Here is a 57,671-nt window from a genome sequence, read left to right as displayed (position 1 = left end):
CCATACAAACTGATTCTATATTTTTAGGGAATTCAGCAAGAAGCACAGCTAATTTTTTACTTCAAGGAATGTTAATTGGAATTGCCCAGATAGGAATTATTTCACTTGGCGCATTATTAGTAAAGGAAAAAGAAAACTATTTTTTCTTATTAATTAAAAGCATTATTTTTGGATTAATAGGTTCAATTTCAATTTTTCTATTGATGTTTATACAATATAAATATTTTCAAATGCCTTATAGAGGATCAGTTAAAGCTGGAATTGCATTAACTATAACTTTTAGTATTGCTATGATAAATTTAGGGATTTTATTTAGATTGATTATAAAAAGTAAGCTAGAAGCAGTGAGTAGCTCTAGCCTTATGGCTTCATCTTTTGTTTTACTGTCAGGGTATACATTTCCACTAATGGCTGCACCTGAGATGTTTAAAAAATTATCTAAAATTATTCCATTCCTATATTATGGAATTCCAATGAGAGACTTATCTCTTTTAGGATTAAATTTTAATTATGTAGTGCCTAATCTATATTATTTGATAAAATATATGATTTTCACATGGATTATTATGTTAGTTATACTGCTAATTAAAAGTATTTCAAAGAAAAGAACTAATATTAAAGAGAAAATTTTAAATAAAGTTATTAGAAGGAGGAAAAAAGATGAGGTTTCTGAAGTTTCTAGCTAGAGATAAAAAAAGTATCATTTCACTTAGTTTACTTCACATTAGTATAGTAATTTTTGTGGCTTGTATTTTCAGTAAAGTCTATATTGAAAATATTCCTTTTGGAATAGTAGATATGGATAACTCATCTTTATCTAGTACTATAATAGAAGAACTTAAAAAGAGTCCAGGTGTTAATATTAATTATTATGCAGATTCACAAGAAGAATTACAACAAGCGATTAAGGAGAAAAAGGTTAGTGGGGGAATGGTTATTCCTAAAGATTTTAACAAAGATGTTGTCAAAAAGAAATCCCCTAGTGTTGCATTATTAATAGATGAAACAAACGTTGTTGTTGGAAGTAATTTATATGCATATTGTAATGGAGTCACAGGAACTATAAATGCTGGAATTCAACTTAAAGTATTTGAAGGGAAAAATATGATGCCATATAATGCAAAGAAAGCCATTACGACTTTTTCATATAGTGAGCGTGTTCTTTATGAACCACAGCTTAGCTATATAAGATACCTGATGTATTCTCTTGTACCATATCTGCTACAGGGAACTTTTCTTATGACATTTTTAGTGCCTGCTTTAATAAAAACTAGAGAAAAGCTAACTTTAATCAATTTTAAATCAAAAGATACTGTGAAAAACATACTTATTCTTTTAGCAAGAGTTTTAATGATTCTTTTTATATCAGTATTTTCAAGCTTAATTGCCTTATGCATTTTAGGAAAATACTTTGATTTGCCTCTTCGTGGAAATATATTAGAATACTTGACGTTGACTTTAATATTCCTTATTGACGTTACAGCTATTGGAGTTTTATTTGCAGCATTATTTGATAATTTAATATATTTCACTCAATTTTTTACCATGATAAATATAGTAACCTTTTTAGCTAGTGGAATTCCATTCCCAGAGTATGCAATGCCTAGCGGACTTCCTAGAATAATTAAAAATATTTGGCCATTTATGAATGTAGCACTTCCATTAAAATTCATAAACTTAAAAGCAGTTGGATGGGATGTTATATTACCATATATAAAAAGTGGAATAATGTATGCAGAAGAATGGTTTTTAATAGGGATTGTATTATATTCAGCTAGAATTGCACTGAGTAAATATAGAAATAAGAAGATATCAAAGGAAGAAGACGAAAAAATATCAATAGAAACTTATGATAGACCCGAACTTATGCAATAGCTCGCCGAAATAAGGATTATGCTGTTGTTCCAGTTTCTAAGGAAATTATGATGGATGATTCTAAGATCACAAGTTGCACCCAACATGCTAGCCTCAAAGGCGAGCTTTGAACTAGCATACTTGGAACAACTTCTAATCTAAGAATCAAAACCATCAAATCCCTAATGAAACATTTCACAAAAGCATAATTCTTATTTTTAGTTAGGATATATTTCATAGTCGCATGGAACAAATATGGATTCAATTTCGGCTGATATTCACATAAGTTCAGTTCTCATTGTGGAACACTATATGTTTATTCAAATGGAATTATGAATCTATTAATTGGAAATATTTAATACAAGGGGGAAGAATAAATGAAGAAGAATATAAAAAATATAGTTGCTATTGGAATTGGATTAAGTATAGTAAGCGGAAGTATAAATCCAGTCTTAGCAATAGAGAATCAAAAAAATAATGAAATAGTAAGTGCCCAAATAATAAATGGACAATCATCTAACGGTAAACCAATTCTTACTTTAGATCAGGTTATAAATGCAGCTATAACTAATAGTGAAGATTTAAATTTGAAGTCTCAGCAAATATCCATGTACAGAAAGAAAGAAGATATTCAGGATAAAACTAATGACTTTTATGAGAGCCTTGGTGAAAAAATATATGATTTTCCATATGATAAACTTGAGCTTCTAGAAAAACAAACAAATCAGTCGAAAGATTTTTTACAAGATCAAATATCGAGTGACATCACTAATAAGTATAATGCAATTATTATAAAACAAATAGATATAAGACAAGCCAAGACAAATTTAGATATAAAAAATAAAGACTTAGAAACTATTAAAACAAAAGTGCAAATAGGCATGGCAACCTCAAATCAATTAACGGATAAGCAGATTGAAATTAATTCTTTAAAAAATGATATAACCTCAAAGGAAAATTCATTAAAGGATAGTATGGATTATTTAGGAGTCTTAACTAATTTGAATTTATCAAATTATACTTTAGACCCCAATATAGAATATAATTTATTTAAAATTGATGGTTCAAGTGATGAATACATAAATGATAAAATTGAAACTTATTTGAAATATAATCAGAAATTAATTAATCTTACAAAGGATTATTTAGATGACTTAAAGGATGATGGCGTAAAGGATATTATGAATAAAGATATTCCAAGCATGCCATCTGATGGAATTCCATCTCCAGCTTCATATATGAAAAAAGATGATGCTACAGGAGCAGTTGAATTAGACGAAGGTGCTTATTCTATTGGACTTAGTTCTTATGCTCTTCAAATTATAAATTATGAAAAAAATGCATTGAAGTATTATCTGGATCTTAGTAAGTATGGAGCATATGTAGATGGTAAGTATGGAGTAGAGGAAGCACAAGTTAAGCTTGATGATTCAAAAAAGAGTCTGAAAAATGGATTAAAGCAAGCTTATTCAACGTTGCTTGACTTGGAAAATAAAATAAATGACTTAAATGATACAATAAAGTCAACTAACACAAAACTTAAATATGCAAAGACACAAGTGGATGTAGGGTTGATGACAGAAAATAATTATAATGCTTTAGTTCTAAAAAGCGAGCAGTTAGATTCATCACTAAGAACACTCATTAATGCTTATAATAATTTAAAGACCACTATTCAGGAGCCTTGGGTATTAGGAGCTAATTAATTATTGAAATATTGCTTCGATTTAGCATTAAAAGAGAATACTAATATATAAAATAATTAATATATTTTTGCTGTAATATGATAAAATAATATGTATATTATTGATAGAGATGAGGAGCAGTAAAAATTGATAAAAAATAGTTTTGATTTAAAAAAGCTTATAGATTTAGAAAAATGGGACAGTCTACAAGAATCTCTTTCAGCAGTTACAAGGATGGCAATAATAATCGTTGACTATAAAGGTAATCCAGTTACTAAGCACAGTGGATGTCATAAATTTTGTAATGAAATAAGAGGTAATTCGGAACTTGTAAAGTATTGTGAAAAGTGTGATTCGAGAGGTGGGCTTGAGGCAGTCCGCTTAAATAAACCATATATGTATTTATGCCATTACAATATAATAGATATAGCTATTCCAATAATGATTGAAGGTAAATATATTGGGGCAGTTATGGCAGGACAGGTAAAATTATTAAATGCCGATGCTGAAAGCATATTAGAGCAAATAGTAGTTTTACCTAAAAACTCCATAGCTAAAAAGGCTTTGGAGGATTTTAAAGCATATTACTATGAATTGCCTGTATTATCTTATGAGGAAGTAAATAAAATTGCCGATATGTTATTTTCTTTATGCAACTACTTGGTAGAGGAGTCATTAGAAAAAAATTTGATTTCAGATATGTATCAAAAGGTAATGAAAAGACATTCTGAAATAGATTCAAACACATTGAAGGATTATACAATAAAGAATATTGAAAATGCAAAAAAAGAAATGTCTAATGCTATAATAAATGCTTATATTAAAGATAGCACTTTAAGTAATGATAATAATGTTAAAGTAAATGATAATTTAAAACCAGCAATAGAGTATATTTATGAACATAAAAGTGAAAACGTTAAATTAGATCAAATGGCCAAGATTTGTCATATTAGCATAAGTTATTTTAGCAGATTGTTTACAAAGGAAATGGGAGAGAATTTTTCAACGTATGTATCTAAACTAAAAATTGAATGGGCAAAGAGCTTATTAGAGGAAACGAGTATGCAGATTAATGAAATTAGTGATGAACTTGGATTTAGTGAAGTAGGATACTTTATAAAAATATTCAAAAAATATGAAGGTGTAACGCCATTTCTTTATAGGAAATATTGTAAGAAAAAATAATTGTTAAGAGACTGTTTAAAAATGTATTAGAACATTTTTAAACAGTTTCTTTTCATTATATAAACAATATTTATTTAATGTCAGATAAATAGAAAAATACAATTAATCGATTAAATGACAAGAATTTACGGTTTGAAATCGTAAATTCTTGTCATTTAAGTCCAATGTATTTATTTGAAAACGATATTATAATAAAAGCAACTTAAAAATATTTGAATGAAAAGGAGAAATCAATTATGAGAAAAGCATTTATTTGTCCAACTAAATACGTACAAGGTGAAGATGAAATTTTAAACTTAGGTTATTTTGTTAAGAGTTTTGGAAAATCAGCGTTATTAATAGCACACAAGGATGATGTTGCAAGAGTCAAGGATAAGCTAAATAAAACTTGTGAAAAGTTTGAAATTACTTTTGTAGAAAGTGGATTTAAAGGAGAATGTTCTAGAGAAGAAGTAGCTAGACTACAAGAACTTTCTAGGAAAAACAAGTGTGCATGCACAATTGGTCTTGGTGGTGGTAAAGCGATTGATACAGCTAAATGTGTTGCAGAAGGAGAAGCATTAATTATAGTTCCAACTATAGCTGCTACAGATGCACCAACAAGTCATTCAGCAGTTCTTTACACACCAGAAGGTGCATTTGATGACTATGCTTATTTTAAGCAAAGTCCAAGTGTAATTTTAATAGACACTACAGTAATTGCAAAGGCACCAACTCGTTTTTTAGTTTCAGGAATGGGAGATGCATTATCAACATATTTTGAAGCAAGAGCAACTTCAAAATCATATTCTAACGTAAATGCGGGGTTACCTTGCGGATATAGAGAAGGAACGTGTGGTGAAGCAAAAGGAACTAATACAGCGCTAGCACTAGCAAAATTATGTTATGAAACACTTATCAGTGATGGAGCAAAGGCGAAAGCAGCGTCAGATTGCAATTTAGTTACACCAGCTTTAGAAAACGTTATAGAAACAAATATTCTTTTATCAGGTATTGGTTTTGAAAGTGGTGGATTAGCTGGAGCTCATGCTATTCATGATGGACTAACTATATTAGAAGGTACTCATAAATATTTCCATGGTGAAAAAGTTGCATTTGGTACAATAGCACAATTAGTTTTAGAAAATGCGCCTACAGAAGAATTGAATCAAGTATTAGATTTTTGCTTAGAAGTAGGATTACCAATTTGTTTATCAGATATTGGTGTAGATAGCATTACAGAAGAGGAACTTATGGAAGTTGCTAAAAAGTCATGTATTAAAGAAGAATCAATTTATTCTATGCCATTCCCAATAACTATTGAGGCAGTAGCAGCAGCAATTGTTACAGCAGATAAAATAGGTAAAGATTATAAGCTAAAGAAAGAGGCATGTAAGTAATGAAGAAGTTAATAAATAATCCTAATAATGTTTTAGTGGACATGTTAGATGGACTTACATCTGCTTATCCAGAATATTTAAAAAAATTAGATGGCACAAATGTGATACTTAGAGCAGATAAGTCAAAAAATAAAGTATCAATAATAAGTGGAGGGGGAAGTGGACATGAACCTGCACATGCTGGATATGTAGGATATGGAATGCTAGATGGTGCAGTATGTGGGGAAGTATTTACTTCCCCAACTCCAGATCAAATATATGAAGCAATCAAAGCTACAGATGATGGAAAAGGGACTTTGCTTGTAATAAAAAACTATACTGGAGATGTTATGAATTTTGAAATGGCCAGAGAAATGGCTGAAATGGAAGGAATAAAAGTAGAAGAAGTAATTGTAAACGATGATGTTGCAGTAGAAGATAGCTTATATACAGCGGGAAGAAGAGGAATTGCAGGGACTGTATTTGTTCATAAGATATCTGGGGCTAAGGCTGAAAGTGGAAGTACTTTAGAGGACGTAAAAAGAGTTGCAGATAAGACTGTAGCCAATGTTAGAAGTATGGGAATGTCTTTATCGTCTTGTATAGTACCAGCAGCTGGAAAAGCAAATTTTGTTTTAGGTGAAGATGAGGTTGAAATTGGAATGGGTATACATGGAGAGCCAGGTACTCATAGAGAAAAGATTTCAAGTGCAGACCAGATAGTAGAACATTTAATGAATAAAATATTAGATGACATAACAATAAATAATGGAGAAGAAGTTGCAGTTCTTATAAATGGTTTAGGCTCAACTCCAAATATGGAACTATATATAATTAATAAAAAAGTCAGTGAGATATTAGAAGGTAAGAAAATAAGAATTCATAGGACTTTTATTGGAGAATTTATGACATCCTTGGAAATGGCGGGATTTTCTATTTCAATATTGAAGCTCGATGAAGAACTTAAGAATTTACTTGATGCAAAAGCTAATACCCCAGGATTTAAAGTATTTTAAAAGTATACTTCAGGAGGTTAGAAATGATTAATGGTAATAGGTTAAAAGACATTTTAAATAAAATAAGTGTTGTTATAGAAAAAGAAAAATTATATTTAAGTGAGTTAGACGCAGCAATTGGAGACGGAGATCATGGTCTTAACATGAGCAAGGGATTTAAGGCCGTTGTAGAAAAAGTAAATAACATTTCAGAAGATGATTTAGGTAATATATTAAAAAATTGTGGAATGGCATTGGTAAGTAATGTTGGAGGTGCATCTGGTCCATTATATGGAACAGCTTTTATGAAAGCAGCAAGCGTAGTTACAAAGAAAAGCTGTATGGATATAAATGACTTTATAAGAGTGTTAGAAATGTCTTTAGAGGGAATCAAGATGAGGGGAAAATCAACAGAAGGTGAAAAAACTATGATTGATACGCTAGCACCAGCAATAGAAGCAGGTAAAAAAGCTTTAGATGAAAACAAATCTTCAAAAGATATTTTAATTGCAATTAGGGAGGCAGCTAAAAGTGGAATGGAAAACACTAAAAATATAGTTGCAACAAAAGGAAGGGCAAGCTATTTAGATAAAAGAAGTATCGGTCATCAAGATCCTGGAGCAACTTCAATGTATCTAATACTTAATACAATAGTGGAAGAATTTTAGAGGTGAGGTGAAGTAAAATGGTTGGAATTGTAGTAGTATCTCATAGTGATTTAGTAGCGAGAGGTGTTAAGGATATTGCAGGTCAAATGGCACCAGAGGTTAAGATTGAGGCCGCAGGCGGAACTGAAGATAATAGAATTGGAACTGGTATTAATAAAATAACTGAAGCCATAGAAAAAGTTTATAGCGAAGATGGTGTAATGATATTTTTTGATCTTGGAAGTGCCTTTATGAATACAGACATGGCTATAGAATTTTTGGATGATTCTATGAAGGAAAAGATTCAAATTATAGACGCTCCTTTAGTTGAAGGTGTAATAACAGCTGCTGTTGAATGCAGTATGAATAAAAATATAGAAGAAATTAAAATAGTATTAAAAGAAATGGCTTTAAATAAAATTTAGTTACATGTAAAGCTAGATTTATTTCATTTCCAATAAAGGTCTAAGAATTGGAAGTAATTATTGTCGCAGAATATGTTGAATATTACAAAATTATTATAGAGGTGTTTAAGTAATGAAGAAAATAATGAATAAAGCAGAAAATGTAGTAATGGAAATGTGTAATGGAATAGCTATGGCACATCCGGAATTAGAATTTGTAAGAAAATATAAAGTTATGAAGAAGAAAAATATTAATAAAAATAAAGTTAGTGTAATAAGTGGTGGTGGAAGTGGACATGAACCAGCCCATGCAGGATTTATAGGCAAAGGAATGTTAGACGCAGCAGTATGTGGAGACGTATTTGCTTCACCATCTCAAATCCAAATCTATCAAGCAATAAAAGCTACCTGTAGTGAAAAAGGAACACTATTAATTATTAAGAATTACAGTGGAGATATGATGAACTTTAAAAATGCAGCATACCTAGCAAGTGAAGATGGAATTAAGGTTGATTATATTAAAGTAGATGATGACATTGCAGTTCAAGATAGTTTATACACTGTTGGACGTCGTGGAGTTGCAGGAACTGTTCTTGTACATAAAATAGCAGGTGCAGCAGCAGAGTTAGGATTATCATTGGAAGAAGTTAAAAAGATTGCTGAAAAGGCTGTTTCAAATGTCAGAAGCTTAGGATTTGCATTTTCATCATGTACAGTACCAGCTAAGGGGACTCCAACATTTGAAATAGCAGAAGATGAAATGGAATTTGGAGTTGGAATTCATGGAGAGCCTGGAATTAAGAGAGAACAAATAGCTACAGCTGATGAGCTAGCTGAAAGAATTATAAATTCTATCTTAAAGGATATGAAAATAGATGGAACAAATAATGAAGAAGTTGCGTTGTTGATTAATGGATTTGGCGGAACTCCATTACAAGAATTATACTTATTTAATAATTCTGTCACCGCAGAATTAGCAAAGAGAAACATTAATATATGTAGAACTTTTGTAGGAAATTATATGACAAGCATAGATATGCAAGGTGCATCGGTGTCATTAATGAAGCTAGATGGACAACTTAAAGAGTTATTATCAGAAAAATGTGATGCTCCATCATTTAAAGTTTCTGGACCCGTAGATGCAATTGAATATGCAGCATTGCAAGAGAGTGATGATGCAGAAAATGAAGTTGCTTTTGAGGTAGAAACTAGTGAGAAATTTGCATGTATTAATAATGAAAAAGTAAATCTAGATAATATGATTTATATTGTTGATAAAATGAGTGAAGTTATTATTAAAAATGAAGTACCATTCTGTGAATTGGATTCTCACGCTGGAGACGGAGATTTTGGTATGAGTGTGGCAAAAGGATTTAAGCAGCTAAAAAGGGAATGGAAACAAATTCTTTTAGAAGAGCATAAAACAATAGGAGAATTTTTAAATGCATGTTCATTAGTAATAATGGAATACTGTGGAGGAGCATCAGGTCCAATATGGGGATCTGCATTTAGGGCAGCAGGAAAGCAAGTATCAGAAAAGACTGAATTAACAGTTTCAGAATTTGCAGAAATGATACAGGCAGCAGTTAGAGGAATTCAAGCTACTGGAGAACGTTCTTTTGGAAGAGGAGCTGTCGTTGGAGACAAGACACTAATAGATGCTCTAGTACCATGTGCTGATGCTTGGATAGATTGTGCAAAAGTAAACATTAATTTTAAAGAAGCGTTTGAGATTGGAGCTAAAGCAGCTGTTGAAGGAGCAAAAAAGACAGAGGAAATAGTAGCGCGTATGGGACGTGCGGGAACCGTTGGTGATAGAAGTTTAGGATATCCAGATGCAGGAGCATATGGATTAGGGGTAATATTCACAGAAATTTCAGAGGCAATAAAATAGTTTATCAAAGAACCTAATAGAAAATATTTAATGCCTGTAGACACTTTAATAGATGTATACAGGCATTTAGACTTTCTAGCTATATATTAAATAGCTAAGAAAATGTGGTTTCAACTCTTGCCTATTATCATTAGCTACTGTTATTTTGATGATAGAGTAGTAAGTTTATGAGAGCTCTTGTAGTTGTAAGTGATACTAGTGAGTTTAACTATCACAATGAGTTAATATAGTTTAAAATTACATAATTTAAAAGAAGGATGATTGTGGTGATGAAGAATGAATAACATTATTAATCTTAAGGATATAATAAGTATCGATGATTTCCAAAATATTCAAGACGATATTGCAAAAGCTACAGAAATTTCTATTATAACTACTGATTATAAAGGTAAACCTGTTACAAAACATAGTTGCTGTACAGAATTTTGCAGTATTATACGCCGCGACAAAAAACAATCAGAATTATGTGAAAGATGTGATTCAAGAGGTGGAATCGAAGCTACAAGAACAGGAAAGCCATATATATACATATGTCATAAGGGGTTAGTAGATTTTGCGGTACCTATTATAGTTCAAGGGCAATATATAGGAGATATAATGGCTGGACAAGTTCTTATAAATCAAGATGAACAAAAATATTTAGAAAGTGTTACAAATGTTAATTGTGATCTAGGAGGAGATCAAGAGCTTATATATGCATATAATAGACTTCCAACTATTCCACTAGAAAAAATTAAAAATATATCCCAAATGATTCTACACTTATCAAAATATTTAGTAGAAGAAGGGATGCATAAGATAACTGTAAAGAAGTTAAATGAAAGTAGTGAGCAGTCTACCAAATTGGAAACTGAACAAATTAAATTACAAAATAATTTAGAAAAATTAAAATTAAAATCACTATATACTCAAATAAGTCCTAAATTTGTATTTAACATAATGAATAATATTTATTCACTAGCATTAATAGAAGATGCAGAAAAAACAAGTGATCTAACTTACAGATTTACAGAATTTATAAGAAATACATTTTATAAATCTAATAAAGTAGTTACATTAAAAGAAGAATTAGATTATTGTTTAGATTACTTAAATTTGCAGAAGATTAGGTTTAGTGATAGATTAAGTTTTAGTATTAGTTTAGGCAATGTAGATAATTTTAAACTTCCATTTATGAGCATTTTCCCGTTTGTTGAAAATTCTATAGTTCATGGGATTATGGAAAAAGAAGATGTTGGGGATGTAAATATAGTTGTAGATAAAAAAGATGAATTCATAATAATTTCAGTTACGGATGACGGAATAGGAATATCAAAAGAAAAATTAAAGTTTATAAATTCTGAAGAAAACAATATAAATTACTCTTTAAGCGGTATAGTGGCTGCAAAACAACGAATAAAAAATTTCTATAGGTATGATTATTTTATAAATGTAGTAAGTGATTTTAATAAATGGACAAAAGTTACAATAAGCTTACCAATTGATGAAAGGTAGGTAATATTAATGTGTAATGTTATGTTAGTAGATGATGAGAGAATAGAGCTAGAAGCACTTAAAAAAATAATTAATAAATTAGATATTAAAATAAACATTGTCGCCGCATTAGAAAATGCCCAAAAAGCAATAGAAATTGATAAAGAAGTTAATTCAGATATAATAATTATAGATAATGAGATGCCAGGAATAAATGGAGTTGAGGCTTCAAAAATTATAAAAGAAAATAATAAAGATAAAATTATAATATTACTTATTGAATATTATAATTTCAATAATAAAGTAGTTGATCTAAATATTGATGATTATATATTAAAACCAATAAGTTTAGAAAATTTTTATAATATGTTAAATAAATATATTATAAATCTAGCAACAAATGAAAATAAATTAAAAGAAAAAGAGTTATTGATTCTATCTAAAATAATTTTTAATGAAGAAAAAGATATTAAGGATTTACTTCAGAATTTATTATATGGATATGAATTGTTATGCAATAGGGATATTAATATTTATAAAGATAAATGTATAAGTTTACTAAATAGAATGATTAATATTTTTATTAAAATGAGAGATAAAAATAAGGCATATACAAATCTTAATGTATATAATGATAAGTTATATACTCTTAATAATATATCTAAAATAAATATTATTATGAATGAATTCTTAGAATTTATGAGCCAAGATAATCATGATGATATAATTAGGGAAAGATTGATTGGAAGTAAAGAGATAAACACTGTTTTAAATCCAGTTTTAACTTATATAAGTGAAAAATATAATGAAAAAATAACATTAGAAAATGTGTCTAAAGCTTGTAATTTAAGTGTTTTTTATCTGAGTAAATTATTTAAAAAAAACACAGGAATGAATTTCAGTGATTATATAAATTTATATAAAATAGAAAAAGCTAAGCAGCTATTAGATAATACAGATATGTCTATAATAGATATATCTATAAGTTTAGGATACGATGAATCAGGATATTTTTCAAAAGTTTTCAAGAAAGCAGTAGGAATAACTCCATCAGGATATAGAAATAGTAATTAGAATAATTAAAGACAAAAAGCTATCTAATAATGATTTTTATCACTATCGGATAGCTTTTTATTTTTAATGTAACTTTTAATAAAAATTGAAATTTAAAGAAAACTATTGCGCACAAACAAGAATGTTAAATTTTAAATTTAGAGGAATCAACAAAAACGTTATCATTAAACAAGAAAATACTAATAAATAAAAAAGTAAGATAAGATAGCAAGAAAGTACAAATATTAAGCAATAAATTTTGTTAAAAATTTATCAATACGATGATAATATTAGATTAAGCCAAGCGAAATTATGATTGGAGGAAATTATAATGATAAGTAAAGGATTTAGTACCCAAACAGAAAGAATAAATAATTTAAAAGCTCAAATATTAAATGCTAAACCATGTGTAGAATCAGAGAGAGCAGTATTAATAACAGAATCATTTAAAGAAACAGAAGGTCAACCGGCAATATTAAGAAGGGCATTGGCTTTGAAGCATATATTGGAAAATATCCCTATAACAATTAGAGAAGAAGAACTTATAGTAGGAAGCTTAACTAAAGAACCAAGATCTTCTCAAGTATTCCCTGAGTTTTCTAATAAATGGTTACAAGATGAATTAAATAGACTAGACAAGAGGACTGGAGATGCATTTCAAATTTCAGAGGAAAGTAAAGAAAAATTAAAAGCTGTATTTGAATATTGGAATGGAAAAACAACAAGTGAATTAGCAACTTCATATATGACTGAAGAAACAAGAGAAGCAGTAAATTCCGATGTATTTACTGTAGGAAATTATTACTATAATGGAGTGGGACATGTTTCCGTAAGTTATGAGAAAGTATTAAAAATTGGATTTAATGGGATTATAAATGAAGCAAAGGAACAATTAGAGAAAAATAGAAGTATAGATCCTGATTTTATAAAGAAAGAGAAATTTTTAAATAGTGTTATTATTTCCTGCGAAGCAGCAATAATATATGCAAATAGATATGCTAAAAAGGCTAAAGAGCTTGCAGACAATGCAAATGATTTAAAAAGAAAATCTGAATTAAATGAAATAGCAAAAATTTGTCTAAAGGTTCCAGCAGAAGGAGCCACTTCTTTCTATGAAGCGTGTCAATCATTTTGGTTTGTTCACGCAATAATAAATACAGAATCTAATGGACATTCTATTTCGCCAGCTAGATTTGATCAATATATGTATCCATATTATGAAAATGATGAAAATATAACAGAGGAATTTGCTCAAGAGTTAATAGATTGTATATGGATTAAATTAAATGATATTAATAAAGTAAGAGATGAGATTTCAACTAAGCATTTTGGCGGCTATCCAATGTACCAAAATTTAATCGTTGGAGGGCAAAATTCAGAAGGAAAAGATGCAACAAATAAAATATCATATATGGCATTAGAAGCAGCAGTACATGTTAAATTACCTCAACCATCTCTATCAGTAAGAATATGGAATAAGACTCCAGACGAATTCATGCTTAGAGCAGCAGAATTAACTAGAGAAGGATTAGGACTTCCAGCTTATTATAATGATGAAGTTATTATTCCAGCATTAGTTGCTAGAGGACTTACGTTAGAAGATGCAAGAGACTATGGAATAATTGGATGTGTTGAGCCACAAAAGCCAGGAAAAACAGAAGGATGGCATGATTCAGCATTCTTTAACCTTGCTAGAATAGTAGAGTTAACTATAAATTCTGGATTAGATAAAAATAAACAAATTGGACCTAAAACTCAAAATTTTGAAGAAATGAAATCTTTTGATGAATTTATGAATGCCTATAAGATTCAAATGGAGTATTTTGTAAAACATATGTGTTGTGCTGATAATTGTATAGATATTGCACATGCAGAAAGAGCACCATTACCTTTCTTGTCATCTATGGTTGATGATTGTATTGGTAGAGGGAAAAGCCTTCAAGATGGTGGGGCAGAATATAACTTTAGTGGACCACAAGGTGTTGGGGTAGCTAATATAGGAGATTCATTAGTTGCTGTTAAAAAAGTTGTGTTTGATGAAAATAAAATTACGCCTTCAGAATTAAAGAAAGCATTAAATAATGATTTTGAAAATGCAGAAGAAATACAAGCATTACTAAAAAAAGCTCCTAAGTTTGGAAATGATATTGATGAAGTTGATGATTTAGCTAGAGAAGGTGCATTAGTATACTGTAGGGAAGTTAATAAATATACAAACCCAAGAGGTGGAAAATTTCAACCAGGATTATATCCATCATCAATAAATGTATACTTCGGAATTTTAACAGGTGCTACTCCAGATGGTAGAAAATCTGGACAACCATTAGCTGATGGGGTTTCTCCATCAAGAGGATGTGATGTGTCTGGCCCTACTGCAGCTTGTAATTCAGTTGCCAAATTGGATCATTTTATAGCTTCAAATGGAACTTTATTCAACCAAAAATTTCATCCATCGGCATTAAAAGGTGATAATGGATTAACAAATGTATCAGCATTGATAAGAAGTTATTTTGATCAAAAAGGTTTTCATGTTCAATTTAATGTAATAGATAAACAAATATTACTTGCAGCACAAAAAAATCCTGAAAAATATCAAGACTTAATTGTTAGAGTTGCTGGATATAGTGCGCAATTCATTTCTTTAGATAAATCTATACAAAATGATATCATTGCAAGAACAGAACATGTTATGTAAAAAAGTTTCAGAGGGGATAAAAAGTGATGAGTAAAGATATTGAAGGTGTCATATTTAATATACAAAAATTTTCATTACATGATGGACCGGGGATAAGAACTATAGTATTTTTCAAAGGTTGTAATATGTCATGTTTATGGTGTAGTAATCCAGAATCACAAGAAGTTGCTCCTCAAATAATGTTTAATAAAAATTTATGTACTAAATGTGGAAGATGTCAGTCAGTATGTGAAACTTCAGCTATTGATATGAATTCAGTATATAGAATAGATAAAAGTAAATGCATTAAATGTAAAAGATGTGTTGAAAGTTGTTTAAATGGAGCGCTTGTCCTTGAAGGAAAGAAATACAGTGTTGAAGAGATCATTAAAGAATTAAAAAAAGATAGTGTCCAATATAGAAGATCAAATGGTGGAATTACATTATCTGGAGGCGAAGTGTTACTCCAACCTGATTTTGCAGTGGAGCTTTTAAAAGAGTGTAAATCATATGGATGGCATACTGCTATTGAAACAGCAATGTATGTGAATAGTGAAGCTGTAAAAAAGGTAATGCCATATATAGATTTAGCTATGATTGATATAAAGAGTATGAATGATGAAGTTCATAGGAGATTTACAGGCGTAAGCAATAATATTATATTAAAAAACATCAAGTTAAGCGATCAATTGACTAAAGAAATAATAATTAGAATTCCCGTAATCGAAGGGTTTAATGCAGATTTACAAAGTATAGGAGAAATAGCTCAATTTTCAAAATCATTAACAAACCTTAAAAGAATTGATCTTCTTCCATACCACAATTATGGAGAGAATAAGTATGAAGCTATTGGAAGAGATTATTTACTAGGAGAATTGAAATCTCCTAGTGAAGATAAAATGGAGAGATTAAAAGCTTTAGTTGAAATTATGGGAATACCTTGCACAATTGGAGCGCAGTAATATTCTGAAGGCGACTAAAAAACATGTCTATGAAAGGAGATGTGAATCTTGAAGAAGTTAAATGAAATAAAACAATTAAGCCTTGATATAGTAAAAGAAATGGCTGTGGCAGCTGAAGCTAAAGCTGCTGAAATGAATGTGCCAATAGTTTTTGCGGCAGTAGATTCAGGGACAAATTTAATGCTTATGCACAGAATGGAGAACGCTTTTATAACAAGTGTTGATATAGCAATCAACAAAGCATTTACTTCAGCAGCATTAAAAATAGGAACTCATGAAGTTACTCCAAACATTCAGCCAGGAGAAAGTCTTTATGGATTACAATTAACCAATAACTGCAGAATAATACCTTTTGGCGGCGGTTTCCCGATAATAGAAAATGGACAAGTTGTTGGAGCCGTGGGAGTAAGCGGAGGAAGTGTTGAAGAAGATATGGCTATAGCAAAGGCTGCAGCAGAAATTTTTAATAAATAGTTTTAAAATGAAAAGGAGAATATTTTATATGAGAATGTATGATTATTTAGTACCAAGTGTAAACTTTATGGGAGCAAATTCAGTATCAGTAGTAGGCGAACGATGTAAAATATTAGGTGGAAAAAAAGCATTAATAGTTACAGATAAATTTTTAAGAGACATGGAAGGTGGAGCTGTTGAATTAACAGTTAAATATTTAAAAGAAGCTGGATTAGATGTTGCATATTATGACGGAGTTGAACCGAATCCAAAAGATGTTAATGTTATAGAAGGATTAAAAGTATTTAAAAATGAAAATTGTGATATGATAGTAACTGTAGGTGGAGGGAGTTCTCATGATTGTGGTAAAGGAATAGGAATTGCTGCAACACATGAAGGAGATCTTTATGATTACGCTGGAATAGAAACACTCAGCAATCCATTACCACCAATAGTAGCAGTAAATACTACTGCAGGAACTGCTAGTGAAGTAACTCGTCATTGTGTATTAACTAATACAAAGAAAAAAATAAAATTTGTTATAGTTAGCTGGAGAAACTTACCATTAGTTTCTATAAATGATCCAATGCTTATGGTTAAAAAACCAGCAGGATTAACAGCAGCTACAGGAATGGACGCTTTAACTCATGCAATTGAAGCATATGTATCAAAAGATGCAAATCCAGTAACAGATGCTTCAGCAATACAAGCTATTAAACTAATATCACAAAATTTAAGACAAGCCGTAGCTTTAGGAGAAAATCTTGAAGCAAGAGAAAACATGGCTTATGCATCATTGCTAGCTGGGATGGCATTTAATAATGCTAATTTAGGGTATGTACATGCAATGGCTCACCAATTAGGTGGATTATATGATATGCCACATGGAGTTGCAAATGCTATGCTATTACCTCATGTTGAACGTTATAATATGATATCAAATCCTAAGAAATTTGCTGACATAGCAGAATTTATGGGAGAAAATATTTCAGGTCTTTCAGTAATAGAAGCAGCAGAAAAAGCTATAGATGCTATGTTTAGACTTTCAAAAGATGTTGGAATCCCAGCAAGTTTGAAAGAAATGGGAATTAAAGAAGAAGATTTTGAACATATGGCAGAACTAGCTCTTTTAGATGGAAATGCATTTAGTAATCCAAGAAAAGGAAATGAAAGAGATATCGTAAATATATTTAAAGCTGCTTATTAATATTTCAATTTATGGAATCTTCTAATCAAGAAATTTCACTAATGGAAACTTTATTGAAGTTTACGACTATATTTGAAAGACGATTGATAAGATATTTTTTTAATCTTATATATTTTATTTAATATAAAACTGCCCTATAAAGATGGACTTTTATTAAATTGTTTATCTTTATAGGGTATTTTTAATTGGTTAAAAGTTAATCTTATTCAGTAAGTTCCCAGTAGATTCCCTAAACTTAGGTGAAGTACGAACATGGATTGTTCTAAATGGAATGGATGGATTATCTATTCTTGAAAGTAACAAATCTGCGGCAATATCTCCCATCTCATAACTTGGGATACTAACAGTAGTGAGATGAGGTTCAATTATTTTTGATTCCATTGAATCATCAAATCCACATACTAAAATATCATCAGGTACAGAAATATTTTTATGTTTTAGAGCTCTTATGACATTAATTGCAATAAAATCGTTTGCGCATACAAGAACTTGAGGAAGAACTGAAAGGTTCATTATCTTGTTACCAAGCCATTCAGGATCAGCATAAGGTTCTTTGTCGTTTTCGATAATAGAATTATTAATATCAAATGAGAGTTTTGAATCTAATAGAGCAGAGCAATAACCCTTCCAACGTTCGTAAAAACTCTCACAATGATATATATCGCCTACAAACCCTATATTTGTTTTATTATTATTAATTAGGGTTTTAATAATATTATAAGTACTATGGAAATTTTCCATTAAAAGAATATCAGCATTTACGGGTTTACTGTTGTGGGTGCTAGGTGAATCGATAAATAGTGTAGGAATGTCTAATCCACATATAAGCTCACTATAATTTTTATCAAACATTTCTATGCATATTATGCCATCAACCAACTCAGGTTTAAAGTTCGATGGTAAGCTTGAGGAATTTAATTCATTATCACGAACAACATACATAGACAATCTATAGCCAAGAGTGCTCATCTTTTCTTCAAAACCTGATAAAAGATGAGATCCAAAATGGGAACTGTTTGGCATACTGCTTGTTAATAGTGCAATTTCTTTATTTAAAGATGAATTGGGAGAAATGGATGATACATTGTTTACATATGCAAATTGTTTGTAACCCATTTCAATTGCCTTTTGAATAATTTTAGATTTTGTAGCTTCTGCTAATGTTCCAGTATTATTTAAAGCTTTAGAAACTGTATTCCTTGAAATCCCCAATTCATCGGCTATATCTTGAACCGTTATTTTCTTATTTAGCATTATTAAAGGCTCCTTTCTTTGTCATATAAAATCTGTATCAATATTTTAAGTATTGTTATTGACATTAGTATAACAAATGAAGTGACAAATGTAAAATAAAATAATTATATATACATAAATGCTGGCAAATAAAAAGAGATATAATATATTTTGTGTGCAAATGTAAAAACGCAGTGATGATAAAATGTAATATTTATATTGACAAATGTAATGAAAATCTGGTAATATCTATTTATAAATTAAAGATAAGGTTTACAAAAAAGATTTAACAAGCAGAGTGGATTTGTAAAGGTAAATTGAGTTTGTGTTACAAATGTAAAAAATAAATAATAAAATGAAAGGGGAAATAAGTTTGAATGGGGTAAAAAGTACAAGATTTAATTTTAACAGATTAGATGGTGAAGATCCTATTATTAATAAAAAGAACTCTAAAATACATAGTAAGTTAAAGTATATCAAAAAGAATTATCAATTATATCTGTTCTTCACGCTACCGCCACTAATACTGTTAATTATTTTTAAGTATATTCCTATGGGAGGAGTACTAATTGCATTTGAAGATTATAGTGCTATTTCGGGAGTTTTCCATAGTCAGTGGGTAGGATTAAAACATTTTGAAAGATTTTTATCTTCCCCAGATTTTATGACTTTGTTAATGAATACTTTAAAGGTAAGTTTATATGGAATATTGTGGGGATTCCCGTTACCGATTATACTTGCTTTACTTTTAGCAAGAATAAAGAGTGAGGGAATTAAGAAAAAGATTCAATTAATTTTGTATGCTCCTAATTTTATTTCTGTAATAGTAATTTCAGGTATGATTATAGTTTTCTTATCACCGATTGGGCCAGTTAATCAATTTTTTGGAACTGCTACAAACTTTATGGCAATGCCTAGTGCATTTCGGACTATATATGTAGCTAGTTCAGTTTGGCAGGCAACTGGTTGGGCATCAATTATTTATACAGCAGCTCTTTCAAATGCAAGTCAAGAATTAACAGAAGCAGCTGTTATAGATGGAGCGAATATTTTTCAACAAATTTTGAATGTTGATTTACCAGCAATTAAGCCAATTATGGTTATTCAATTTATTTTATCAGCAGGAAATATTATGAGTGTAGGTTTTGAAAAAGCATTAGCTTTGCAAACAGATTTGAATTTACCAACTTCAGAAATTTTACCAACTTATGTTTATAAAATGGGTCTTCTAAATGGAGATTATAGTTTTTCAACAGCCGTAGGTTTGTTTAATTCAGTTATTAATATAGTTTTATTAATAGTTGTGAATTCAATTGTTAAAAAATTAAATGAAGGAGAAGGAATATAAGATGAATATAAAAATGAAAATGAAAAAATTCAAAAAATTATCATTTTCTGATAAATCTATTACAATAAGTGGTTATGTAGGCGTAATACTTTTTGTATTAGCTATTATTATACCACTTATATATATAGTTGTTGCTTCTTTTATGGATCCCAATACATTAAACAATCAAGGAATAACATTTGATTTTAGTAAATGGTCAATAGAAGGATATACAAGAGTATTTAAAGACGATATGCTTTTAAGAGGATTTTTAAATTCCGTATTCTATTCTACTGCTTATGCGGTAATTTCAGTTGGAGCCACACTTTTAGCTGCATACCCATTATCTAGACCAGATTTTGTGGGGAAAAAAATTATTACTACTTTATATATTATTACTATGTTTTTTGGCGGAGGGTTGATGCCAACATATCTTTTGGTTGACAATCTAAAGCTTCTTAACACAGTGTGGGCGATTTTACTTCCAGGTGCAATTAATGTATGGAATATTATACTGGCAAGAACTTATTTTCAAAGCTTACCAAAAGAGTTAAGAGAAGCATCTGCTATAGATGGTGCAAGTGATATTACACATTTCTTTAAAATAATGATTCCAGTATGTAAACCAATTATTGCAGTATTACTTTTATATCAATTTGTAGCTCAATGGAATAGTTACTTTGATGCTATGATTTATTTAGATGATACTAAATTGCAACCTCTGCAATTAGTAATTAGATCAATCTTAATTCAAAATACACCAAGACCTGGTATGATTGCAGATGTTCAAAGTGCAGCAGCAATGGCTAAAATGGCACAATTGCTAAAATACTCCACTATTGTTGTTTCAAGTTTACCTTTACTAGTTATGTATCCATTTTTCCAAAAGTATTTTGATAAGGGAATAATGGCAGGATCAGTGAAGGGATAAAAAAATATATATAGAAAAAGGATGGGGAAATAATATGAGGAAAAATAAAATTAGAAAGTTGGTTAGTATTTCTTTAGCTATGTTAACAGTATTATCATTTACAGCATGTAGTAGCTCAAGCAAGAAAACAGATACAGCTACATTAAAGGATGTTTCATTTCCATTAAAAGAAACAGCTACTTTAAAAATGCTTACAAGTGCGCCATCAATTTCGACTCAAGACCCAAATGAAAGAATTATTTTTCAAAGATTAGAGAAAGAAACAAATGTGCATATCGATTGGACGTGCTATACAGATGATCAATTTCCTGATAAAAAGAATTTAGCATTATCAAAAAAAGATACACTTCCAGATGTAGTATTTAATGCTGGTATGAACAATAATGATTTACTTCGTTATTCAAAACAAGGAGTTATTATTCCAGTTGAAGATTTAATAACAAAATATATGCCAAATTTATCAAAAGTTCTAGAAGAAAAACCAGAGTATAAGAAAATGATTACTGCACCTGATGGTCATATTTATTCATTCCCATGGATAGAGGAATTAGGAAGTGGAAAGGAAGCTATTCAAGCTGTTGGAGATATTCCATGGATAAATAAAAAATGGCTTGATGAATTAGGTCTTCAAGTACCAAAAACAACTGATGAATTAGTTACAGTTTTAAAAGCATTTAAAGATAAACACCCTGAAGGGAAAACAGATGTAATTCCAATGTCATTTATTATTAATGCTGTTGGCGGAAATGAAGATCCAGGATTTATACTTGGGGCTTTTGGATTGGGAGACAATGGAGATCATTATATGGTGACTAATGATAAGAAAGTTGTATATTCAACTACTCAAGATGGATATAAAGAAGGTATCAAGTGGCTTCACAAGCTTCAAGAAGAAGGTCTTATAGATCCAGAAGCATTTACTCAAAAGTGGGATACTTTTGTAGCAAAAGGAAAAAATGATCGTTACGGTATGTTTTTCACTTGGGATAAAGCTAATATAGCTGCAAACAAAGATGATTATATTCCACTTCCAGCACTTGCAGGTCCTAATGGAACTGTTAATGCTACTAGATCAAATGGATATGGGTTTGATTTAGGAAGATGTGTTGTAACATCGGCAAATAAAAATTTAGAATTAACAGCAAAATGGATAGATAAGTTATATGATCCTCTTCAATCAATACAAGATAACTGGGGAACATATGGTGATGAGAAAAATCAAAATGTATTTGAGTTAACAGAAAATAAAACTTTAAAGCATTTACAATTAGGTACAGCATCACCATGGGAAGTTCGTGCAAATCAATTTGTTTCAGGACCATTAGCAGTTCTTGATAGTTATTATGGAAAGTATACAACATCTCCAGATGATGCCCAAGAAAGATTAGATATACTTCATAAAACTTATGTTAAAGATATGAAAGCTGATTACAATTATCCACCTGTATTTATGTCTCAAGAAGATATAGAAAAACTTACTCAATATGAAACAGCAGTAAAGGCATATACAGAACGTAAGAAAGCTGAATGGATTTTAAATGGTGGAATAGATGAAGAATGGGACTCTTATTTAAAAGAAATGGATGATCAAGGTTTATCAAAAATATTAGAAATTAAACAAAAATATTTAGATGCATACTTTGCAAAATAAAAAACTTATATAAGCGGCTTGTATGGTCGCTTATATAATATTTAAGATAATTGAAAGGAAATGATTATGAATAATGTAGTGAGAAATAGTAGTGAAATTTTAAATAAAGCAAGAGTTTTTGAAGAAGAATCTATAAAGAGTATACCAAAAGAGCAGAGGCCATTGTTTCATTTATCATCACCAGTCGGCTGGATTAACGATCCAAATGGATTTTCTAAATTTGCAAAGGAGTATCATCTTTTTTATCAATATTATCCATACGATACTAAATGGGGACCAATGCATTGGGGGCATAGTAAGACAAAGGACTTTATAAAGTGGGAGCAGTTACCAACAGCTCTTGCGCCAGATCAGGAATATGATATGGGAGGATGTTTTTCTGGAAGTGCAGTAGAGTCAGATGGAAAGCAAATACTCATGTATACTGGAGTGTTGGACAAAGTTCAAAAAGATGGGGCTCATATAATTAGACAAACTCAATGTATTGCAATTGGAGATGGAGTAAATTATGAAAAGCTAACTTGTAATCCTGTGATAACAAGTTATTCTCTACCAGAAGGTAGTAATTTAGAAGACTTCAGAGATCCTAAGATATGGAAAGAAGATGATGGTTTTTATGCTGTAGTAGCTAGCAGGCATGCTGATGGAAGCGGACAAATTCTTTTATATAAATCAAGTGATTTGAAAGAATGGAGCTTTGTTTGTATTCTGGATAGAAGTAAAAATGAGATAGGTAGCATGTGGGAATGTCCAGACTTTTTTAATATTGATGGAAATAATATCATGATCATTTCACCAATGGAAGTAAAGGCGAATGGACTAAAATTCCATAATGGACATAATACGGTGTACTTAATTGGAAAATATGATAAGGAAAATCATACGTTTAATAGAGAAGATTATGGAACTATAGATTTTGGTTTGGATTTTTATGCTCCTCAAACTCTAGAAGCAGAAGATGGAAGAAGAATTATGATAGGATGGATGCAATCATGGGAAAATAATATTGTTCCAAGTGACTTTAAGTGGTGCGGAATGATGAGCATTCCTAGAGAACTAACAATAAAGGATGGAAAGCTAATCCAAAATCCAATTAGAGAAATTAGGAATTATTATAAGAATTCTGTTAAATACGAGAATGTATTAATTAAAGATAATGTGGAGTTAGAAGGTATATCAGGAAGAGAATTAGATATGACTCTGGAAATTGATGGTTCAAATTGCGAAGAGTTTATAATTAAAATTGCTAAAAATAATGACTATGAAACATTAGTTACTTTTGATCCAAGAAAAGATATCATTTCATTTGATAGAAGTTATTCAGGGAAACTTTGTGATTCCTTACATAAGAGAGAAATGAATATAAGAAATCAAAATGGAAAGATTAAACTAAGATTAATTATAGATAAATACTCTGTTGAAATATTTGCAAATGATGGCGAACAAGTAATGACATCTACTTTTTATACTAACTTAGATGCAACAGATATTTCGTTTTGTGCTAAGGGTGAAGCAAAAGTAAGTATTGAAAAGCATAGTATTGTTTTAAATTAAGGATTATATTTAGATGTGTTTAAAAAAGCGACTAAATTAGGTTTTATAATTTAGCCACTTTTAAGTACATAGATAAGTGGAAAATTTCAAATAAATGTTAGTTTTTAAAGTGAATTTCTATAGTTTAATGAATATAAACTAAGATATATGGAGGAGTAAGATGAGTAAAAATATTTTTTGTATAGGAGAGCTTTTAATTGACATGGTTTGTGTTGATAATAAAGGATTAAAAGATGGAGAAAAGTTCGAGAAAAAAGCAGGTGGGGCGCCAGCAAATGTTGCAGCATGCATTTCTAAATTAGATGGAAATGCTTATTTTTTAGGACAAGTTGGTGATGACTACTTTGGAAAACATTTAATAGAATTGTTAAAAGATTTAAATATAAATACAGAAATGGCAGTAGAAAAAAGTAGTACAACAATAGCGCTAGTTGGTATAGATAAAAATGGTGAGCGTAATTTTGATTTTCTAAGAGGCAGTGATGGAGAATATTCATTTAATAATATTAATTTATCAAAAATAGATAACTCAGATATCATTCATTTTGGTTCCGCTACAGGATTTTTAGAAGGTGAATTAAAGAAAACATATTTTAAATTATTGGAATATGCAAAATCAAATAATATATATGTATCTTTTGACCCTAATTATCGTGATGCATTAATAACGCCAGATAAATTAGAAATGTTTGTTGAAGATAGTATTAAGTTCATAAGAGAAAGCGATTTTACTAAATTGAGTGATGAAGAACTTTTTCTATTAACTAAGGAAAAAGATATAACAACAGGAGTTAATAAACTACATGAATTAGGCGTTAAGGTTGTAACTATTACGCTAGGATCTAAAGGGACGTATCTAAGTGTTGGTGGACAGAATGGAATAATTCCATCCATTAAAATTAAGCAAGTAGATTCAACTGGTGCTGGAGATGCATTTGTTGGAGCTGTATTAAAACAAGTATCTGATATTGAGAATAAACAAAATATAAGCTTTGAAGAATGGAAAGACATAATTACATTTGCTAATAAAGTAGGTGCTATTACATGTACAAATTATGGAGCAATTGCATCAATGCCTATTTTAAGTGAAGTAAGAAATTTATTTTAATATATATTGCAATAATAAATTTATATTTAAACTTCTAATGAGCAAAGTACTCAGCTAGGTCAAAAATTTAGAGGCTCAATTATAACATATATATTAGTGTGAAAAAATATAACAAATAATATTAGAGTGTAATTGTACTAAAAAATAATAGAAAAAGTGTGTTAATGAAAGTCTGTATTGTGTAAATTAAAAAGAAGAGTGTAAAGAGTAAATATTTTTATTAAGTGAAGCTGGTTTAAGCTTAAATTTATTATAATATGCTTTATTTACACTCTTGTTTGGTACAATAATTGCTTTGAATAAGAAATTAGGTAAGTATTTAGTTGGAAATTTAAATAGAAGTGTTATTTATAGATTTGGATATATAATGGTAAGTACTAAAAATTAAAACTAGGGATTAGAGGAAAGTGATAATGCTATGAAGCAAATTGATAAGATTTATAAGTATATATTATCAAATTCTAGGGAATTTACTAAAGAAAAATTATTTAAAATTAAGGGATTTAGTGCGCAGCAAGTTGCTGAACACTTGGGGATATTAAGGAGTAATGCTTCCAGAGAACTTAATATTCTTTGTAGAGAAAAGAAAATAATTAAAATTAAAAATAGACCTGTTCTATATTTTGATAGAGAGCAGTTTATTAGAATATTAAATGTAAACTTAAATGATAAATGTGAAGAAGGTATAGAAATTAATGATTTTATCAATTTGTTAGAGGAAAAAGAAGATAAATCACCTTTCGACTCGCTAATAGGATTTAATACAAGTTTGAAAAATCAAATAGAACAAGCAAAAGCTGCTTTATTATACCCACCAAATGGGTTGCATACCCTAATAATTGGTAGTACTGGTGTTGGTAAAAGTTTATTTGCTAATATGATGTACAAATACTATAAAAATATAAAACAGTCACAAAAAGATCCGCCATTTATAATATTTAATTGTGCTGATTATTCTAATAATCCGCAACTTCTTCTATCACATATATTTGGACATGTCAAAGGTGCGTTTACAGGAGCTGAAAAAGAAAAGGAAGGGATTGTTGAAAAAGCTGATGGAGGTATATTGTTTCTAGATGAGATACATAGATTACCACCAGAAGGGCAGGAAATGGTATTTTACTTTATGGATACGGGAACCTATAACAAATTAGGCGAAACAGATAGACAGCATAAAGCGAATGTGCTATTGATTGGAGCTACAACAGAGGATCCAAGTTCTACGCTACTTAAGACTTTTATTAGAAGGATTCCTATAACAATAACTATTCCACCTTTTGATGAAAGACCTGTTAATGAAAAAATAGAGCTTGTACAATATTTGATTTCCAAAGAAGCACAGAGAGTGAACAAAACTATTAAGATTTCGTCGGAAGCAATTAAAGCTCTCATAGGCAGTACCAATTATGGAAATGTAGGACAGCTAAAATCTAATATACAATTGGTTTGTGCAAAGGGCTTTTTTAATTGTATTAACACAAATAAGGACATTGAAATAAATTTAAGTACGCTACCTCCAAATATAAAAAGCGGAATATTAGCTTTTGGAAATCAAACTAAAGATAAAACAACTATGTGGAATATCATCCCTAACAATATCACTATTCAGCCAGATGGCAATAGAAAATTCTTAGAAACAGAGGATTATGAAACACCATTTAATATTTATAGAATAATAGAGAGTAAAACTTCTGTGCTTCAAGAAGAGGGCATGAATGATGAAGAAATAAAGAGATTTATTACTACAGACATTAGCATTCATTTAAAACAATTTTATGATAGATTTAATAATGATATAAGTCGTAGAGAAGGCCTATTAAAGATTGTTGATAAAAATATTGTGGAATTTTCAGAAAAGATAAAAATACTAGCTGAAAATAGATTAAATAGAAAATTGAATGAAAGATTTATTTATGCAACAAGTCTTCACTTTAGCGCACTATTTAATAGGATTAAGAAGAATACTGTTTCTTATGAGTCCAATATTGATTTATCGATATCAATTGAAAGTAAAGAATATGAGGTTGCTAAAGAAATCCATGCACTTATTGAGAAGAACTTTAACCTAAGTATACCTAATGTTGAGATCGAATATTTAGCATTATTATTAAATTCAATACAAGAATCATCTCGTCAAGAAAGAGTTGGAATTGTAGTAGCATCACATGGATCAGGAATTGCAAGTAGCATGGTTAATGTAGCTAAAAAGCTATTTGAAGCTGATAATATTCTTGCTGTTGATATGCCTCTTGAAAGAGCACCATCAGATGTTTTAGATAATGTTATAGAAAAAGTTAAGGAAGTTGATGAGGGAAAAGGCGTATTGCTTTTAGTAGATATGGGATCTTTGAATAGTTTTGCAGATGTTATTACAGAAAAGACAGGAATAAACATAAAAAGTATTGATATGGTTTCAACGCCACTAGTTCTAGAAGCTGTTAGAAAGTGTTCCGTTTGTGACGCTGATTTAAATTCAGTATATTCGTATTTACTTACTGATTTTAGGGGATACACTAATAATATTAACACTCAAGCAATTCAAGAAACTAAGGAAAAAAATAAGGTTATGATTACTGTATGTTCTACTGGAAAAGGGGCAGCTATAAAGCTTAAGGAGTTGGTAGAAACTGTTACAAATAATATAGGTGTTAAGAATGTTAATATTATTTCACTTGGGCTTACGAACTTAACTAAGTCAATTAAGAATATTCAGGAAGAAAATAATATTCTGGCTATTATAGGTATTGCAAATCCTAATCTTGGAATTCCATTTATATCTATAGAACAATTAATCGATGGAACAGGGGAGAATATATTAATAAGTATTATCCAAGGTAAAAAGATAGAAGCTATAAAAAATACAGGAGATAAGCAAATAATATTTGAAAATATTTGTAAAGAAACCATTGCCGAGTTTATAACATTTCTTAATCCACAAAAGATCTATTCCCTATTAAATGAATTCTTGAATTGTACTGAAAGGTTATTGAGTGAAAAATTTGAAAATCCAGTTAAATTACGAATCATGTTTCATGTTGCATGCGCATTGGAGAGAATGTTGCTGAATAATGGACTAGTATATGATGAATGTGATACAAGTTTTGACAAAAAAATTATAGAAGCATTAAAACAAGCTAGTTTGATTTTCAAAAATGCATTATCAATAAATCTAACAGATGATGAAATATATTATATTGCTGATATAATTGGATGAAACTTGGTTTAGTATAGGACTTTAACTAAAAGATTAAATTTTAATTAGTATATATGTTGTGATAATGATTTTAAGATCAAAACTCTATTAAGCTGAGTGCATGATTAAAACCAGGATTTGGAAACTTAATCGCAATATATAAAAAAATTATGACTTGAAAATATGAAATTTAAAAGTTAACTGCCATTAATACATGGATCTAAAAGGATCGTGTGTTAGTGGCATTTAATTTTTATATACATGTGTGTTAATTCTACAAAATTATTTAATAAACTGTGTTAAATGTGATTTGAAGTATGTAAATCTTAAACTCATAGTGTAATTAAAAATATTTAAATATCAAAAAAAGGTAGTTATAGCCTTAGTTTTGGATGATTTTTTTATTTACATCCTTAGTTGGCATAGGAATTGCTACATATATAAATATAAAAATAATATATGTAGCAAGAAAGGATGATAAAGTAATGATCTCAGTAATTATAGGTACCCATAGTATATTTTCAGAGGAGATTCTTAAATCAGCAGAAATGATTTTTGGAGATCAGGAAAATGTAGGTGCCGTTACATTTAAACCAGGTGAAGGGATTGAGTCACTTGTAGAAAAATATAACACTCTTATAAAAGAGTTAGATTCAACAGACGGAGTACTATTTATGGTAGATCTGTTTGGAGGAAGCCCGTTTAATGCGGCAAGCATAATCGCAATGCAACATGAGAATATGGAAATTGTAGCAGGTGTTAATCTGCCAATGATTTTAGAGGTTCTAGGAAGCAGAGATTTTTCAAGCATAACCGAATTGTTAAGAGTAGCAGAAAACTCTGGAAAAGAGTCTATAAAAGTTTTAACTAAAAATATCAATATAGATGAAGAAATTATATAAGTATTCCAGATAACTGCATTTTTAGTTCCATAATTATAATAGGTAAAGTTAATTGAGAATGCTAATACATAAGTTCTTTGGAAAATAATATTGAAAATTTATGCAACAAGTTATATCAATATAAGCGCAATTTAAGTAAATATAAAAATTAAAAGATAGGAGATAAAAAAATGGAAATTAGCTTTGTAAGAATAGATGACAGATTAATACATGGACAAGTAGCAACAGTTTGGACTAAGGAGAGTGGGTGTAACAGAATATTTGCCTGCAGTGATGAAGTTGCAGCAGATGATTTAAGAAAACAATTAGTAATTCAAGTAGCGCCTCCAGGAATTAAAGCATATGTGCTTCCAATAGCTAAAGCAATTGAAGCATATAATAATCCTAAATTTGACAGTTTTAAAACTTTATTCTTATTTACAAACCCTACAGATGTATTAAGAATGGTTGAAGGCGGAGTACCTATTAAATCTGTAAACGTTGGAGGAATGTGCTATAAGGCTGGAGATAAACAGGTTACAAATGCATTATGTATGAATGATATTGATATTGAGGCGTTTAAAAAGCTTAATGAAAAAGGTATCGAATTAGAGGTAAGGAAACTAGCAAAAGATACTAAGATAAACTTAATGGACAGATTAAAGGAATTACAATTTATATAAGCATATAAAAACTTTTTTATATAAATCAAAAAAAGAAAGAGAGGAATTATAAATGAGCACTTTACAATTAATTTTATTAGTAATAGTTGCAGCAATTACTGGTATGGCAAGTGTACTTGATGAGGCACAGTTCCACAGACCAATAATTGCATGTACACTAGTAGGCCTTGTACTAGGGGATATTAAAACAGGAATTATACTAGGTGGAACACTTGAAATGTTAGCATTAGGATGGATGAATGTCGGTGCAGCTATGGCACCAGATGCGGCGCTTGCAAGTGTAATTTCAGCAATACTTGTTATAATCGGTAAACAATCAATTGGAGCAGGTATAGCAGTAGCAGTACCAATTGCAGCTGCAGGACAAGTTCTTACTATATTTGTGAGAACAATAACTGTATTTTTCCAACACTTAGCTGATAAATATGCTGAAAAGGGTAACACAAGAGGAATAGAAATGTGTCATATACTAGGGCTATCACTTCAAGCAATACGTGTAGCGATACCAGCAGCCATAGTAGGAGTACTTGCAGGAACAGATGCAGTAAATGCAGCACTTGCAGCTATACCACAAGTTATTACAAGAGGACTTCAAGTGTCAGGTGGATTTATAGTAGTTGTTGGTTATGCAATGGTAATGAATATGATGAATAGTAAATCATTACTACCATTCTTCTTCATTGGATTTCTACTAGCAGCATTTACGAACTTCAATTTAATTGGTTTTGGTGCTGTAGGTGTTATTGCAGCAATATTCCATATAAAATCAATAGCTAATGAAGGTAAAGTAGCAGTAGCTGGAACTAGAAGTATTGATGATATTGATGATTCAGAGTTAATGTAAGTACAGAAAGGAGATAAAATAATGAGTGAAAAGAAATTAAATAAAAGTGATATAGTAAAAATGTTTATCCGTTCAAATTTCTTATTGGGATCATTTAATTTTGAAAGAATGCAAGCAATAGGTTTTTGTGTTACATTAATTCCAGCTTTGAAGAAATTATATAAAGGTGACGAATTAAGTGCAGCACTTAAAAGACATTTAGAATTCTTTAATACACAACCATTTATGGCAACGCCAATTATGGGAATAACAGCTGCCATGGAAGAACAAAAGGCAAATGGGGCAGATATAGATGAGGCATCAATAAGTGGTGTTAAGATTGGTCTTATGGGACCACTTGCCGGAGTTGGAGACCCAATATTCTGGGGAACACTAAGACCTGTGCTTGCAGCATTAGGGGCAGGACTTGCACTTACAGGAAGTATAATTGGACCGCTAATTTTCTTCATAGGATTCAATGCAATAAGACTTGCAACAAACTGGTATGGAATGTTCTATGGATATGAAAAAGGAACTCAATTAGTTGCTGATATGGGAGGAAATAAACTTAGATATCTTACAGAAGGTGCTTCAGTACTTGGATTACTTGTTATAGGTGGTCTTGTTTCAAAATGGACAACTGTTAATATACCTTTTGTTCTCTCTAAATATACACAAGCTGATGGAAAAGAAGTAGTTACAACTATTCAAAGTGTACTAGACAGCTTAATGCCAGGATTAGTTCCACTTTTACTAACATTTTTATGTATGTATCTATTAAAGAAGAACGTGAATCCATTATTAATAATCTTTGGATTGTTCGCAGTAGGGATTTTAGGAGTTGCGTCTGGGATATTACAATAAACATTAATTCATAGTCTTATTTTAAGTAAACCATTTTAAATTGAAATTTATTATAGCAGTATAGATTACCTAATTAATATTATAGATTAAAGGTCTAACATTAATTAAATTAGTAGGGTAGTCTATACTTGTATTAAAAACAATATTCTCATGATTATATAGTGAATTTAATCGTAAAGTAAACGTTACCTAAGACAGAGGAGTTCATGTAGTACAGTAAATTCTTATGAAAGTACAAATTTAAAATTACTAAAATAATTATATTTATAGAATCAAAGGATAAACATTTCTAAAAATAATGATAAAAGGGGTAAAAAAATGAAAAAATTAAAGTTAAAGTTAATAGCGATAACAGTTGCAACCATGACAACAGCAACATTTACTTCAGTAAGTGCATCAGCAGCTTGGATACAAAATGAAGGGAATTGGAACTATTTAAGTGATTCGGGAGAAATGAAGACAGGTTGGGTTAACGATAATGGTGCGTGGTACTATCTAGATAATTCAGGAACAATGAAAACAGGCTGGGTAAATGATAGTGGTACATGGTACTATATGCAGCCATCAGGAGAAATGAAGACAGGTTGGGTTAACGATAATGGTGCATGGTACTATTTAGATAATTCAGGAACAATGAAAACAGGCTGGGTAAATGATAGTGGTACATGGTATTATATGCAGCCATCAGGAGCAATGAAGACAGGCTGGATTAGTGATAATGATACGTGGTATTTTGCAGATACATCAGGAACAATGCAAACTGGAGTAGTAAAAATAGATGGAAAAACTTATTATTTAGATGAAACTACAGGAGCTATGAGGGTAGGAGACATAACAATAAATGGAACAACTCATACATTTGCACAGAGTGGAGAAGCAATAGGTTCAGATTTAGTACCAACTAAGACATTTAATTCAAATGGAGTTAAAGTAGCTGAAACAAGTACTCAAGGTAATAGCGATAAAACATCAGATAATAATAAATCAAATACAACAACAGCTAGCGAACAAAGCAACTCAACAAGTACTACAAGTAGTGGCAAATCTCACCATAGCAGTAGTAGCAGCGGTAGCAGTACTCAAGTTAATAAAGAAGCGCTAATAAATGCAATAACAATTGCAAAAACAAAATATGAAGCGGCAGTAGAAGGAACTGATGTAGGTCAATATTCAGTGGGATCAAAGGCTATATTTAAAGCAGCGATTGATGCAGCACAAGCAGTTTCAGATAATTCAGGTTCCACGCAAAAAGATATAGATTCAGCATTAATGGCACTTGCATCGGCTACGACTATATTTAATAATAGTATTAATAAAGATGTTGATTCGAGTACTTCAACTAACTATTTAGAAAATTATCGTGAACAGTATCACTATTCTCCGGCTAAGGCTTGGGCAAATGACCCAAATGGAATGGTTTACTTTAATGGAGAATATCATTTATTTTATCAGTATAATCCAGATGCCTCAGTATGGGGACCAATGCATTGGGGACATGCTGTTAGTAAAGATTTGATTCATTGGACAGAGTTACCTATTGCTTTAGCACCAGACGATGGTGGAACAATTTACTCAGGATCAGCAGTTATAGATAAGGATAATACTACTGGTTTCTTTGATGGAATTGAAGGCGGAGGATTAGTCGCGATTTATACTCAAGATTATATGGATAACGGTGCAGAAAGACAAAAACAAAGTATTGCTTATAGTAAGGATAATGGAAGAACGTGGATTAAGTATGAAGGTAATCCTGTAATAGCATCAGACGCTGATCCATTAAATAATTCTGCATTTAGAGATCCTAAAGTATTCTATAATGAAGAAGATAGAAAATGGTTTATGGTAGTAGCAGGAGGTCCATTAAGATTTTTCTCATCAGATAATTTAAAAGATTGGCATCCAGAAGGAATGCAAGATGAAATTCAAACAGAGTGTCCAGATATATATAAATTAGAAGTTGGAGATACTGGAACATATAAATGGGTATTAAGTGAAGGGGGCAGATATTATCGAGTTGGAGATTTCAAAGAAGTAGATGGCGTATGGAAATTCGTTACTGATAATGATGAACATTTACCTATGAATTTTGCTAAAGACTCATATGCTGCTCAAACTTATTATGGTATGAATGAAAACGGTACACCAGATGGACGAAGAATTATGATTAATTGGATGAATAACTGGGATTACTGTAATAATGTCGCTCCTATAACAAAGACTTTTAATGGATCTTTTGATTTACAAACTGAATTAAAATTGGTTAACACAGATGAAGGAATTCGTTTAATACAACAACCAATAGACGAATATAAAACTTTACGTAAATCACCTACAACTTTTGATAATGTCACAATTTCTCCAGATCAGCCTAATGTTATGAGTAATTTATCAGGTAGCCAATATGAAATTGTAGCAGAGTTTGCACCAGATGAAAATACAACAGAAGTAGGATTCAAACTAAGAGTCGGAAAATCTGCAGATCAAGAAACTATAGTTAAATATAACACTGCAACAGGAGAATTAGTTCTCGATCGTTCTAAATCAGGAAAATCACCAAGTGCAGATAAATTCTTACAAGCTTATAGTCAAAAAATGAGCAAAACATCTGATGGTAAGATTCAATTACACATTTTTGTGGATGCTGCCTCAGTAGAGGTGTATGGAAACAATGGTGAAGTAACTGGTTCAGCACAAATTTTTCCTAATCGTTCTAGTGACGGGATTGAAGTATATTCAGTTGGTGGAAACTCAACAGCTACAATTCAATATTACCCATTAAGTAGTATTTGGAATAATGAGGTTGTTGGTAAAGATTCTGCATTAGTGTCATTGAGTGAAGGTGATCTAGGCAAAAAAGTAGGTGATGAATTTACTATTTATACAGCTACAGTTCCAGAAACAGCAGAGCAAGGTGTTACTTGGGAATTTAATCATGATGTCTTAGAAATTGTAAGTCAAGATGATGAAAAAACAACATTTAGAACAAAAAGTGTAGGAAGCACAACTTTAACTGCTGTGTCTAAGGATCAAAAGTCAAGGAAAACAATTAATATAAACGTATATGATAGTAACCCAAGTAGTATAATTGCAAGTTTAACTAATTTTGCTACTGCTGGAGACTGGTATGTAAAGGAGGATAGCTATATAGGAAATAGTTCGGGCGATGGATTTGCGGTAGCAGAGCAAACTTATAATAGTGAAGTAGCATCTACATTAGAAGTTAATGCAGATGTATCAGATGGAAATACTGCAGGTCTTGTGCTATTATCTCAAACTGCAAATCCCAAAGAAGGATCTATTATAGCAAATGTAAATAAAAATGGTGAATATAGAGTGTTTGTATTCACAGGGATTGATGGTAATGGAAATGCCGTTGTTAGTGATTTAAATAGTGGTATAGTTCCAAAAACTGAAGATAATATATATAAATTAAGAGCAGAAATAAATGGTACTCATATTAAGTATTGGATTAATGATGAGTTGGTTTGTGATACCAATCAAAATTATTTTAATACGGGAAGATTTGGATTAAATGTTTATGGAGGAGGGACATCATTTAAAAATGTAACCCTTAATAATGCCACTCCAAGCACTGAAACAAGTGTTTCAGGTTCAGGTTTAACTTTTGATAATACACCAGAAGACTTACATGTTTCTGATGATAGTTATGTAGTAGATGGTGGCAAAAACAACAACGGTTTTGCAATTTCAGACCAGAATATAGATACAAGTCAAGGAACTTATATTTTAGATATAGATTCTAAAATTTTAGGTGATTGGCATAATCAAAATCCAGCAAATGGGGATGTAGCAGGAGTTGTATTACTTGCTCAAGGTGATAATTATTTTGGAGATGGAGGAATTATAGCTAATGTTGGAAAATGGGGTCATTATAGATTATTTGGACAAGTTCCAGATGGAACTGGCGGCATGAAAGAGGTTACATTTGCAGAGGGTGATGTTCCAGAAGCACAATATAATAGATACCATTTAAAAGTTGAGATAAATGGAGATCATATTATTTATTGGATAAATAGTAAAAAGGTATGTGATATAACTCAGGATTATTATACAACCGGGAAATTTGGATTGAATGTATGGAATGGAGCATCCGAGTTCAGGAATATAGTACTTAATAGCAATTCTATAGGAAGTGAAATAGCGAAAACTGAGACAACAACAGGAGCGGCAGTAACAGTAGATGAAACAGCAGGAATAGAGAAAACGGAAATCGCGATGACAGGAGATAAAACTACATCAGCTAAAACAGTAGCAACAGATGTAGCTGGAACTGATACTTCAGGAGATAAAACAACAGGAGCAGATGCAACTGAATCTGGCGTGACAGAAACAGCAGAAAAAGTAAATGAAAATATAAAAAATTAAAGTTTTAATTTTGTGGAAGTAGAGAAATTTAAGCCTAATTATATTTAAATCATTGTAAAGGAATAAGACAATACTATCTAAAACTGAAAGGTAGTATTGTCTTTATAATGTAGAATAGAAATATATATTATTGCTTCTATTAAGTTTGCGTTTATAACAAAAATACTAATAATTCTATTCCATAGTTAAAACAGCTCTAAAGTGAACCTTAGCAGTCATCATTTTTTCATATGCTGAATTTATTTGTTCTAGTGGAAAAGTTTCAACCATTGAGTGTACATTTGTTAGAATACTAAAATTTATAGTATTTTTTCTAGCATTAGCATCTGTGGCTAACCATCCTTGTATACTTCAAGTAGTTTGATGCTATTACTCTGTGATGGTTATTGAACCTGAACCTAATATTAAAAGTTTATCATCATATTTGAAAGGTCCAATGTTGTATTTAGCTGAGTTTGCAGGTAAACGACGTGATTCTATTATCTGCTCGTTATCATCTACTATAATCATAAAAATGGTTGCAGAAGAGCCGTTTTGAATATTGTATATAATATTTTCCATTAAGTCTAAGTCTTTCATTCTATAGATACCTTCAGACAAGGTTTTATTTAAAGGTTGTGCCATAACAGTTGGACTTTTTATATTAAATGACAAAAATAGAAAAATAGAAAATATAGCAATAAATCTTTTCATTAGATTATCCACCTTCCAAGTTCCTTATAATAAATAAAATATTAACTCATTTAATTCTTATTATGTGAAACTTAAAAAAAACTATTCGAATATTAGGATGTTAAGTAAATTATTGCACAATGTTAAAGTATTAGGGATTATAAAGAAAATACATATATAATGGGTGATCTCAAAAAGGAAGGTACAAATACGAAAGTTGATTTGGTCTAGCTATTATTCTTATAAAAAATCCGTGCATCAAATAGTGATGCACGGATAAATTACGTTATGTTTCAAGAAATTATGCCACGCTATAAATCTTTACATCTGGGTCAGCGCTCCAAAGTGGCTTTAAGCCGACGAATACATCATTTTGGAACATTGAGCTTGATAGGTAAGCTTGTGCATGTTCTACGCTATCGAAGCCATGAAGTACCTGAACATCCTCATCACGAATTAATAGATCCTTTGTCAAAGCACCTTCAATTGTTTCTAGAAATGGTCCACGATAATCATTATAAACCTTAGCAGCTTCAGGACGTTTAGCTTCCTCGATTTTCATTGTGATTTCTAAATAAGCATTTACTTTCATAAGTATTACCTCCAATTTTTTCATATGACTCATTTTGCTTTCCTGAGTCTGGTATAATTATATTTCAAGCACTCTAAGAGAAAAAGATATCCGTAAATTTATAAGTTACTAATAAATTTCATAGTTACTTGTTAATATATAGACAGCCTTCTATAATAGTTTTAAATTCACTTGAATATGAAAGAGGCGTAGCAATCTGGAATCGCTACGGACTTATAAGAAAGATAGGAGGATAAAATGCCGATATCAGTTTTTTGGACAATGTTAGGATATATGCTGGTTTGCTCTTTTACCCCAGGTCCTGGAAATATTCTAGCCCTAAATACTACAACTCAATTTGGATGGAAAAAAGGAAAACGACTCATTTTTGGAATCTGTGCAGGTTATGCATGTGTGCAGTTTATTTGTACCATGGCCATATATGGATTGAACGCTTATCTCACGCCAGTGCTTATTGTGCTGAAATATATTGGAAGTATATATATGGCTTGGTTAGCGGTAACCATTGTTTTGAGCAAACCACTAAAGGATAAAAAAGATGAAGGAGCGTCATTTAAAGAAGGTTTCTATCTTCAATTTGTAAATGTAAAAATTTATTTTTATATTATGACTCTGCTTATGGTCTATCTTGCTCCACATATTAGTACTTTGCCAGGTTTGCTTTTGGCAGGTGTAGGAGTAGTAAGCGTTGGAGGTGCAGCTTGTTTAACATGGGCATTTCTTGGAATTAAAATGCAGCATATTTACGAAAAATATTACAAACCTATCAATTTTATATTGAGCCTATTTCTGCTGTATTGTGCTTTTGATATTGTAAGGGGGTGAAGTTAATGTATCAACATAAAATGGAAGATGACATCAGGTGTCCACTTGAATATGGACTTGAAATTTTCGGTGGAAAGTGGAAGTCACGAATAATATGCGTTTTGGCTGGAAAAGGAACTTTGCGATACAGTGTACTTCGAAAAGAAATGAGTAATATAACAGATGCAGTTCTGGCATCAACACTAAAAGAACTGATTTCAAATGATATTGTGCTAAGAAAGTCATTTGATGAAATTCCGCCTCGCGTGGAGTATTGTCTTACTGAGAAGGGGAACTCTGTGGTTCCTATTTTGCAGAGTATTTGCAGATGGTCAGGGGCATATCATAAGGAAGATAATGAAAATACAATGACGCAATGTAAAAAATGTGACTATAAGTATGGAAAAGGAGGGATTTTTTAATGGCGATTACTTACATAGAGGAAAAGAAATTTACACAAGAGGAAGTGCAGCAATTATTCTTATCTGTTGGCTGGGTTTCAGGATAGTATCCAAGTCGATTATATAAAGCGCTGATGAATTCTTCTACAGTCTTAACAGCTTGGGATGGAGATAAATTAGTTGGTCTAGTGAGAGTTTTAGATGACAGCGAAATGGTTGCATATATTCACTATGTTTTAGTTAATCCTAATTATCAAGGACAGAAAATTGCTGGAACTATGATTGAAAGGATTAAGAAAAAGTACAAGGATTATTTATATATTGAGATTATGCCAGAGGAGAGAAAAAATGCAGCTTTTTATGAAAGATTTGGATTCAAAATTATGACAGATGGTGTGGCAATGCAACTTTGCAATTTTAACACGTTATAGAATAAAGCAGTAGTAGTAAAACTACTGCTTTATTTTATGCCATGTAATATAGCATTTTATATTTAATCAACTATTTAAAATTTGTACCACTCCATGACCACCGTCAACTATGACTTTATCTCCGGTTTTAAGCTTTGTAGTAGCATTGCCACATCCAACAACAGCTGGAATACCAAGCTCTCTGGCTACTATAGCAGCATGGGATAACGGTGCTCCAATGTCAGTAATTATTGCTGAAGCCTTAGGAAAAAGAGGTGTCCATCCAACATTAGTAGTTGACGCAACTAAGATTTCACCTTTTTTAAGATTTTCTCCTTCCTCAGGATTTGTTAAAATACGCACAACTCCTTCGATTTTTCCTGATGCTCCTGCAAAACCTTTAAGAGTTTCAGAATCTTGTGCAGTAATAGGCATAGATTCATCATAGTAATCAACTCTTCTATTAGAATTTTTTACCCATTTAAAGGGATCAAATCTTCCTCGAATAATTGATGGTAATGGTGGAAGTGATTTATATTTTTTATAATTTTTCTTTCTAACTGCAATATGATTTAATGCTAAGTCATTTCCTGAAAGCAAATCTAAAACTTCATTGATGTAAAGAAAAAATATATCATTTCCTATGCCTGTAAGTTCCCCAGCTTTTAGTGCAAAAGCACGATTAACTCTAAATGCTCTAGTCCATTCTGAACGAACAGACTCTCTAAGACGAGCTGCTTCAGCCACTTTTACAATTTTCTTTTCAAAATTATTAGCTTCTTTAGGAAAATTTTCTTTTAATCTTCTGAGAGCTTCTTCATATTGATCATGTTGTTTATTAAGAAGCTTTTCTACATCTGTGTTTGAATTCTTAAATTCGTCTATCTGCTTTTCAAGCCAAGTTTCATCTTCTCCAGGATGAGGTATGGATAATTCAAACTCATGTGGACCACGATGTCCGTATTTTATTCTGTATTCTTCACGATTCATTTCTCCAGTTATAATCTTTGATATACCAATAATAGGTCCAAGGCTCTCGAGTGATGAATCTCCTCTAAAATTAGACATAAGTGTATTTGTATCTTCAATTCCTGCTACTTTTATTAACTCATCCTTTAATTTATTAGCTATGATCATTTTTCTTCCACCAGCAAGTGCAATCCACAAAGCCTTAAAATTAAAAGGTAGAATTTCAGTTTTCCATAAATCAATTAATTCTTCTTTTGTCTTTACTTCTTTAATAGTTTCAGTCATCCTCCTACACAAATTTGGAGATTCATTCAAATGCTCTGGAATTTCCTTAGAAGCTTTAATAATATTTTTTAAACGATGTTTTAATTTTGGAGCCATCCCTTTTATCAAGCCTAGTTTTGAAAATGGATAAATAGGAATTTCTATTTCTTCAGGCATTTGACCAAAGACTTCACTCATTGTTTTTATTAGACTCTTAATATCTTTGCCGAAGGCAGGGTATAAAGACAATGCATAACTGATGTTTGTATATGCTCTTCCACAAATGTTGCCTGAAAATAAATAGTATCCAGGAATAGTCATTTGTTCTTCATCTAAAGCCCTTATTATAGACCAGCTTAGGGGAGTGAAAACATCAGACATTGCTTCTCCAACATTAGTATTGGTCCAGAGGAAATCCCCGTCCAAAGTATCGTTCCATTCATATGTATCAGGATTACCAGTTATCAAGGTTGTAATAGGTCTTGCTTGTAATATATATAATTTTCCATTTGATACTGCCCATTCAATATCTTGATGAGCACCATATTCTGTTTCAAGTTTAGATGCATATTTATATAACTCTGAGGCATATTTCTTAAATTCAGGTGGCCCCTCATATTTTCTTTTGGGCCTCATAATATTAAATGGATATGCATTTGCTTCTCCTGATACAAGCTGTTCTCCTAATCCAAATACAAAATTACCTGTCATGCTCTCGTGACTGCCTGTAATTGGATCAGCAGTAAATAATACTCCTGAAATTTCAGACTGTATCATAATTTGAATCACTACCGCTATCTGATGAGATTGATCCATTCCTTGAACTGAACTGTACGCTTTTACTCTTTCTGATTTTCTTGAGCTAAAAACTTCATATATTGCGATTTGAATTTCTTCATCTGTCTTAACATTTAAAACTGTTTCAAATTCTCCTGCAAAAGAAGCTTGAGCAGAGTCTTCACTTAAAGCAGATGATCTTACTGCAAATAAAACACTTTCATTATCTTTTCTAATTTCTTTTAAATAATGTTTGATTTTATTCCAAGCATCCTCATTAAGACTATTCTCCTTAAAAGCTGATGGTAAAATCACAAATCCGTCAGGAACAGGATATCCTGCTTGAAACATTTTTGATAACATACATCCTTTTCCACCTGCAAGTGATTGGAGTTCAGGGGTTAATTCTTTAAAGCTTTTGATCATATCCAACATTTTAATACCTCCTTTTTAAAACTCAATACTTATTTATAAAAACAACTTTTAAGCATTTCTGTATAGGCTTCTGCTTCAATAAAAGCCTTATCATAATTAATTTGTTCTGAAGATGATGACTTTGCCTCTTCCAGAACTTTTGCATTAAATCCTTGAAAGGACCATATAACAACGTTTATTGCCTTTTCTATATCTATGCCATCTCTAAATTTAGATAAATCTATACCATCAAAGACTCTTTTTGAAGCGTTTTCTAATTCGTCCTTATTTATCATATTTAAATCATTTTCTATATCACTTGATTTTTCAATATTTGCAACTTCAATAAATTTAAGCATTTTAGGATATTTATTCAATAATTCTGCTTTAATCAAATGGATTTGACGTAACCTAACGAAAAAATCTCTTTCGTTTAAATCAATCTTTTTGTAAAATTCAGTCAGGCTAACATCTATGCAATAATCATATAAAAATAAAAATAATTGCTTCTTATTTTTGAAGTAGTGAAATAATAACCCTTTAGATATACCAGCCTCTTTAACAATATCATTTGTAGAGGCATTCTCATAACCTTTCTCAGCAAATTCATTTATTGCTGCATTTAAAATACGATTTTGTTTTTCTGAATCTAAATTTAAAAATTTTGATACCATAGTATTACCTTCTTTCTGATCTATGTAAGATTAATAAAGAATTTTATATGAATATTTGTTCTATTAAGTCATGCTCATTACTTTAATGAAATATTATTATTGTAATTTAAGTAGTAAAAAAATTATTCTTTTTATTATTTAAGAGGATTATAACTCTATTGACCAATGCGGTCAATAAATTAATTTAATACTTAAAAGTAAAAAAATGTATTATTACTTGATCATATAATCAATATCAAGAGGTGTTTGAAAGAATGATTGATGCTGTGAGAGAAGTAAGTTTATAGTAAGTAGATTTCTTTCTATTATTAAAAGTTGCCTATTTCATTTTTTGCAACCTTAAACAAATAAAATAAAGAATAGGTTAAATCTATGAGAAAATGCTACTGAAATTTAAATTTATTGACAATCAGATATATTGTATATATTATTAAGTAGAGGTCTACCTAATCTAAAGTGAGGATGATAAATAATGAAGAATAGAAACTGGGAATACCCGTATGATTTATTTATAAAGAGTATTGCTCAAAAGATGAGATATACAAATGACGAAAAATTAAAGGAATATGATTTGACTTCACCTCAAGCTTTATTGTTGGAGCTTATTGAAAGAGAAATAAGGCACGGAAACGAGATAACTCGCAAGGGTTTAGAGAGTGTTATGAATTTAAAAGGCTCATCTATAACTAATCTTTTAAATGGATTAGATAGAAAAGGTTGTATCATACGTAGTGCTGGGATATCAGATGGGCGTACTTTTCAAATCCAAGTTACTGCAAAGGGAAAAAATGTATTAACAGAGATGGAAAAGGTTTTTGAAGAAACTGAAGAACAGTTATTAAAAGGTATGTCACAAGAGGAGAAAAAAGTTTTTTTGGATCTGCTTATTAGAGCTTATAAAAATCTATATGGAGAGTCTGATTAATAATAAAAAGCAAATTGCTGCTTTTTATTTAGATAAGTATGTAGAAGTCTACGTAATTTTTTAGTTCCTATGAAGCTTTGTTTTATTACTTATTAAATACGTTAACTAACTTTGGAAAAATTAATTGTTTATAAATTAAGTTATGCAAATACTTTAAAGAGTCCTAAGTTAACTCTCATTTAACAAAATAAGTAGAAGTCTACATATATCATCAAATATGATATCAGATATTTTAAATTAAGACATTATAAGCAGTAGGATTAAATTCATTAAGATAGGAGAAATAGTTATGTCAAATTATATAAAAAAATTAAAAGAATTAAATAAAGATTCATTGCTTGAAGCAGGAGGAAAAGGAGCTAACCTCGGAATATTAATAAATGCTGGACTTCCTGTACCACCTGGATTTGTGGTTACAACAAGTGCATATGATGCTCATCTTGAAAGATCTGGCCTTAAAGAGAGAATAACAAAAAGGCTTGAAAAGATTAAGGGGCAAGATATTAATGAAATATTAGAGGCAAGTAAAGATATATCATCATGGATTGAAGAAGCTCAAATGCCTATTGAGATTCAGAAGGAACTAAACATAGCTTTTGACAGTTTGTATAAAAAAATGGGAGTAGGTGAAAAGATGTCAGTTTCAGTACGATCAAGTGCAACGGCTGAAGATTTACCAACGGCTTCATTTGCAGGCCAGCATGAGACTTATCTTGGTATCTATGGAAAAGAAAATGTCATTAAACATGTAAAAAAATGCTGGGCAAGTCTTTGGTCATCGCAGGCAATAAATTATAGAATAAGTATGAATTTTGAGCATCTTAAGGTGGATCTTGCAGTTGTAGTTCAGGCAATGATAGATTCAGAGGCGGCTGGAGTGATGTTTACTGCAAATCCTGTAAATGGAAAGAGAGATGAAATATTAATAAGTGCAGGCTATGGACTTGGAGAAGCAGTTGTTAGTGGTTTGATAACTCCGGATTCATTTGTTCTAAGCAAAAAGGGAGATATAAAAGAAAAGAATCTTGGATCTAAGGAGATTAATATTAAATTAACTAAAAGAGGAATTGTTACAGAAAAAGTACCTGATTCCAAGAGAAAATCTTATTGTCTAGGATCAAATGAACTTAAGCAGCTTACAAAACTAGCAGAGCTTGTTGAAAAACATTATGGTAGTCCTCAAGATACAGAATGGGCTCTTTCTGAAGGCAAGATATATTTACTCCAAGCAAGACCAATTACAACAATGGAAGCCGAGAGTGAGGATTTTAATATACTTGGATCTGAGGATAAAATAATTTATCAAGGCAAAAAGGCAGATTTTGGTCTTCAAAGTGTAATGGAACATAGTGCATATCCACATACTCCTTTGGATTTTGCATGTTTTACTCATTTTTATCAGGGTATATATACTTCTTTCTCCGAAACAGGCTTTAAGATGCCCAAGGAGAAGAATATACCTATAGAAAGAGAAAGTGGATGCGTGGCCTTAAGTTATCAGGCACCATCAATATCTCCAGCTATAATTTGGAAGGGTCCTAAATCACTAATTAATAGTTTATTTAAAGATACAAATATTCTATGGCAGGATTTTTCAAGAGAAGCTAATGAGTGGATTAAGAGGATGGATACTGCGAAAAAGAATACAAATGATGCAGAGAAGCTTATAAAATTTATTAAACAGGGGATGAAAGAATACGAAAATTTTGTTTATAAAAGATTTTCTTTAATTGGTATGCCTGGTGGGATTACTGAGTATAAGTTCAATAAACTTATAAAAAAAGCTGTAGGAAAGGAAAAATTTGAAGAGGTTAAAGAAAATCTTCTTAGAGCTTTGCCTTTTAGGACTGCACTTCAGAACAAAGAAATGATAAAGATAGCACAAACAGCAGCCATAAACGGAAAGGGTAGCCAAGCTTTCGAGGATGCAATTGATAATTTCTTGAAAGAATATGGAGATAGGCCTTCTATAGGTGCGGGACGTATGATATCACCTTCTACATGGAGTGAAAAACCTGAAATGATAAATGAAATTATTGATGCATTATTATGTGATACATCTATATTAGATTCGGAAGAAAGTTTTAAGAAGCAGGAAGAAGCTTATAAAGTTGCAAAAGACTTAGTAAAGAAAGGGTTAAAATGTGATGATTATAAAAAGTTTACGAAAGTTCTAGAGAAAATAAGAAATATGGTAATAATAAGAGAGGAAAGTGTATTTTACTTAGAAAAAATAGCAGGTTGTTTGCATAGAATGGCTTTAAAGCTAGGAAGCCTTTTAGTTAAGAAAGATTATATTAATGATGCAGAAGATGTATTTTTCATTTTTCTTGAGGAACTTAATTCTGTGGCAGAAGGTAAGTTAAACATAGAAGAAAAATTAAATAAAAGAAAGAAAGCTTTTGATAAGGTTTATGAGGCTCATGAAAAAGGTGTGCATTGGTTGGTAGCAACAGGGTCAATTCCAGTATTTGAGCTAAAGGAAAAAATTAAACAAGATAAGAACGATGCTTCTAATTCAATTAAAGGAAGTGCTGCAAGTCGTGGAGTATATGAAGGACAAGTATGTATAGTAAGAAATCCTTCTGAATTTAAAAAATTAAAAAAAGGAGATATACTCGTATCGCCATATACATCTCCAATTTGGACACCTCTTTTTAAGGTTGCATCTGCAGCTGTTACTGAAATAGGAAGCCCAACTTCCCATGCAGCAATTGTAGCTAGAGAGTATGGTATACCTGCTGTTGTGGCTATTGATAATGCAACAAGTATATTAAAGGATGGACAAAGAATAAGAGTAGATGGAACAAATGGAGTAATAACATTATTATAAGTAAGTGTGAAAATACGAATCATAATACACGAAAGAATTAATTTTATGGAAAGAATTAAATGGATCATTGATGGTGAAGATAAGTTAAATCAGTTGGATAATGTTATATTATTAGTAATAGTCTAACAGCAAAATGCATTGACAGTAAAAATTCAGCGTGATACCATTATAATTGAATGATTTATAAAAAGGAGACTTAAAGAGATGATTTTAGTTGTTCTTAACTAAGCTATTAAAATTAAATAGTTTGAGATGCTTTGAAGTTCTACCATAGAGCTTTAACTAAGTGAGCATTTTAAGAACAATATCTTCTACTAAGCTCTTTTATAAAAAATAAAATAACTTTAGATATACATATATTTAGAAGTACTTATTCAGATTAAGCTAAAGTATATGTTTTATATTAGATTAAATTTAACTATAATAAAAGATCTTTAAATAAATGAACTCTCCATAGATGATATTGTTTGTCTATATGGGGAGTTTTAATTTTGCATAAAGAAAGGTGGGACTTTTTATGGAAATTACAAAGGTTACAGAAAAGGTTTATTATCTTATTAATGACAGAGAAACTGACAGACCAGTACTTGGATATATTAAAGGAGATAAATATTCTTTAATGGTGGATGCAGGAAATTCAAAAAATCATGTAAAGAAATTTAATAGTTGTATAGAAAAATTGAATTTAAGATTGCCTGATTATGTTGCAATCACTCATTGGCATTGGGACCATACTTATGGGATGCATTCAGTTACAGGAAAAACCATAGCATGTGAAATAACTAATGAACAATTAAAGGTTATGTCTAAGTGGCAATGGACAGATGATGCAATGAAAAATCGTCTCTTAACTGGAGAAGATATTGAATTTGCAGATACTAATATTCGTAAAGAATACGAAGGACTTCAAGGTATAAAAGTTGTACCTGCTGATATAGTCTTTAAAAATGACTTAGAAATGGATTTAGGAGGATTAACAGTTATTTTAAAAAATGTTATTTCACCTCATTCTCAAGATTCAGTAATAGTTTATGTACCTGAAGAAAAAGTAGTATTTATAGGAGATGCTTATGGCATGGACTACTATAATAATTGTGAATATGATCCGTCTAAATTAGAGAGTTTTATAAATGTGTTAAAGGATTTAGAGTTTGACATTTGTTTTGCAGGACACTCATCACCTATAAATAAAACTGAGATCATTGAATATTTAGATTCACAGCATAAGAAAATCTATACAGACAATAAATAGATATTTATTCTTTAATTAATTAAGCTCTGTTTATTAGTGCTGTATTCTAATATTCTTTACAATAAATATTGTGAAGAATAAATATTCTAAACCATACATATTCTGAAGAATATATATTCTAATATTCTTCAGAATATGCTTGAATAATGCGGGTTTGAAGGCTAGAGAGTTAAATAAATTGAGATTAATTAAATTTAATCTAATGCTGCTGTTAGCCAAGAAGTCATGAAAGAAAGAATCTCATCAGCTAATGCAGAAACTGCAGAAGCATCTTTCAAGTTACCTTTACTATGCCAATGTTTCGTAGCGCAATATATACCGCTGCTCATCATAACAGTAATCAATTCTAATTTTTCTTCTTCATTCTTTGGACAAGTTCTAGTATTGTTGAGCATATTTTGCACTATATCCTGTAACTTAAGCTGAACTCTCATATCAATTAACATATTGGCAGATTTATATAATCTTATATAGCTAGTGCCCACAGTCTTATGATAATCACACATAATAAAAATTAAATCACGCAAAGTTTTCTCATTTAACTTTGCATCAGGGCTAATTCTGCTGGATACAATTGTCATGAATTCATCTGATATAAAAGAATCTAGTAAATCGTATTTATCTTTAAAATGAGCATAAAAGGTTGCTCGGTTTACGTTAGCTCTTTCTGAAATATCCTTCACGGTTATATTTTCAAATGGGCTTTTATTGGCTAATGAAAGAAATGCATCTTGGATGAGTTTACGAGATTTAGTTATGCGTTTATCATTTATTTGAGATTTGTGTATCATACCTGCTCCTTTCTAAATATATATTCTATAAAAATATTAATTTATGGAAGTTTGCCTTAAACTATTAGACAATTCAAATTAGACAGCCTTATAACGAATGAATTATATTATTTAGAATTTATATATTGTGGATATTTCAATTAAGCTCCTAAATTATAATTTTAATTGAACACTTGGTTTATTGCATAGATAACACAATCATAAATTATATTATTCATTTCGGCGAGCTATACGCATAAGTATAGATTATATTTGGTTTATTATTGCAATATAAGTATTTTTTAATAAATTCTTGTTATTAATATTTTTTCTTAATAACCGACATTTCATGATTTCTGTTGGTTGAATAGCTAATTTTAGTACATTATAATAATAGCATGCATAAATCGCTACAACAACACGTGTTTAATAATTTGACGATTGAGCTGCTATTTACAATCATGTATACGAGGAGAAAGTAAAATGAGTGAATTAAAACATAGAATTGTTGAAACAAATGGTATAAAAATGCATATAGCGGAACAAGGAAAAGGGCCTCTTGTATTATTACTTCATGGCTTCCCTGAAATATGGTACTCATGGAGGAGTCAGATACCTGTTTTGGCTGAAGCAGGTTACCACGTAGTAGCGCCAGATTTAAGAGGATATGGAGATACAGAAAAACTAGAAAATATTGATCAATACACTCTGCTTCATTTAGTTGGAGATATAGTTGGATTGTTAGAGGCATTAAATGAAGAAACAGCAGTAATAGTAGGGAATGATTGGGGAGCAACAATTGCATGGAATGCAGCATTATTAAGACCAGATAAATTCAAGGGCGTTATAGCTTTAACAGTTCCAATGATGCCTCAACCACCAATTCCGCCAACAACTGTTTTCCCACAAAATAGTGAGGAGTTATTTTATACTCTATATTTTCAAACACCAGGTGTGGCAGAAAAAGAATTCGAGAAAGATGCACGGTTTGCAGTTCATAACTTGCTGTATTCAGCTTCTGGAGATGCAGGACCACGTAAAGGCAATGATGGAACTCCAAATCCATTTAGTATGGTATCAAGAGAAAACGGATTACTTTCATCATTACCAATACCTAAAATGACATCTTGGCTTAAAGAAAAAGATTTAGAGGTTTATGCAGAAGCATTTGATAAAACAGGCTTTAGTGGAGGACTAAATTATTACCGTAATTTAGATAAAAATAGAGAATTATTAAGCTGTTTCAATGGATTAAAAGTAACAATTCCTGCATTATTTATAGTAGGTACTCGTGATGTTGGCTTAAGTATTCCAGGAATGGATCAAATAATTTCTGAAATGAAGAGTATTGTTCCAAACATTCATCAAACTATATTTCTTGAAGATTGCGGACACTGGGCTCAACAAGAAAAACCAGAAGAGGTTAGTACGGCAATAATTTCATTTCTTAAAAGTTTATAATATATTATAGAAATTAAAATAAAAACTTTTGGGCTTTGAAGTCATCACTTCAGCGTCCAACATAAAACACATGAAAATGATATGCTCACTTTATAGGAGATAGTTAAAATAATAAAACTGTTTCTATAAAGGGGGCATTTTATTTTTGGAGTTTCAATTATCCAATTATATCAACATAACAAAAATGTAATATTAATGAAATATAGTTAAATTGATGAAGTAGTTATAATCATATAGAATAGTTAACATAGAACCAAGTTAAGTATATCGATTATAGATATATATTCAAAGCAAAAGTTATATTTATATATATGCTGCAATTCACAATGCACAATTACAGCTAAAATTCTTTTAATATTTTTAGAATTATGCTGAAGAATTATTTTTGCAATATATCATGTTTAAACTGAAATTAAATACATGTTTATTCCAGCGGACGTATGAAATTTTTATTTGATGAGTCCTAAGTGAAGGATTGGATACGAAGCAAAGATTTAAGAAAAAAGGGAGAATTATAGATGAAAAATATATTGAATGTAGAAAAAATTGAGAAATATTATGGAAATAAAGGGAATTTAACAAAGGCAATAGATAATATAAGCTTTAAGGTAGATGAGGGGGAGTTTGTTGGAATAATGGGGCCTTCAGGAAGTGGTAAAACTACACTTCTTAATTGTATATCAACTATTGATAGTGTTACTGCAGGAAAGATATTGATAAATGGTAGTGACATTACAAGGTTAAAATCAAAAGAATTAGATAAGTTTAGGCAAAATGAGTTAGGATTTATATTTCAGGACTTTAACTTATTAGATACACTTACAGCTTATGAGAATATTGCTTTAGCCTTAACAATAAAGGGAGAGGACACCTATAAAATAGATAAAGAAATACAAGCGGTAGCAGAGCATTTAGAAATAGGACAAGTGCTTAATAAGTATCCTTATGAGATGTCTGGTGGGCAAAAGCAAAGAGTTGCTTCAGCAAGAGCAATTGTGACTAATCCCTCTTTAGTTCTTGCTGATGAACCAACAGGGGCACTAGACTCTAAATCAGCTAGGCTGCTACTTGAAAGGTTTGAAAACTTAAATGATAATTTGAAAACTACAATACTTATGGTTACTCACGATTCTTTTACAGCAAGTTATGCTCATAGAATACTCTTTATTAAGGATGGAAGAATTTTTAATGAACTCATAAGAGGTAAGGACACAAGAAAGGAATTTTTTAATAAAATCATAGAAGTTATATCCATTCTTGGAGGTGATGATAATGATGTATTTTAAGCTGGCCTTTGGCAATATAAAAAAGAGTTATAAGGATTATACTATATACTTCTTAACATTAATATTAGCTGTCTGTATATTTTATAGCTTTAATTCTATAGATTCACAAAAGGCACTTTTTGATATAAAATCTTCAAATGCTAATTACATAGAAAAACTAACAGTTACTATGTCTTATTTTTCAATGTTTGTATCAGTAATACTAGGAAGCTTAATATTGTATGCTAATAATTTTCTAATAAAAAAACGTAAAAAAGAGTTAGGTATATATATGACTTTAGGAATGGGAAAAAGAAAAATATCTAAGATTTTAGTAACAGAAACTTCTATGGTGGGCGCTATATCTTTAGTTGCAGGCATTATATTAGGAATAGCAGCGTCACAAGTCTTATCTACTCTTATCTTAAAGCTGTTCGATGTTTCTATGAATGAATATAGATTTACAGTCTCTATAAATGCTATTGGAAAGACTATATTATATTTTGGAATAATGTTTTTACTTGTAATGATTTTTAATGTATTTGTTGTTTCTAAGTACAAAATAATAGACTTACTTGCGGCAGATAGAAAAAATGAAAAAATGAAATTTAAAAATCCATATATATATTTGGCAGCATTTGTATTAAGTATAATATCTCTTGTAGCTGTATATAAATTTTTTTTTAAGATAGGGATAGATACATGGAATCCAATGTTTAAGCCAGCACTAGTCATTAGTGTAATGAGCACAGCTTTATTCTTTTTTAGTTTATCTGGAGTTATATTATATTTTGTAAATAAAAATAAGAAAGTATATTTTAAGGGATTGAATATATTCGTTATAAAGCAGGTAAATAGCAAGTTTAATACACATTTTCTATCCATGTCAGTAATATGTTTAATGCTGTTTACTACAATACTTGTATTATCTACAGGAATAGGTCTTAAGAAAAATTATGAAGCAGGCCTTGAAAAAATAACACCTTTTGATGCTAGTTTAGTCATATATCCTCATGGTGAAAATATTCCTTTAGATGAAGTGTTTAATAAAATTGATTTCAAATTGAGTGAAAATGAAAAATATATAACTTATGATGAATATACTTCATCAGTAGAACTTAAAGATTTATTTAAAACTGAAGATGAGGCTTTTAAAAGCTATACAGCAAGCTTTGTAAAAATATCTGATTACAATAAAATATTAAAACTAAAAGGTGAAAAAGAAGCTAATTTAAATAGTGATGAGGTTTTAATCTTATCAAATTATAACAAATTAGCTGATCCAATTAATGAAAAATTAAAGCATAGCAATAAAGTTAATATTAAAGGAAAAGAGTATCTAGCGAAAAATCACAAGGCTTTACAAGAAAATCTTGAAACTTCTATAATGGCAGAAAATTATTGCGTTATAGTAATAAATGATGAGTTTTTGCCAGATAGTAAAGTTTATAAATCAGTGCTTGATGTAATGTATACTGATGAAAATAGAGAAAAAAACAATGAAAAATACGAAGAGATTTATAATAATTCTTTGATTGGTGGAAAGTACGACAGTTTAAATCTCCCACATATAAGGGCTTATTCAAAGGATAGAATTTATTCTAGGGAAAAGGGAGCTTCAACTTCTGAGTTATTTCTTGGATTATATTTAGGTATGATATTTTTAATATCAAGTATGGCTGTATTAGCACTTCAGCAATTATCAGAAGCTAGTGACAGTATAGAAAGATATAAAGCTTTAAAAAGAATTGGTGCAAATAAGAAAATGATAAATAAAACTATATTTCTTCAAACCTTAATATATTTCAGTCTTCCAGTAATTCTTGCGTTAATTCATTCAATTATTGGTGTTTTAGTAGTTAACAAAGAGATAAATGATTTTAATCAAATTGATATTAGATTTTCAGCGTTAATGACAGCTGTAATATTTATTGTAGTATATGCAGGATATTTCTATACAACGTATACAGGGTATAAAAATATTATAAGAAATAATATATAAGGACTAATATAGATAGCCGAAACCATAAATAGTTTAATTATGCAAAGGCGTTGAAGTATTTACGATTTGTAGTAAAGATATGAACCTAAAGTGTTGCAAATTTATAAATATGTTTATTTAGTGAGATGTATAGATATTTATTATATATATGGCATATGTAAGCGCTTAATATATTACTTTCCATAATGGCGAGTTAAAGAAAAAGTGAAGGCTTTATTATGATATTGAGTAAAATTGTGGAAAAGTATAGCATTTAGTTTTATAATATTTATTAAGGTTATTAAGTTTTGGATTTCAAAATTTGATAACCTTATATTTCTAGTAGGGGGATATGATGAGGAAAATTATTATTATTGAAGATGATGAAGTTATAAGGGAGGAATTGCAAAGTTTTTTACAGAGATATGGATATGAAGTGAAGGCCCCTTTAGATATGGATAACATAATAAATTATATTGAAAGTGAGAACGCTGAACTTATATTGCTAGATATTAATTTGCCTATGTATGATGGATATTATATATGTAGGGAAATACGCAAGACTTCAGAGGTTCCAATTATAATAGTTACAAGTAGGGATAGTGAAGTAGATGAACTGATGAGCATGAATTTAGGGGCAGATGACTTTATTACAAAACCTTATAATACAGAAATACTACTTGCAAGAATAACTAATATTTTAAAAAGGACTTATGGAAACATAAAGACTAGTAGTATATTAAGCTACAGAGATTTTAATTTGAATCTTTCAAATGCAACGATTATTTATAAAGATAACTCTCTAGAGTTAACTAAAAATGAAGTTAAAATACTATCATTTTTGATAAATAATAAAGGAAATATAGTAAAAAGAGATTCTCTTATGGAGTACCTTTGGAAAGCAGATTTTTTTGTAGACGATAGCACTTTAAATGTTAATATAAATAGATTAAGAAAGAAGCTTGAAGAAATAGGAATAGAAAATCCAATAGAAACAAGAAGAGGAATGGGGTATATTATGCCATGACTATAAGTGAATTTCTTAAAGATAAAGCTATTGTAATACTGTGCAATAGTCTCATGTTTATTATATTGTCAATAATAATGCTTGTTATAAATGTTAACTTAATTATAGTTATATTTGTTTTTTGTATATGGTTTTTCCCTTTAGGATCTTATATAGCTTTAGAATATATAAAGCATAAAAAGTATTTTAAAGGGATTGAAAGTTTATTAGAGAATTTGGACAAGAAATATTTACTTCCAGAGATGCTAAAGGAAGCAGAATCTGTACAAGGAGAAAAGTTTAACTCTATACTTAAGGAATTAAGCAGAGATATGTATGAGCATGTAAAATATTATAAGGATCTGCAGGAGGATTATAGAGAATATCTAGAAGCCTGGGTCCATGAAATTAAAACACCTATAGCTTCTTCAAAGCTTATTATTGAGAATAATCAAAATGAAGTAACTAATAAAATAGACTTTCAGATAGACAAAATTGAAAGATTTGTGGAACAGGTACTTTACTACTCTAGAAGTAATAATGCTTATAAAGATTATATAATAAAACAAATTAGTCTAGGTGATATAGTAAAAAATGTAGTAAAAAGAAACTATAGAGATTTCATTCATAAGAAAATAAGAATCAATATAAATGACATTGAAGAAAATGTATATAGCGATGGGAAATGGGCTGAATTTATCATTAATCAGATAATAGTAAATTCAATAAAATATTCAAGCAATAGAGATCCTCAAATTAATATATCATCAATGAAAAAAGTAAATTCAGTAATGTTATTTATAGAAGATAATGGAGTAGGGATAATAGAGAAAGATATAGATAGAGTCTTTGAAAAAGGCTTCACTGGTGAGAATGGAAGAAGATTTAGCAAAAGTACGGGCATGGGTTTGTATTTATGTGAAAAGCTCTGCTTAAAGCTGGGCTTAAAAATTTCAATTGTTTCTGAGGTTAACAAAGGAACTAAAGTTACATTAATATTTCCATTATCAGGTATGGAAACCTTTGGTGATGATTGAGGGGAAGTTAATGATAGTCTTTTTAGAAAGACAAAACATAACACAAAAAGTCGGGAATAACCGTTTGAAAAGAGATAAGATATATGTACAGACAGGGGGATAATTATGAAATGGATTGAAGGAATAGGTGAAGCTATCAGCTATATTGAGGAGAATATTACAGAAGAGATTACAATAAAAAATATTGCAGAAAAAACATTTATGTCTCCATTCTATTTCCAGAAAGGCTTTGCAATGCTTTGTGGGTTTACGGTTGGAGAGTATATCAGACAACGCAGGCTTACTCTTGCCGGCAGTGACCTCGTTTCTACTGATGAAAAAATCATTGATATTGCATTAAAATATGGCTATGCATCACCAGATAGTTTCACAAAAGCTTTTACTCGATTTCATGGTGTCACACCTACTGCTGTTAGAAAAGATGGGGGGATGATTAAGTCATTTGCTCCGCTGAAAATCAAGTTTTTATTGGAAGGCGGTTATATTATGGATTACAAGATTGTTGAAAAAGATTCGTTTACTGTCATGGGTGTATCAAAGGTGTTTAAGTATGGGAATGCATTTGCAGAAATTCCACCGTTTTGGACAGAGCATTATGAAGCTGGAAAGGGAAAGTTTGTGTGTGGAATGTATGGAATATCCATAGATGAGAACATGGGATCAGATGAGTTTGAATATTTGATTGCAGATGATTATAATCCATCCATGGAAATACCTAATGGTTTTGTTACAAAGATTATTCCTAAACACACGTGGGCCGTTTTTGCTTGTAAGGGTGCAATGCCAAAATCTCTGCAAGATATGAACAGAAAAATCTTCTCAGAATGGTTGCCTAATTGCAAGGATTATGAAATTGCAGCAGGTTATAATATTGAAATGTACACTGATATAGCTGATTATCCTAAGGGGAATCAAGATGAGAATTATTACAGCGAAATCTGGATTCCTGTTAAGAAAAAATAGTAATGTAAAAGAGTATGATTTGAAGCACATCAGATTCCAAGTTTGTAAGTTTGATGCAGAATAGTTTTAAATCTAGTTCTGTCATATTTTCATAAGCTATAAATAACTAAAAATAAATAGAAAATTAAAAAATCGTATTATTTAAAAATTGATATGCTCCATTTAAGGTGGACAGATAAAAAGATAAAATCTGTCCACCTTAAATGGAGCAGTTCAAATAATTGAATTTGCGATTTTTTTATATGCAAAACTAAAATTCCATGAAATAAGAAATGTAAATAACAGCGAATATAAAAGCACCTATAATAGAGAATTGAGCAAAGAATTTTTGGTTATTAGTTAATTTGGAATTTAAAAATATATATTTATAATTGATTGCTCCAAGAAATGGAAATATGAAGATAAAATATCTGCTCTTATTGTAATCTGTTATTAAATCAAGTGAAATAATAAATACATTCAAAAGTACTATAAAAATTACTTTAATATTTGACATAGCTCTTCTTCTAAATACTTTTTTACAAAATTATATCATAAACTCAAACAAAAAAATTTATAATAAAGAAATATTTACAATATATGTTATAATAAATTAATAATGTTTAATTTTAAGCGATGGGGTGTATCACTTGAGTAAGTTTTATGGATTTTCAATTCTTAGCATATTACTATTTATAATTGGAACATGGATGTTATTAAAAGATTTATATACATCATATACTCATGGTAGAAATATTGTAAAAATAAATAAAGGAATAGGATTGGCTATTCTTTGGGTGGTATTATTAATAGTTTGGTGTCTATTATCATGGAAAGATGCAGAACTTTATGTTAGATATGAAAATGATAATATTATTGAGAGTGTTTTTACTAATATATTTTGGATAGAATTTTCAATCTCTAATATAATAAAAGCATTAAAAAGTTCAGGAATAAGAGAAAATGGAATATATATATCAGGGGATTTTTATAAGTGGCCTAAGGTCAAGAGTTATAATTGGATAGAAACAAATATAATTGAATTCAAAGTTAAAACTTTTTTTAAAAGTAATTCAAGTCTTGAACTTACAATAAATGAAGAAGTTAAGGCAGACGTAGAAGAAGTGATTCAAAGAAATATTACTTTATAGTATTACTAGGTTAATAAAAACAAAATATACATTAGATTTAGATGTCGCATTAGTTGAATGGAAGAATGAGGCATTTTTTTATATTTGATGTGTAGATTTGATGTAGCAATTGATATAAAATATGTTTTTTAAAAATTGAATAACACGATATTACCAATAATATTATAATTGATTCTATATAGGAAAGTATTGTTAAATTAAAATTATTTGCTGCTTGTTTAAAAGGGGGTGTGTGAAAATATGAGGATTAAGTTTATTTTCTTAACAATATTAACTTTTATCTTATTTATTTCTATTTTTTTTATCGTTCATAGAAATGAAAATAAAGATAAGAAAATTGTTGAATTTAATAATCAGCAATATTCAGCGATAAGAAACTTTCAAGTGAATCAAAGTTATTTTGATAGTAATAGCAGGCTTAAAAGTGAGCATTCTACTAATATAGCAAATATTAATGGTAGTAAGGTCTACTCGATTAGTGGACTTGATGTAAAGGATTGGATATATTATGACTATGCTAATTGTGATGTGAGTTTCTATCTTTCAAAAAATATTTATACCAATCTTGATTATAGGTATTTCAATTTTTTAAA

At 30.2% G+C, this 57,671-nt stretch carries 46 protein-coding genes (2 of these 46 only partly in view); 40 read left to right on the top strand and 6 right to left on the bottom strand.

The window, feature by feature from the left end:
- From F3K33_RS19880 to F3K33_RS19810, 15 genes are all read left to right on the top strand, one after another.
- Window positions 1-686: the 3' portion of an ABC transporter permease gene (locus F3K33_RS19880; protein ID WP_174775798.1), read on the top strand. Its footprint begins 505 nt before the window's first position; 686 of the gene's 1,191 nt are visible here — the last part of the coding sequence; its start codon lies off the left edge, out of view; its stop codon occupies window positions 684-686.
- Window positions 661-1,875 (top strand): ABC transporter permease, encoded by a 1,215-nt coding sequence (locus tag F3K33_RS19875; RefSeq protein ID WP_023976761.1) that lies wholly within the window; start codon window positions 661-663, stop codon window positions 1,873-1,875. The genes F3K33_RS19880 and F3K33_RS19875 overlap by 26 nt, the downstream gene beginning before the upstream one ends.
- Before the next feature lie 356 nt (window positions 1,876-2,231).
- Window positions 2,232-3,560: a TolC family protein gene (locus F3K33_RS19870; protein ID WP_023976760.1), complete on the top strand. Its 1,329-nt coding sequence runs from the start codon at window positions 2,232-2,234 to the stop codon at window positions 3,558-3,560.
- Window positions 3,561-3,686: 126 nt separating this feature from the next.
- A complete protein-coding gene (locus F3K33_RS19865) occupies window positions 3,687-4,724 on the top strand; it encodes a PocR ligand-binding domain-containing protein (protein WP_039769664.1) in 1,038 nt (345 codons plus the stop codon).
- 236 nt (window positions 4,725-4,960) lie between these two features.
- Window positions 4,961-6,103, top strand: a complete 1,143-nt coding sequence (locus F3K33_RS19860; RefSeq protein ID WP_039769665.1) for a glycerol dehydrogenase — start codon at window positions 4,961-4,963, stop codon at window positions 6,101-6,103.
- Window positions 6,103-7,098: a dihydroxyacetone kinase subunit DhaK gene (gene dhaK, locus F3K33_RS19855; protein ID WP_039769667.1), complete on the top strand. Its 996-nt coding sequence runs from the start codon at window positions 6,103-6,105 to the stop codon at window positions 7,096-7,098. Before F3K33_RS19860 ends, dhaK (F3K33_RS19855) begins: the two co-directional genes overlap by 1 nt.
- 23 nt (window positions 7,099-7,121) lie before the next feature.
- A complete protein-coding gene (gene dhaL / locus F3K33_RS19850) occupies window positions 7,122-7,745 on the top strand; it encodes a dihydroxyacetone kinase subunit DhaL (RefSeq protein ID WP_039769668.1) in 624 nt (207 codons plus the stop codon).
- 17 nt (window positions 7,746-7,762) lie between these two features.
- Window positions 7,763-8,149 carry a dihydroxyacetone kinase phosphoryl donor subunit DhaM gene (gene dhaM, locus F3K33_RS19845; protein ID WP_023976754.1) on the top strand — a complete coding sequence of 129 codons (387 nt, stop codon included), beginning with the start codon at window positions 7,763-7,765 and terminating at the stop codon, window positions 8,147-8,149.
- 112 nt (window positions 8,150-8,261) lie between these two features.
- A complete protein-coding gene (dhaK, locus tag F3K33_RS19840; RefSeq protein ID WP_069187748.1) occupies window positions 8,262-10,022 on the top strand; it encodes a dihydroxyacetone kinase subunit DhaK in 1,761 nt (586 codons plus the stop codon).
- Between the two features lie 276 nt (window positions 10,023-10,298).
- On the top strand, window positions 10,299-11,516 hold the full coding sequence (locus F3K33_RS19835) for a PocR ligand-binding domain-containing protein (protein ID WP_039769670.1): 1,218 nt from the start codon (window positions 10,299-10,301) through the stop codon (window positions 11,514-11,516).
- Between the two features lie 9 nt (window positions 11,517-11,525).
- Window positions 11,526-12,569 carry a response regulator transcription factor gene (locus F3K33_RS19830; protein ID WP_039769672.1) on the top strand — a complete coding sequence of 348 codons (1,044 nt, stop codon included), beginning with the start codon at window positions 11,526-11,528 and terminating at the stop codon, window positions 12,567-12,569.
- 310 nt (window positions 12,570-12,879) lie between these two features.
- Window positions 12,880-15,243: a glycyl radical glycerol dehydratase DhaB1 gene (gene dhaB1 / locus F3K33_RS19825; RefSeq protein ID WP_039769674.1), complete on the top strand. Its 2,364-nt coding sequence runs from the start codon at window positions 12,880-12,882 to the stop codon at window positions 15,241-15,243.
- A gap of 26 nt (window positions 15,244-15,269) precedes the next feature.
- Window positions 15,270-16,184 carry a glycerol dehydratase activator DhaB2 gene (gene dhaB2 / locus F3K33_RS19820; RefSeq protein WP_039769676.1) on the top strand — a complete coding sequence of 305 codons (915 nt, stop codon included), beginning with the start codon at window positions 15,270-15,272 and terminating at the stop codon, window positions 16,182-16,184.
- A gap of 48 nt (window positions 16,185-16,232) precedes the next feature.
- Window positions 16,233-16,658, top strand: coding sequence for a GlcG/HbpS family heme-binding protein (locus F3K33_RS19815; protein WP_023976810.1), 426 nt, complete (start codon window positions 16,233-16,235; stop codon window positions 16,656-16,658).
- A gap of 28 nt (window positions 16,659-16,686) precedes the next feature.
- Window positions 16,687-17,844 (top strand): iron-containing alcohol dehydrogenase, encoded by a 1,158-nt coding sequence (locus F3K33_RS19810; RefSeq protein ID WP_039769678.1) that lies wholly within the window; start codon window positions 16,687-16,689, stop codon window positions 17,842-17,844.
- A 189-nt stretch (window positions 17,845-18,033) separates the two neighbouring features.
- Here the strand turns inward: F3K33_RS19810 and F3K33_RS19805 are convergent, their stop codons facing one another.
- Window positions 18,034-19,098, bottom strand: coding sequence for a LacI family DNA-binding transcriptional regulator (locus F3K33_RS19805; protein WP_023976808.1), 1,065 nt, complete (start codon window positions 19,096-19,098; stop codon window positions 18,034-18,036).
- Between the two features lie 352 nt (window positions 19,099-19,450).
- Between F3K33_RS19805 and F3K33_RS19800 the strand changes: the two genes are divergently transcribed.
- From F3K33_RS19800 to F3K33_RS19750, 11 genes are all read left to right on the top strand, one after another.
- A complete protein-coding gene (locus tag F3K33_RS19800; protein ID WP_373866807.1) occupies window positions 19,451-20,425 on the top strand; it encodes an ABC transporter permease in 975 nt (324 codons plus the stop codon).
- A 1-nt stretch (window position 20,426) separates the two neighbouring features.
- Window positions 20,427-21,335: a carbohydrate ABC transporter permease gene (locus tag F3K33_RS19795; protein WP_023976806.1), complete on the top strand. Its 909-nt coding sequence runs from the start codon at window positions 20,427-20,429 to the stop codon at window positions 21,333-21,335.
- A gap of 34 nt (window positions 21,336-21,369) precedes the next feature.
- On the top strand, window positions 21,370-22,986 hold the full coding sequence (locus F3K33_RS19790) for a type 2 periplasmic-binding domain-containing protein (protein WP_023976805.1): 1,617 nt from the start codon (window positions 21,370-21,372) through the stop codon (window positions 22,984-22,986).
- Window positions 22,987-23,052: 66 nt separating this feature from the next.
- Window positions 23,053-24,540 (top strand): glycoside hydrolase family 32 protein, encoded by a 1,488-nt coding sequence (locus F3K33_RS19785; protein ID WP_023976804.1) that lies wholly within the window; start codon window positions 23,053-23,055, stop codon window positions 24,538-24,540.
- 160 nt (window positions 24,541-24,700) lie between these two features.
- On the top strand, window positions 24,701-25,648 hold the full coding sequence (locus F3K33_RS19780; protein WP_023976803.1) for a carbohydrate kinase family protein: 948 nt from the start codon (window positions 24,701-24,703) through the stop codon (window positions 25,646-25,648).
- Between the two features lie 418 nt (window positions 25,649-26,066).
- Window positions 26,067-28,862, top strand: coding sequence for a sigma-54-dependent transcriptional regulator (locus F3K33_RS19775; RefSeq protein WP_023976802.1), 2,796 nt, complete (start codon window positions 26,067-26,069; stop codon window positions 28,860-28,862).
- A 464-nt stretch (window positions 28,863-29,326) separates the two neighbouring features.
- Entirely contained in the window at window positions 29,327-29,743 is a 417-nt protein-coding gene (locus F3K33_RS19770) for a PTS sugar transporter subunit IIA (protein WP_039769688.1), read from the top strand.
- A 170-nt stretch (window positions 29,744-29,913) separates the two neighbouring features.
- Entirely contained in the window at window positions 29,914-30,405 is a 492-nt protein-coding gene (locus tag F3K33_RS19765) for a mannose/fructose/sorbose PTS transporter subunit IIB (protein WP_012060035.1), read from the top strand.
- A 52-nt stretch (window positions 30,406-30,457) separates the two neighbouring features.
- Window positions 30,458-31,249, top strand: a complete 792-nt coding sequence (locus F3K33_RS19760) for a PTS mannose/fructose/sorbose transporter subunit IIC (protein WP_154862468.1) — start codon at window positions 30,458-30,460, stop codon at window positions 31,247-31,249.
- Window positions 31,250-31,270: 21 nt separating this feature from the next.
- The gene (locus tag F3K33_RS19755) at window positions 31,271-32,092 is read left to right on the top strand and encodes a PTS system mannose/fructose/sorbose family transporter subunit IID (RefSeq protein WP_012060033.1); all 822 of its coding nucleotides are present in this window, start codon (window positions 31,271-31,273) and stop codon (window positions 32,090-32,092) included.
- Window positions 32,093-32,410: 318 nt separating this feature from the next.
- Window positions 32,411-36,478 (top strand): GH32 C-terminal domain-containing protein, encoded by a 4,068-nt coding sequence (locus tag F3K33_RS19750; protein ID WP_051144769.1) that lies wholly within the window; start codon window positions 32,411-32,413, stop codon window positions 36,476-36,478.
- Between the two features lie 369 nt (window positions 36,479-36,847).
- On the opposite strand, the gene F3K33_RS19740 is transcribed toward F3K33_RS19750, so the two are convergent.
- Together F3K33_RS19740 and F3K33_RS19735 are read right to left on the bottom strand one after the other, a co-directional pair.
- On the bottom strand, window positions 36,848-37,171 hold the full coding sequence (locus F3K33_RS19740) for a hypothetical protein (RefSeq protein WP_039768930.1): 324 nt from the start codon (window positions 37,169-37,171) through the stop codon (window positions 36,848-36,850).
- A 280-nt stretch (window positions 37,172-37,451) separates the two neighbouring features.
- Window positions 37,452-37,742: a hypothetical protein gene (locus F3K33_RS19735; protein WP_023976951.1), complete on the bottom strand. Its 291-nt coding sequence runs from the start codon at window positions 37,740-37,742 to the stop codon at window positions 37,452-37,454.
- Window positions 37,743-37,979: 237 nt separating this feature from the next.
- Between F3K33_RS19735 and F3K33_RS19730 the strand changes: the two genes are divergently transcribed.
- From F3K33_RS19730 to F3K33_RS19720, 3 genes are all read left to right on the top strand, one after another.
- Window positions 37,980-38,567, top strand: a complete 588-nt coding sequence (locus tag F3K33_RS19730) for a LysE family transporter (RefSeq protein WP_023976950.1) — start codon at window positions 37,980-37,982, stop codon at window positions 38,565-38,567.
- A 5-nt stretch (window positions 38,568-38,572) separates the two neighbouring features.
- Complete coding sequence (locus F3K33_RS19725; protein WP_039768933.1) at window positions 38,573-38,968, top strand: winged helix-turn-helix transcriptional regulator; 396 nt, start codon at window positions 38,573-38,575, stop codon at window positions 38,966-38,968.
- Between the two features lie 113 nt (window positions 38,969-39,081).
- On the top strand, window positions 39,082-39,378 hold the full coding sequence (locus F3K33_RS19720) for a GNAT family N-acetyltransferase (protein WP_023976947.1): 297 nt from the start codon (window positions 39,082-39,084) through the stop codon (window positions 39,376-39,378).
- A 66-nt stretch (window positions 39,379-39,444) separates the two neighbouring features.
- On the opposite strand, the gene F3K33_RS19715 is transcribed toward F3K33_RS19720, so the two are convergent.
- Together F3K33_RS19715 and F3K33_RS19710 are read right to left on the bottom strand one after the other, a co-directional pair.
- Complete coding sequence (locus F3K33_RS19715; protein ID WP_039768935.1) at window positions 39,445-41,802, bottom strand: PEP/pyruvate-binding domain-containing protein; 2,358 nt, start codon at window positions 41,800-41,802, stop codon at window positions 39,445-39,447.
- A gap of 29 nt (window positions 41,803-41,831) precedes the next feature.
- A complete protein-coding gene (locus F3K33_RS19710; RefSeq protein ID WP_039768937.1) occupies window positions 41,832-42,455 on the bottom strand; it encodes a TetR/AcrR family transcriptional regulator in 624 nt (207 codons plus the stop codon).
- A 472-nt stretch (window positions 42,456-42,927) separates the two neighbouring features.
- Between F3K33_RS19710 and F3K33_RS19705 the strand changes: the two genes are divergently transcribed.
- The 3 genes from F3K33_RS19705 (at window position 42,928) to F3K33_RS19695 (ending at window position 47,465) form a co-directional block, all read left to right on the top strand.
- A complete protein-coding gene (locus F3K33_RS19705) occupies window positions 42,928-43,380 on the top strand; it encodes a MarR family winged helix-turn-helix transcriptional regulator (protein WP_039768939.1) in 453 nt (150 codons plus the stop codon).
- A gap of 289 nt (window positions 43,381-43,669) precedes the next feature.
- Window positions 43,670-46,213, top strand: coding sequence for a PEP/pyruvate-binding domain-containing protein (locus F3K33_RS19700; protein ID WP_039768941.1), 2,544 nt, complete (start codon window positions 43,670-43,672; stop codon window positions 46,211-46,213).
- A 517-nt stretch (window positions 46,214-46,730) separates the two neighbouring features.
- On the top strand, window positions 46,731-47,465 hold the full coding sequence (locus F3K33_RS19695) for an MBL fold metallo-hydrolase (RefSeq protein WP_039768943.1): 735 nt from the start codon (window positions 46,731-46,733) through the stop codon (window positions 47,463-47,465).
- Window positions 47,466-47,659: 194 nt separating this feature from the next.
- Here the strand turns inward: F3K33_RS19695 and F3K33_RS19690 are convergent, their stop codons facing one another.
- Entirely contained in the window at window positions 47,660-48,256 is a 597-nt protein-coding gene (locus F3K33_RS19690) for a TetR/AcrR family transcriptional regulator (RefSeq protein ID WP_023975669.1), read from the bottom strand.
- 462 nt (window positions 48,257-48,718) lie between these two features.
- On the opposite strand from F3K33_RS19690, the gene F3K33_RS19685 reads away from it, so the two are divergent.
- From F3K33_RS19685 to F3K33_RS19650, 8 genes are all read left to right on the top strand, one after another.
- Window positions 48,719-49,696, top strand: a complete 978-nt coding sequence (locus tag F3K33_RS19685; RefSeq protein WP_039768945.1) for an alpha/beta fold hydrolase — start codon at window positions 48,719-48,721, stop codon at window positions 49,694-49,696.
- Window positions 49,697-50,214: 518 nt separating this feature from the next.
- A complete protein-coding gene (locus F3K33_RS19680; RefSeq protein WP_039768948.1) occupies window positions 50,215-50,982 on the top strand; it encodes an ABC transporter ATP-binding protein in 768 nt (255 codons plus the stop codon).
- Window positions 50,972-52,963, top strand: coding sequence for an FtsX-like permease family protein (locus F3K33_RS19675; protein WP_039769000.1), 1,992 nt, complete (start codon window positions 50,972-50,974; stop codon window positions 52,961-52,963). Before F3K33_RS19680 ends, F3K33_RS19675 begins: the two co-directional genes overlap by 11 nt.
- A gap of 334 nt (window positions 52,964-53,297) precedes the next feature.
- Window positions 53,298-53,969: a response regulator transcription factor gene (locus F3K33_RS19670; RefSeq protein ID WP_039768950.1), complete on the top strand. Its 672-nt coding sequence runs from the start codon at window positions 53,298-53,300 to the stop codon at window positions 53,967-53,969.
- Complete coding sequence (locus F3K33_RS19665; RefSeq protein ID WP_039768953.1) at window positions 53,966-54,985, top strand: sensor histidine kinase; 1,020 nt, start codon at window positions 53,966-53,968, stop codon at window positions 54,983-54,985. Before F3K33_RS19670 ends, F3K33_RS19665 begins: the two co-directional genes overlap by 4 nt.
- A gap of 105 nt (window positions 54,986-55,090) precedes the next feature.
- Entirely contained in the window at window positions 55,091-55,948 is an 858-nt protein-coding gene (locus F3K33_RS19660) for an AraC family transcriptional regulator (RefSeq protein ID WP_039768955.1), read from the top strand.
- Between the two features lie 629 nt (window positions 55,949-56,577).
- Window positions 56,578-57,078 carry a DUF5673 domain-containing protein gene (locus F3K33_RS19655; RefSeq protein ID WP_039768960.1) on the top strand — a complete coding sequence of 167 codons (501 nt, stop codon included), beginning with the start codon at window positions 56,578-56,580 and terminating at the stop codon, window positions 57,076-57,078.
- Between the two features lie 240 nt (window positions 57,079-57,318).
- On the top strand, window positions 57,319-57,671 hold the 5' portion of the coding sequence (locus F3K33_RS19650) for a hypothetical protein (protein WP_039768962.1). It continues 316 nt past the right edge of the window; the window shows 353 of its 669 coding nt (coding positions 1-353); its start codon is at window positions 57,319-57,321; its stop codon lies off the right edge, out of view.

Source organism: Clostridium beijerinckii, assembly GCF_008705175.1.
Taxonomy (GTDB): Bacteria; Bacillota; Clostridia; order Clostridiales; family Clostridiaceae; genus Clostridium; species Clostridium beijerinckii.
The sequence above is the reverse complement of the archived record's forward strand: the minus strand, read 5'-3'. Positions and strand labels throughout refer to the sequence as shown.

Excerpts from the sequence above, each read along its gene's own strand:
- F3K33_RS19695 (WP_039768943.1), top strand. The coding sequence starts at position 46,731 with ATGGAAATTACAAAGGTTACAGAAAAGGTTTATTATCTTATTAATGAC.
- F3K33_RS19700 (WP_039768941.1), top strand. The coding sequence starts at position 43,670 with ATGTCAAATTATATAAAAAAATTAAAAGAATTAAATAAAGATTCATTG.
- F3K33_RS19860 (WP_039769665.1), top strand. The coding sequence starts at position 4,961 with ATGAGAAAAGCATTTATTTGTCCAACTAAATACGTACAAGGTGAAGAT.
- F3K33_RS19675 (WP_039769000.1), top strand. The coding sequence starts at position 50,972 with ATGTATTTTAAGCTGGCCTTTGGCAATATAAAAAAGAGTTATAAGGAT.
- F3K33_RS19760 (WP_154862468.1), top strand. The coding sequence starts at position 30,458 with ATGAGCACTTTACAATTAATTTTATTAGTAATAGTTGCAGCAATTACT.
- F3K33_RS19795 (WP_023976806.1), top strand. The coding sequence starts at position 20,427 with ATGAATATAAAAATGAAAATGAAAAAATTCAAAAAATTATCATTTTCT.
- F3K33_RS19770 (WP_039769688.1), top strand. The coding sequence starts at position 29,327 with ATGATCTCAGTAATTATAGGTACCCATAGTATATTTTCAGAGGAGATT.
- F3K33_RS19670 (WP_039768950.1), top strand. The coding sequence starts at position 53,298 with ATGAGGAAAATTATTATTATTGAAGATGATGAAGTTATAAGGGAGGAA.
- F3K33_RS19805 (WP_023976808.1), bottom strand. The coding sequence starts at position 19,098 with ATGCTAAATAAGAAAATAACGGTTCAAGATATAGCCGATGAATTGGGG.
- F3K33_RS19715 (WP_039768935.1), bottom strand. The coding sequence starts at position 41,802 with ATGTTGGATATGATCAAAAGCTTTAAAGAATTAACCCCTGAACTCCAA.
- F3K33_RS19810 (WP_039769678.1), top strand. The coding sequence starts at position 16,687 with ATGAGAATGTATGATTATTTAGTACCAAGTGTAAACTTTATGGGAGCA.
- F3K33_RS19765 (WP_012060035.1), top strand. The coding sequence starts at position 29,914 with ATGGAAATTAGCTTTGTAAGAATAGATGACAGATTAATACATGGACAA.
- F3K33_RS19720 (WP_023976947.1), top strand. The coding sequence starts at position 39,082 with ATGAATTCTTCTACAGTCTTAACAGCTTGGGATGGAGATAAATTAGTT.
- F3K33_RS19875 (WP_023976761.1), top strand. The coding sequence starts at position 661 with ATGAGGTTTCTGAAGTTTCTAGCTAGAGATAAAAAAAGTATCATTTCA.
- dhaK (WP_039769667.1), top strand. The coding sequence starts at position 6,103 with ATGAAGAAGTTAATAAATAATCCTAATAATGTTTTAGTGGACATGTTA.
- F3K33_RS19790 (WP_023976805.1), top strand. The coding sequence starts at position 21,370 with ATGAGGAAAAATAAAATTAGAAAGTTGGTTAGTATTTCTTTAGCTATG.
- F3K33_RS19780 (WP_023976803.1), top strand. The coding sequence starts at position 24,701 with ATGAGTAAAAATATTTTTTGTATAGGAGAGCTTTTAATTGACATGGTT.
- F3K33_RS19870 (WP_023976760.1), top strand. The coding sequence starts at position 2,232 with ATGAAGAAGAATATAAAAAATATAGTTGCTATTGGAATTGGATTAAGT.
- dhaB2 (WP_039769676.1), top strand. The coding sequence starts at position 15,270 with ATGAGTAAAGATATTGAAGGTGTCATATTTAATATACAAAAATTTTCA.
- F3K33_RS19830 (WP_039769672.1), top strand. The coding sequence starts at position 11,526 with ATGTGTAATGTTATGTTAGTAGATGATGAGAGAATAGAGCTAGAAGCA.
- F3K33_RS19730 (WP_023976950.1), top strand. The coding sequence starts at position 37,980 with ATGCCGATATCAGTTTTTTGGACAATGTTAGGATATATGCTGGTTTGC.
- F3K33_RS19835 (WP_039769670.1), top strand. The coding sequence starts at position 10,299 with ATGAATAACATTATTAATCTTAAGGATATAATAAGTATCGATGATTTC.
- F3K33_RS19740 (WP_039768930.1), bottom strand. The coding sequence starts at position 37,171 with ATGAAAAGATTTATTGCTATATTTTCTATTTTTCTATTTTTGTCATTT.
- F3K33_RS19785 (WP_023976804.1), top strand. The coding sequence starts at position 23,053 with ATGAATAATGTAGTGAGAAATAGTAGTGAAATTTTAAATAAAGCAAGA.
- F3K33_RS19690 (WP_023975669.1), bottom strand. The coding sequence starts at position 48,256 with ATGATACACAAATCTCAAATAAATGATAAACGCATAACTAAATCTCGT.
- F3K33_RS19775 (WP_023976802.1), top strand. The coding sequence starts at position 26,067 with ATGAAGCAAATTGATAAGATTTATAAGTATATATTATCAAATTCTAGG.
- F3K33_RS19710 (WP_039768937.1), bottom strand. The coding sequence starts at position 42,455 with ATGGTATCAAAATTTTTAAATTTAGATTCAGAAAAACAAAATCGTATT.
- F3K33_RS19735 (WP_023976951.1), bottom strand. The coding sequence starts at position 37,742 with ATGAAAGTAAATGCTTATTTAGAAATCACAATGAAAATCGAGGAAGCT.
- F3K33_RS19680 (WP_039768948.1), top strand. The coding sequence starts at position 50,215 with ATGAAAAATATATTGAATGTAGAAAAAATTGAGAAATATTATGGAAAT.
- F3K33_RS19725 (WP_039768933.1), top strand. The coding sequence starts at position 38,573 with ATGTATCAACATAAAATGGAAGATGACATCAGGTGTCCACTTGAATAT.
- F3K33_RS19665 (WP_039768953.1), top strand. The coding sequence starts at position 53,966 with ATGACTATAAGTGAATTTCTTAAAGATAAAGCTATTGTAATACTGTGC.
- F3K33_RS19750 (WP_051144769.1), top strand. The coding sequence starts at position 32,411 with ATGAAAAAATTAAAGTTAAAGTTAATAGCGATAACAGTTGCAACCATG.
- dhaB1 (WP_039769674.1), top strand. The coding sequence starts at position 12,880 with ATGATAAGTAAAGGATTTAGTACCCAAACAGAAAGAATAAATAATTTA.
- F3K33_RS19660 (WP_039768955.1), top strand. The coding sequence starts at position 55,091 with ATGAAATGGATTGAAGGAATAGGTGAAGCTATCAGCTATATTGAGGAG.
- dhaM (WP_023976754.1), top strand. The coding sequence starts at position 7,763 with ATGGTTGGAATTGTAGTAGTATCTCATAGTGATTTAGTAGCGAGAGGT.
- F3K33_RS19705 (WP_039768939.1), top strand. The coding sequence starts at position 42,928 with ATGAAGAATAGAAACTGGGAATACCCGTATGATTTATTTATAAAGAGT.
- dhaK (WP_069187748.1), top strand. The coding sequence starts at position 8,262 with ATGAAGAAAATAATGAATAAAGCAGAAAATGTAGTAATGGAAATGTGT.
- dhaL (WP_039769668.1), top strand. The coding sequence starts at position 7,122 with ATGATTAATGGTAATAGGTTAAAAGACATTTTAAATAAAATAAGTGTT.
- F3K33_RS19685 (WP_039768945.1), top strand. The coding sequence starts at position 48,719 with ATGAGTGAATTAAAACATAGAATTGTTGAAACAAATGGTATAAAAATG.
- F3K33_RS19755 (WP_012060033.1), top strand. The coding sequence starts at position 31,271 with ATGAGTGAAAAGAAATTAAATAAAAGTGATATAGTAAAAATGTTTATC.